Source organism: Streptomyces sp. NPDC091371 (assembly GCF_040684275.1).
Taxonomy (GTDB): Bacteria; Actinomycetota; Actinomycetes; order Streptomycetales; family Streptomycetaceae; genus Streptomyces.
This window is the reverse complement of record NZ_JBFBFP010000049.1, coordinates 1-55,200: the sequence shown is the minus strand read 5'-3', so window position 1 is coordinate 55,200 and position 55,200 is coordinate 1. Positions and strand designations below refer to the sequence as shown.

Genomic DNA, 55,200 nt, shown 5'->3' with positions numbered 1-55,200 from the left:
GACCGGCTGATCTACCAGGCCCGCCTGCAGGCCCGTTACGGGCGCAGCTGGCGGCGCAAGGCTCCGGTGGAGGCGCTGATGCCGCTGCGGCTGGCCCGGATCGGCGTGCCGTTGGCGCAGACGGCGCCGGAAGGCCTGTCCGCAGCTGGCATCGACCCGGCGCTGCTGTCGCCCCGGACCGTGCCCGCGGCGCTCGCCCCGGCTGCGGCACCGGCACTCCCCGTTGCCGTTCCCTCCCCGGATGAGGACACGGCCACGGAGCAGGGCCCGGACCCCTCCGTGGACATCGCCGGGGGAGAAGTCAGCGCCGGCGCTTCCCGCTGGGCTCCCGCGGCCGCGCCGGTCGACTTGTACGGGGCCAGCCGGGATTTCATCGGGCAGTTCGGACGCTTCCCGACGGCTGAGCAGCTCGCCGCCTTCATCGCTCAGCGATATGGCGTGACCGACCCGGAGACCGGTGGGCTGCTCGCGGACGAGCTCCTGGAGCCGGTGCTGGCAGACCTCCGCGAGGCCGGCCTCGACCCCGTCGGCGCCCCGGCCGACGACCTTGCTGGAAACCCGGCCGACGTCACGCCTGAGCCGGACGACATGCCGGTGGCCGCGGCCAACGGAACCCCGGCGCCTGCCCGCCAGCCGCACCCCTTCTTCGGGGAGCCGCGTGCGGGAGCGGGGCATGCGGCAGAACTGGCACGCCCCGCGTCAGCCACGTGGGCACCCGTTCCGGCGCCCACCGCCTCGGCAAAGGCCGACGTGCCGATGCACAGCACCTCTGAGCGGCATCGGTCCGCTGACACCTCGGTGCCCGCTCCGGCAGGCGAGGCACAGCCGTGGACTGCTGAGGTGACCGACACCGGCGAAGCCACCGCCCGGGTGCCCCAGCAGCAGACCGACGAGCCCGACGTCGACCCGATCCAGCAGGAGATCGAGCTGGTCGCCCAGTGGCTGACCGAAGCCCAGGACGCAGGAAAGAAGTTGTCCGGAGCTGAGACCGCTCGACGCCTTGGGGTGTCGCCCAAGACGGGCCAGCGCCGCGTCATCGAAGCGGCCAAGCTTTTGGAGGAGCGTCGGCGGCGGCAGGGACGCGCGCACCTGCGGTCGGTCCGCGGCTGACCGACTGGAGCCCCCGTTGGCCGCTGACCGGCGTCGGTCAGCGGTCAATGTCATGCCCGGGATCCCGGGCATGACCGATCTTCCCGTGACCGGGCACGGCGTGACAGGCTCGTGGTGGTCGCGCGACCGGTGACGGATTCGGTGACTAGATCGGTGAGTGACCGGCCATGGCCCATACCGATTGCCAGTCACCGACTGCACGCGATGCGAAGCCTCCCAACCCCTGTTCCTCAGCTGCTGGCCTCAGGGCGAGGCCATCGAAGCGCCGGCGTGTCCAAGGCTTCACCGTGACCGATCTCAGCAGCAACACCGCTGTGACCTGTGGTTTGACCGATGGCCGATGGGCACCGGTCCGCCTGTGACCGATCCGGTGATCGGTGCCTCCCACGTGGTGACCGATCAGGGCGCCGGTGACTGGCGGCCCGTGCTCCCTCCGGGAACCGGTGACCAGTGGGTGCCTGACCGATCCGACGTGGACGGCCGGTGAGCGGCGCGCCATCGGTCACCGGTCACGACCGACGCCTGTTGGCCGGCTATCGGTCACCGGGCTGGTCGTCCTCCGCTCCACCGCCTGCGCGCACGGCGTGGACCGGTGAGTTCGGCGACGACGGCTGGTGAGTAGCTGTGTGCACACCGGTGAGTGGTGACCGATACTGCCGTCGGCGACCGGTGACTGACCACCCCGAAGATCGGTCACCGGTCCGTCGCCGCCCGAACGGGGAGCAGCTGGTGACCGACCCGGCGGCCGCTGACCGGTGACCGATCCCGCTGGTTACCGCCGCTCTCCACGGGGCCGGTGACCGGTAGTGGGCTTGTCGGTCACCGGTCATGACCGATGTGGGGCCGCTGGTCGCCGTGCTTGTCGCCCTCCGCTCCACGCCCAGGCGACGGGCGGGTCGGTGAGTTCGGCGGCGGCGCCCGGTGAGTGGTGACCGGTTCGGGGCGTGACCGACGCAGTGACCGGTGACCGATTCAGTCGGGCGCATCGTGGCCGGTGACCGGTCGGGGGCTCGTCGGCCACCGGCCATGACCGATACCCGGTCGCCGGTCGCAGTGCTGGTCGCCCTTGGAGCCGGTGCCTGCGAGTGAGAGGCGGGCCGGAGAGACCCGTGGCGGCGCCCGCTGAGTGGTGACCGGTCCGGGGCGAAACTGGCGTACTGGCCGGTGCCGATCCCTCTGGTCACCGCCGCCTCCACGGGGCCGGTGACCGGTAGTGGGCTTGTCGGTCACCGGTCATGACCGATGCGAGGCCGCTGGTCATCGGTCAGCAGGTCGTCCCCGGTTCCGGCGTCCAGTGGTGAAGCCGGTGAGTTCGACAACGGTGCCCGGTGAGTGGCGGCGGCTACGCTGACGAGTTCTTCACGACTGGGGAGGCTGTGCGATGAGTTCGGTTCTGGGTGTCGATGCCGATGGCGCCGTGACGGTGCTGCCGTGGCCTGATGACGTGGTGCAGCAAGGTCTGCTGATCCGGGCCGGTGTCGGGGGCCCGGCGGACACCGGGGTCTACCACCGGCGCGCTGTCCTGCACGTCCACGGCAGCGGGCAGAGGGATGGGCTGCCGATGAACCTGGCTGTGTGGGCGCTGGCTTGCGTCTGGCGGGGGATCGAGCTGCCGTACGGGCTGTACGGCGCGGCGGTGGTGACCGGACCGCAGTCCCAGGGCCTCGACGACGACCTGGCCGCCGAGGTCCGAGCCGTCTGCGAGGCGGTCGCGGACGTACGGGCCGAGTGGCGTGGCCGGCCGCCGACCGGGGAGGGGCCCGCCCGCGCCGAGCTCCTTGCGGCGGCCCGGCATGCGCGGGGCACACTGCGCACCACGACGTCCTGATGGTTGTGCGGCCGCGGGAGTGGTCCCGCGGCCCGCTTGTGCCCGCCTTGTTGTGTCAGCGCGCGGATTGGGTGGAGGCGCTCTGACCGGAGAGGACCGCGGTGATGGTGTCCTCGGTGGCAGCCTCCAGATCCAGGTCGAAGGTGCGGGCCATCTGCTGGATGCGGGCGACGGTGCGCCGGATGGCGGCGTCGTTGCCTGCGGCCGCTTCGATGGTCAGCAGGTCGCGGTAGAGGACTTCTGAGGTCTCCTCGACATCCAGGCCCTTGTGGACGATGCGGCGGGCGGCGTCCAGGTCGGGCAGGACTCCGTCGGTGTGCCAGCGGGCCAGGGTGTGGGCGGTGTCGGTGATCCGGGACAGCATGTCCTGGATGACGGGGTCGGCCCAGGGCAGGGTGCGGCCGTCGAACGGCTTGCCGCGCACGAGCCCCATCGCGGTTTCCAAGTCGGCGATGCCGTGCTCGGGGCCGGCGGCCAGCCCCCGCGAGGCCAGCTGCTGGAAGAGCTCCCAGTCGGAGGTGACAGCGGGGTGGAACGTGTACCCGCCGGCGTTCTTGGGCCGGGGCAGCAGGGGCCATCCGTCGTCGGTGAGGCCGATCTGGTTGCGCAGCTCGGAGAGGCGTGAGTGGAGGCTGCGTACGGACCAGGGGTTGACGGGGTCCATGGCCTGGCAGAGGTATTCGGCGCTGCGTCCGGGGCGGAGGTGGATGAGGGCTGCGATGGCGGTGGTGCGGGGGGTGTGCGCGGATCCGAGTCCGCCGGTGATGCGCAGCGGCCCCAGCATCTCGATGCAGACCGTGTCATCGTCGTCAGCTACAGGAGCGGTCCGGGCCGCGGGGACGGGAGCTGGAGTGGCCGACTGGCCAGGGCGGGCGTGCTCGTTCGGCGTGGCGGCGGGGGGCGGGGAGCTGCTGGCGGTGGCCTCGGTGGCCTCGGTGGCGACGGGGGTGGTGGGGGCGAGTCCGGCGAGGAGGGCGGGGAAAGGGTTGCCCGGGTCGTGGGCGTCTTCGCTGGTGACGCGCACGGTCAGGGGCGCTCCGGTGGCGGCCGGCTGTTCGTGGCTTTCGGTGAATTCCCACGCCCCGGTCGCCGGTTCGGGTTCTTGCAGGGATACCTGCAGCGCGTGGACGTACTGCAGGTACTGCTCGTCCGTGATCCGCTGCAGGGTCACGGGTTCGCCGAGTGTGGCGAGGAGGGCGTCCTGGTCGCGGTGGGTGTCGAGGGTTTCGGCGTGGGGGAATGCGCGGCGGGTGGCGGGGGTGGCGGGCAGGACGATGGCGGTGTGCAGGTTGCGGGCGGCGGAGAGCGCGTCGGCGAGCTGGGTGACGTGTTCCTCCTCGCTGTCCGCGGCGCCGACCAGCAGCCAGGGCAGGACCTGCTGGCCGCCGTTCTGGTGTGCTTCGAGGAGGAGTTCGCCGAGGTCGGCGGCGACGGCGGGCAGGTGGGGCATGGCCCGGATCCGTCCTTGGGGGAGCAGGCCGGCGAGGCGGGCCCCGAGTCCGGCGGTGAGGATCTCGCTGTAGTCGGTCCAGGCGCACGAGCCCAGCTCCAGGGCGAGGGCGCGCGCGACTTCGAGGACCTCGTCGCCTTCGCCGTCCAGGAGCAGGACTTTGCAGGTCATGAGGTCGGCCAGCAGCAGACCGGTCTCGGTCGCGCCGAGGGTGACCAGCCCCGGATACGGGGCCAAGACATCCTTCGCCTGGTCGGCGGGCAGCAGCACCGCGTCGGGGTCCAGAGCCCAGGTCCGCGTGTCGGCGCCGCCGGCAAATGGGGCGATGGGTTCGGCGGGTTCGTCCAGCAGGAGGGCAACACCGTCTGCGTCGAGACGGGCGCCGCGCAACGCGGGCAGGTCCCGGCCTTCCTCGTCGGCGTGGTGGGCGAGGGTGCGCAGAGTGCGGTCGAGGAGCTCGATCCCGGCCGGCTCGGACGTCGCGGAGAGGAGTTGTTCGAGGGTGGTGGGGTCGCTGTCCTGGGCGATGGTCTGCCCGGCGCGGCGCTGGCGCTGCTGCAGGATCCGCCGTACGCCCAGCGCCCCGGAAAGGGAGGCGGCCAGCAGGGTTCCGATCCCGGCGACGAGCGCGAGGTTGAGATGGCCTGCGGTGGCTTCAGCCCTCGGGGCGGGCGTCGTGGCGGCATCAGGCGCCGTGTTGGACGGCGATGCCGTCGCCACGGACGGAGTGGTGGACGGGGAAGTCGTCGGCGCAGAGGTCGGGGCTGTCGTGGCGGACGGTGTGGGGGCCGGCTGCGCAGCAGTCGCGGAGGGGGCGGGCTTGGCCGCCGTTGCAGACGGTGCGGGAAGCGGGTCGGACGGCTTCTCGGCGGGGCCTGGATCGGTCCGCGATTCCTGCGGGGCAGACGGGGTCGTGCCGGTGGCGGGCGGGCCGGTGGGCTGGCTGGGGTAGGGCAGGGAGAGTCGCTGGCCGGGGTAGATGAGGTCCGGGTCGGTGAAGGATCCGCCGCCGGGCAGGGGCTTGCCCTTGTTCAGCTCGAAGATCGCCGGGTAGGCGTCGCCGTCGCCGAGCTGCTGCTCGGCGATGTCGGTGAGGCTGTCGCCTTCCCGCACGCTGTACTCGTCGGTGTTTCCGGTCGACGCGGCGGTGGTGTGTCCCTGGGGCTGAAGTCCTTCGGTCTGCGGGAGGTTGGCACCGGCGGGGAGGTGGAGGATCCATCCGGGCTGGATGGGCAGCTGGGCGTGGAAAACGGTGCCGTCGGCCATGATGCGGCCCTCGTTGAGGGCGGCGATGTCCTCCCAGCACTGGCCGTCGCCCAGGGTGGTCTCGGCGATCGACCACAGGCTCTCGGCGGGCCGCACATCGCGCACCCTATGTGTCACCGCCGCGCTCTCACCGGCCGGCGTGGCGGCGTGGCCACTGCCGGTCTGGGTGTCGGCTACGGCGGGAGCACTCACGCTCACCGCCGGGGCGGTGGGGGCCGCGGAGGCGGGGGCGGCGAGGGCGGTGGTGGCCGGCAGGCCAAGCAGCACGGCGCCGACGAGGGCGGCCGCGGCCCGCTGTCCGACCAGGCCGCGGATCTGCGGGGCGGCGCGGCCGCGGAGCTGCGCCGGGATCTCCAGCAGCACCGCGCACGCGAACAGCGCCCAGCCGACCCATCCGGCCACGGCGAGAGCGAGGAGGAACACCTGTCCGGAGTCGTCGGTGGAGAACAGGGAGCCGAGGGCGGCGAGTCCGGGCGGGCCGACGATGGAGGTGGCCCACCACAGCAGCGCCGGCAGGCCGGCCAGCAGCGCGAGCAGGACGGCCAGGCTGAGCAGGCCGCGCAGCAGGGCGGCCGCGGTACGCATCCCGCTCGCCCGGCCGGGGCCGGGTGGCTTGCGGGTGGTGGTGGGCTTGGGCATGAATCGGGCCCCTTCTTGCGCGGGTTGCTATTCGGGCTGGGTGACGCCGTGCAGCAGGCGGGCGGTGCCGTGGCCGGTGACGTCCATGGATCCGATCCCGACGACGGACAGGAGCGTGGTCGGGTAGGCGTCGTTCACGGTGACCGTCAGCTGGGTTCGGTCGCCGGTGAGGCTGACGGTGCCCTGGGTGCCGGCCCGGGCGAGGTAGGCGTAGGCGGCGGCCTGGGCGGCTTCGGGGTCGATGCGGATCTGTGTGCCGGTGACGGCGGAGGCGGGATCGATGGCCTGCCCGGCGGCGCGGGCGGCTTCCATCGCGACCGCGTCGGCGCGTTCGGTGGCGCGGAGTTTGCCGCCGCCGTCGATGGCCAGGCCGATGATGCCCAACAGGGCGACGGTGACGATCGCGGTGTAGATGGCGATCCCGCCCTCGTCGTTACGCGGCCGCGCGCGGAATGTGGTCGGGGCCTGCATGTCAGGACTCCCTTGAGCGGTAGGCGTCGACGATGGAGGTGAACGAGCTGGTCATGGTCTTGCTCCCGGGAACGCCGGGCAGCAGCAGGTCGGAGAGTGGAACGGTGCAGGAGATGGTGACGGTGACGGTGCCGACCTGGCCGAGCGGGACGGCCAGCCCGGAGGAGTCGATGCTCGTCGATGTCGAAGCGCAGCGGATGCCTTGGTCGTTCAGGGAGCGGGCGGCTGCGGCAGAGGCTTCGGCTTGGGCGCTGGTGTAGGTGCGGGAGATGGATGCGGCGCGGGCGGCGTCCTCGGCGGCGGCGTCGACCTTGGCTCCGGAGGTGACGATCCGGCCTCCGGCGATGGCCATGCACAGCAGCATCAGCAGCAGGGGGGTGACGATCGCGGCGGTGATCGCCTCGCTGCCCCGGTCTTCCCGCAGCCGGTCCCGCCAGAGCGCGGGGACCGGGATGGGGCGCAGGACGGTCACGGTGTGGTCCACCGTTCCCGCGGCGCGGACGCGGACTGGGACACGGACAGCCCTTCGATGCCCGGGAGCATGGAGGGCGCGCTGCCGGTGACCGTCACGCTGACCTCGGTTGCCGTACTGCCGGCCGTACTGACAGTGGAGTTGCGCAGGCTGTCGCCCGCGATCCGGCCGAGTGTCTCGCGCGCGCGGGCCGCGCCCGCGCCCTCGGGGGCCTGGTAGGTGCGGGCGGCGGCGACGCCTTCGCGTGCGGCGGTCAGGGCGATGTTGCGGGCGTGGACCCACATCGAGGCCTGCACCACGGCCACCGTGACCATGATGACGAACGGGAACACGATCGCCATCTGGATCGATGACTCCCCCCGATCCGTCCAGCCCCATCCCCTGCTGGTGGCTTGGGGTCCGGCCGGCTGCGGCCGGGCGCTGCTGCTGGACTGCATCGGTGTCCTCCTCTCCGTGGGTGTCCGCTGCCTGGGCCGTGGTGGTCTCAGACGCCGGAGAGGCTGGTGTTGTAGCGGGCGATGACGACCGCGATGGTTCCGGCGATGGCGAGAGCGCCCGCGGTCGCGGCGACCCAGATGATGATGGTGGTGATCGAGATGTCGCCCCGGTCGTCGCGGCCGCCCTCCTCGATGCGGGACTTCAGCCACTGGGTGGCGCGGATGACGTACTTGGTCATGACGGACTCCTTGCTTCGGGTTCAGGTGTTGAGCATGCGGATGATGGCGGGGAAGGCGATCAGGAGCATTACCAGGACGGCGAGGAGCGCGCCGGGGGCGGTCATTTTCTCGCTGTCGGCGTTGGCCTCGGCTGCCTGCGCGGCGAGGAGTTCGGTGCGCAGGTTCTTCGCCCGGGAGCGCAGCGTGGCGTAGACGGAGGCTCCGTCGTCGGCGGACTGCCGCATGATCGCGGCCAGATCGTCGAGGACGGGCAGGTCGAGTTCGGCGGTCAGGCGGGCCAGGGACTCCCAGTGCGGCACCTTGTCCACGCGCGAGCGGGCCAGCGCACCCTGGATGCGGAGGAACGCCCAGCCGTGGCCGACCTGGGCGGCCTGTTCCATGGCCTGCTCGGCGGAGACGTTCCCGGCCCGGCGCAGTGCGACGAGGTCGAGGTAGGCGGCCATGGCGTGCGCGAACTCGGCGCGGGCGCGCTTGGCCTTGTCGCGCAGGGCCAGGTCGGGGGTGAACCACAGCACGGTGGCGGCGAGGATCCCGACGATGGCGGGGAGGTAGAGCGGCAGGCCCAGGAGCAGGAAGGGGATCGTGGACAGCGGCGGCAGCAGCAGCCCGCCTGTCGCGAGCGCGACTTTCGTCAGCAGGAACCTGCCCGGCGTGGAGCCGGTCAGGGCGAGGTCCTTGTACGAGATCCGCACCCCGGGCACGTCCGCGAGGCGCTCGACCAGCCACGCTCCCCATTGCTCGTCCCGGTCCGCCGGGAGCGTTGATGTGGCGGGCGGGGCGGGGTTGTTCAGGCGGCGCAGTGCCGGGCCGAGGGCGGGCGCTGGGCGCAGGACTTCCCGGATCAGGAGCGCCGTCCCGGCGCCGATCGTCGCGCCGGACAGGATCGCGGCTACGGGCATCATGCCCCCACCTCCTCGCTCTCGTGCTCGGCAAGCGGCGCGGCGGCGGGTGCGACGGCGCTTGTGGGGTCGGCGACCAGGAAACGGGGGACGGGCTTGTGGTCGGCGATCTGCCGCATCAGCGCGAGCACGCCGACGAACCCGGCCGAGAGCGCGGCGAGGACCAGCTGACCGAGGAGTGTGCCGTAGGGGGCGGTGTAAGAGGGGACGAGCAGTCCGGCGCCCGCGACACCGAGAGTGATGATCGTCATCCACCGCATCGTGGTCCGCGGTTTCGCCCGGTCGGCCTCGATGGCCCGGCGGCGGGCCACCTCCTCGTGGACGGACTCCGCGAGATCGTCCAACGCCTGGGCCAGGCCCGGTCCCCGGTCCGCAGCGGACAGGACCAACGCGGCCACGACCTTGTCGGCCGTCACATCGTTCAGCGCGTCGCCGAACAGGCGCAGGGCATCGGTGGGCCGCCAGCCGACCTGAAGCCGGTCGACCAGATCACCGACCTCGCCGGCGATGTCGTCGGGGCACCCCTTGCGGGAGATATGCAGGGCCTCGTCAAGCCCCCGGCCGAGCCGCAGCACGTTGGCCAGGCGCTGCGTCCAGTCGCCGAGCGCCTCCAGCTTCCCGATCCGGGCCGCCGCCGATTTGGTCGGCGACAGCAGCCACGGCACCCCGATCACCGCCAGGAGAACAAGCGCACCGGCGACGAACACGCCCGTCACCAGCCACAGCACCACTCCGGCGACCGCGCCCGCCGCAAGGCGGGTACGCCGCGCCATCGGTTCGTCCCGGCCGGCCAGGCGCCTCCCGGCCCGGATACGGGCGGCCACCGTCGGCCCCTTGGGGGCGGTGGTCCCGATGACGCCCATGACCAGCCCAACCAGCCCGCCCGAAAGGGCGAGCCCAGCCACCACCCACAACAACAGTGCAGTCACAGCCCAGCCCCCTCGTCGACCATGAGGGGCAGGGCCGCGCTCCAGGCTCCGCCGGGTGCACCGAGCAGCGCCGCATCGAACCCGGCACGGCGCAGGTCGTTGATGCAGCGTGGCTGCATGAACGGCACCGCCCGGTGCTCGCCCCACTCCGGACGCGGCCCGAAAATCTGGTTCGTCTCGGGCCGGCCGCCCTCGCCGATGCCGGTGACCTCAAGGACGTGGGAGACGAACCGGTGCCGGTGCCCGCCGATCTTCGTCTCGTCGATGGAGGACACGAACACGATGAAGTGCAGCCCGTTCGCGGCCTGCCGGTACGCCAGGGCCTCGGACATGTTGGCCTGGGCGAGGAGGTAGAGCTCGGCGATCCGGTCGAACACCACGCTCGGGTGGATGGCGTGCAGGGTGCACAGATTGCCGCCGGCGCCGTTGGTCATGGCCTGCAGCATGGCCACGATCTCAGGACCTCGGACCTCACCGACCACGATCCGCGTCAGCGTCATCCGCAGAGCCCGGTACATCAGGTCCATGAGCGTGATCTCACCGGCGGCCTGCCCGCCGACCATCTCGCCGTTGGACTCGCGTGCCTCCATCGGCACGACCTGCCGGTGGTGCCCGTTCTCGTGGGCGAACAGCTCGTACTCGGTCTCCAAAGTGGCGAACCGCTCGTCGGGGTCGATCTCCCGCAGCAGCGCCCGCAGCAGCGTCGTCTTCCCGGCAGCCTGCCCGCCGACGACCATGACGTTCTTCTCCGCGCGGACGCACGCCCGCAGGAACTGCTCAAGGGTCGTGTCGAGCATGCCACGGCCGACGAGCTCGGGAAGATCCGCATGGCGCATGCTGTGGCGGCGGATCGTCACGTACGTACCCGGGGTGACGTCGATGACGGCCTGGAGCCGGGAGCCGTCGGACAAGCGCAGTGCGAGGAACGGATCGGCCGTGGACAGGCTGCGTTCGGCCTGCCCGGTCGTACGGCGCGCGAGGTCGCGCAGCAGCTCGCGCAATTCTTCGTCCGAGTCGGCGACCGGCGCGACCCGGATGCGGCGGCCGTCGGTGAAGTCCAGCCACACATCCGTGTAGCTGTTGATGAAGATGTTCTCCACCAGCGGGTTGTCCAGGTGCTGCTGGAGCCGGCCCGCCCGGAACTGGAGATCGAACACGGCCTGGGCGATGGCCGCGTCCTCGGTCGCGGTGGTGGCCGAACCGCGCTTGACGGCCTCGGCATCCGACCAGACCGCCACCTGCTCGTTGATTAGGTGACGGCCCTGCTGCTCCTGCGCAGCCGTACTCATTCCGGGCCGCATCCGCAGGAGTTCGGTCAGCCGCTCACCGACCTCCTTCTTGATCAGCCGCACCGCCGCATAGTCCACCGACAGCGCCGCCGAAGGAGTCGCCGGCGCGGGCAGGACGACGTGAGGGGCAGCAGCCTGCATGCTCCCGCTCCAACTGCCGGCCCCGACGGGCCCGTGCGGCGCCGGCACCTGCGGCGGGGCCGCGAGGCGCGCCTGAAGCGAGCCGCCCACCGGGGCGACCTGGGGGTCGTGGTGCAGGGGGTTAGCGCGCACCGGTCACCCCCGTCCCACAGCGGCCGGTGCGGGAGGCGGCGGCGCGAGACGGGAGCGGCGGATCGCAACCAGCTCCTGAACCCGCACCGCGGCCGACCGCGCCGAGCGCATCAGCTCACTCGACTCGAACCGGCGCGGCTGCTCCGCCCCGTCCGACAGCACCCGCGCCTCCGTCGGGCGCCACGGCAGCACCGCCACCACCGGCACCCCCAACGTCTTGCGGACCTCCTCCTTCGAGAACGGCCCCTCGTCGACCAGCAGCAGACCCAGCTCCACCGCCTGGCCGAGGAGTTCACGCAGTGCGGTCAGCCGTACCTGCGCGCTCTGCAGGCTGCGCAGCGTCGTACGCGCCACCATCAGCACCACATCCGCCCGCTGGGCGAGCACAGCGGACACCCCGAACGCGCCGCGCCTGCCCAGGTCGACCAGGACGTCGTGCTGGTGCGCCTCGATACCCGCAAACATCCCGGCGAGCGGCTTCCACACCGGCTCCATCGCGGAGGCGTGCGCCGGGTCGTAGAGGCCGGGCAGGACCAGCCGGTCCCGGGTCTGCTCGTCGGTGACATCCACCAGCTGCCGCCAGAACGCCTCACCCAGCTGCCCCTGCCGACCCGCCACCGCGAGATTCCGCATCCCATGCGAATTGTCCAACGTTCCCTGTAGAGCGCCGGGCAGGATCGCACCACCGTCCGGATCGGCCTCAGCGAGTACCACCCGCTGGCCTTCCAGCAGTGGCCACGTCATCAGCAGCGCCATCGCCGACGTCGTCACCCCCGGCGCGCCAAGGCCTCCGGCCAGCGCGATGACGGCCATCAGCTGCCTTCCCGCGGAGCGAGGATCAGTGCGACCGCACCCGTCGCCACCCGCGCGGCCAGGGCGGGCCCGTCGGCCGCAGGTACCGCGACGTCGACGACCACGACCCCGGTCGCCGGGACCGGCTGGCCGACGGCAACCACCGTCGCGGTCTGCGTCTTCGGCGCCGGTGACGCTCCCGTGTCCGTCGGCTTTCCACCACCGGCCTGCGCGGGATCCGGCGTCGACACGATCAGAACCTTCTGCCCCGGGGCGAGACGGCTCGCGGGCAGTTGCGACGGCTTCAAAGCCACGCCCACCAGCTGCTCACCCGCCTTGATGAGCGACTCGGCGGTGACCTGGCCGGGAGACAGCAGCGATCCCGCCTTCAGTGCGACCGCGGCCCGCTGCCCGACCAGTCCCGGCTTCTTCGCCACCGCTACGGCCTTGACGGCCGGGTCCAGAGCCAGCGACGCCGGCGCGAGATCCGCATCCGTGATCGCCGCGCCCACCGGCACATCCCGCGCCACCACCAGCACAGCGGTCCGCTGCCCGGACGCGGTGAACAGGAGCGCCCCGGACAGGCCTCCGGCCGCGATCAGCGCGACGGACAGGGCGATCAGACCCGGGCGGCGGCGCCGTTGCCGAAGAACGCGCGGCGCTGCCGCAGGCACGGAGCCCGGACCGGCAGGGGGTAGAACGGACGCCTGACCCGGCACCGGCGTGGTGGTCGTGCTCACGTGCACTGCCTCCAAAGAGGAGAAGGGGAAAGTAGAGGAGAGCGGGTGGGGGCCTACTGGCCGACGACCTGGAGTTCGCCGATCAGCACCGGCACATCAGAGGTCCGCGTGGTGGTCAGGTCGCCCTGCTGGCCCCCGCCGACCCAGTGCACCGCCCAGGTCGTCGTCGCGGTCACGGTGTACCCCCCGACACGGGAGTAGCCCGGCATCCCGCACTGGCCGTTGGCCGTACTCGGAGGGTTTAGCCCGAAGGTCGCGCTGTACGGCGTTCCCGGGAATGGGCAGGAGACGGTGGTGCCGTTCCCGAAGTTCCACACGACGTTCTGCACGGTCGCCGTCGCCGTCACCGTCACGCCGAGCGCTGTAGCGCTCGCCGATGTCGGCCCGGTCGTCTGCGGGCTCGGCCCGTTCCACACCCACACAGGCACCCCCACGGTTCCAGTGCCGCCGCGCTTGGGCGCGATACCGATGTCAGCGCCGAGTAGCCTCATCTTGGTGACCGCTTCCTCGGCCAGGGCCGCGAGGTTCGGACCGCCGCCGTATCCGGGAGGAGGGTTCTGGAACCAACGAAGCCCGCCCATCAGCGGCTGGCCCGGGCACTGGCCGTTGTACACGGCACCGTCCCCAGGAGCGTGTCCGGCCCACACGGGATCGTCAGCCGGCGGCTGCGGATCCCACAGCAGCCAGTAGCAAGAAGTCGTCGCGTCAAACCAGCCGGACTCGCTGTGGCATGGCACTTCGAACTGACCGCCGGACCCGTCTCGGGCCATGCACTTGGCGGAACTGCCACCGCCACCCCCGGTTCCGCCGCCGTCACCGGGCTTGCCGTCATTGCCGGGCTTCGGAGGCTTCCGGCCGCCGGAGTAGATGTCGCAAACTGTGGCACCCGGCGGACAGTAGGTGCCGGGCTTGGGTTCGTTTGCTGCCGCTGAGTCGACGAGCAGAAATAGAGCCAGTGTCACGCTGGCCGTGAGGCCGCGCATTGTTCTGCTCAGCACAGCTGATCCCTGGAGATCTCGAAATCGCGGATCTGCCAAGCCCCACCGATCTTGAGAGCAGTGTAGGAAGCGACGTGGCGGCGGTTCTTGTCCAGTGTTCCCACTGGCTTGCCGTTTTCCTTCTCGACCTGGATGTAGTTGGTGCTGTCGATGCAGTCGGTGATGGTTGCGCTCGGGGGCTTAGCAGCCGTGTCCATGGCAGTGACCTTCGGCGACAGGACCGGTGCTCCTGTCATGACGAAGCCGTTCTCCGCGTAGTAGATCTGGGTGGCTTGGACCTTCGCGTACGCCTTGTCCGTGCCTACGGTCTCGATGCCGGTGTTCTTCATCGAACCGGTCGAGTATGCCTTCAGCGATGCATCCCAGAAGGTGCGGTACACGTCGAGCAGAGCGTTCTTCTCGGCTTCCTGAGGGTCGGCTGAGGGGCTGGGCGACGCGCTGGGGCTGGAGGGAGCGGGCGAGGCCGTCGGCTCCTTGGTGCAGCCTGCCGTGACAACCGTGATGGTCGCGGCGACGGCGGCGGCTGTGAAGAGCCGTCGGTGCCGGGTGGTGCGGGTGTGGTGCTGGCCTGCAGTTGTCACGTGGGTACCCCCGGTTGTCACCTTGCCGGACAGACGGTGATCGGTGTGGCTCGTCCGGTCCCGTCGTCGCTGATGCAACGGTGTTCGCGTCGTCGCTGTGGGTTGTACAGCGCACCCTACGACGACAAGGCCTGGGCTTCTATGGTGTTCTTGGGGTACGGGTGGCCCATCGCCCGTGTTTGCCCATAAATGCCGGTCAGTCAGATACCAATACTCCTTCCGGGGTGCGCCATCCGTCTTGGATGCCGGGATGATGGGAGGCGGTGGCCACTTTCGCTAGGCCCTGGCTGAAATGCGTCAAGCTGGCTTGTTCTTTGCGGTTGGCAAGGGTGAGGGGGTCGCTTCCGGCGCCGACTCCGCGGTGGCGGTCAGTCCCAGCCGAACGCGTACTCCTCGTAGGAGTCGACCAGGCCGTTTTCGATGAGGGCTTCGCGGTGGGCGAGCTGGCCCATGAGGTCGTCGTGCTCGCGCTGGCACTCCTGCCAGTCGGCGGCTTCGTCTGCCGACAGGCCCGGCTGCTGGGCTCGGTGGTTGGTCACAGCTCCATCCATCCGCGGGGTTCGGCGTCGCCGGCGAGGGGTGTCCAGACTGGGTTGCTGGGTCCGCGTTCTTCTAGGTCCTCGAGGACAGCGGCGCCCAGGGGGACGTGGGCGGCGAAGCGGGTGACCAGTTCGTGGTCGGCGGTCATGCGGCGCAGGTCGGTGATGCGGTTGGTGAGGGTGGTGCGGGATGCGCCGGTGAGGATGAACAGGACGCGGGGGAAGCGCGGGTAGAAGCGCTGCCAGGCGTACGTGGCAGCCTGGTCGGCGACGGTCTGGCGGCGGCCGGCCTGCTGGGGGGTGTAGTCGTGGAGGCGGGCGTAGGTGATGAGCTTGCGGGACAAGCGCTCACTGCTCATGGTGGTGCGGTCGATTTCCACGAAGGCCCGGTAGTGGCGTCGGCGGGGCGTGGTGGCGGTGTAGTGGAAGACGGCGTCGGCGACGAGGCGGTCTTCGCCTCCGGTGTCGGGCAGGCGGTGGGTGACCTCGGGGGTCCAGTCCAGCGGCTGGTACTCGTCTGCCCGGCGGCGGGCATCGGCGAGGAACGCGAGGTGCGCGCGGACGCCGGTGAGGGCGTGCGCGGCACGCAGCGCGGCCGCGGTCGGTGAGGTGATCAGGTCGAGGTGACGGCCGCGGAGTTCGGGCCAGTCGCCCACGGTCTGGAGGCCGGCGGGGGTCAGGAAGTGCGCCTGCAGGCCGCTGCGGGCGCCTAGGACAGTGCGGGTGATCAGCCCATCCGTACGCAGGGGGACGAGCACTTTGTGGATCTTCTTGGACGGGGTGTGGGGCATGAGCATCTGGTGGAGCTGGGTGGTGGCCAGCAGGCGGTGCTGGGCGATCAGGGCCAATGCCTGATGGGCATAGGTGTCGCTGCTGTCGGGCTGGATCACGGCGGCCGTGGTCACGCGAAGTGCTCCTGGGTTGCGGTAGAGGTGTGGCTGTCGGTGGCGCGGGGTGTCAGGCCGGAGAGGAAGGCGATGACGGTCTCCTCCTGGGCGAGGGCCAGGGCCGTGAGCTGCGACAGGGGCCGGGCGCCGGCGTTGCCGAGTGCGGCCTGCTGCAGGGCGTCGGTCCGGTTGGCTCGGGCCAGGGGCCGGAAGACTTCGGCGAGTTCGGGGCCGCGGATGTGCAGCGGGCCGATGCGGGTGCCGGCGATGGTGAAGGAGGCGTAGTGCTGCCAGCGGTCCAGGGCGGCGACGTCCTCGGCACTCACGGTGGTTCCGGGCCACTGGCTGGTGATCTGGGAGATCGCTTCGGTGGATCCTGCGGTGGTGGACAGGCATGAGGCGTTTTGGAGCAGGGCGGCGCGGGTGGCGGGGTTCAGCCGGTGGAGGAGCTGGGTCATGCCGTGCAGCCGGCATCCGAACTTCCGTAGCTGCTCAGTGATCTCCGCGATCACGGTGGAGGCTCCGGCGTCGAGGGAGATCAGCTCGTCCAGGTAGAAGCGGAACGGTGAGCGCTTGTGTTCGGGGAGGTCACGGCGGGACAGGCCGGCCCGCAGGAAGTCCCGCACGATCAGCGTGACCAGCATCCGGTCAGTAGGCCCGGTCCCCGGCGGGCAGATCCACACCACGTGGGACTCATCCATGGCCCGCCGCATGTCGTACCCGCTGACCGGGCATCCCAGGAACGCGCGGGTGACGGGGTTAGCGCCGAGCCGCTCGAGCGGGTTGAGGACGGTCAGCAGACCGTCCTTGGGCAGGTCCGCAAAGCTCGTCGTCCACCACCGGCGCGCCTCGTCGTCCAAAGCCCGCAGCACCAGACGCCTAAACGACGGCACGGTCAGCAGGGGCCGGATCTGGAAGATCGTGGCCTGCGCCTCCGGCTTGCCCGCAGCCACGGCTTCGCAGTTGACGGCGACGAGTGCTTCGACGGCCTTGGTCAGGATCGTCAGCGCACGCGGCGCTGCGATGTCGTCCCACCCCAGGGCGGTCGCGAAGGAGTCGACGACGGCGGCCGCGACCTCATACGGGCGCTGCCCGCCGCCCATGTCCAGCAGATTCCAGCAGCCCAGCAGCTCGTCCGGGCCTGACACGGTGAGGTCGAACAGGGCGATCCTGTCCATGATCTGGTTGTGGGCGAGGTAGCGGGCGACGTCGGCGAAGGAGTCGCCGTGCGGGTCCACGAACGCCAACCCCCGCCCGTTGTGGGCGCTGGCGACGGCGTGGACCTGAGCGCGCATCGTCTTGCCCCAGCCGGCCTTCCCGGACTGGACCTCGAAGAGGGTGTCGTCCTCGTGGGTGGCCAGCAGCCGCTCCCGCCCGTCCCCACCCCGGTACCAGCCCTGCGGCAACAGATCCGCCCCCGGCACATAGGTCGGCATCTCGGTCTCGGAGACCGGCATCCGGGCTGCCGCGGTGGGGGGCTTCAAAAGGCCGGCCAGCTCCTCGATCCGCGCCCACCCGCTGCGCGCGGGCCGCATCAGCGCGCGGCTCCACTGCTCGTCGAAGCGGCGCCGCCACGGCCAGGCATCCGGCCCGACACGCAGCGGCCCCAGCGACCAGCCCTGCGAGCTGAGCCGGGAGGCACCGGCGTACACGTCCATGGAAGCGTTGACCAGGGCGAGGAGCTGCTCGGCGCGGCCTTGGGTGTTGGAGGCGCAGCGGACCAGGACCTGCACCCGCATGAGGCCGGCGCCGTCGGCGAGGTTGCCCACGGCCCGCTCGGCGTTGACATGCTGCGGCCGCGGCGGCATCACCACCCGTCCGCGGCCCTGCCACTGCGCGGGGTCGAGCAGAGCGCGCAGGGACAGCGACGCGCTGCCGGCGATTTCGGAGTCCAGCGCGCGGGCCTCACGGGCGGCCTCGCGCCGGGCTTTTGCACGCTGTTGGCGCAGGATCTGCTGTCGGCGCAGCGCGACGTGCCAGCGTGGGGCGGGGGAGAGGTCGAGGCACACCTCGGCGAGATCGCCGAGCTCCGCGCGGACCGAGGCGACGGCGTCGACGAGGGGCTGCAGCGGGTCGGGCTCCAGGGGCACCTCACGAAGCGCCGCCCCCGGCTTCCCATGCAAGGTCAGCACGGCGCGCACGACGTGGGTGCGTTGCTTGTCGGCGACCGGCGCGGCCGCGGTGACGGTCACGTGTGGTCCGAACGGGGAGCGTGCGAGGAGGGCCCCGGCCGCGGCGGGGGCTTCGATCCGGTAGGCGAGGGGGCGGCTGCCGTCGGCGCGCAGGCGCACCCGCAGGGTGCGGGCCCGGCGCGGTGTCCACCATGGCCCCGCCCCGGCGGCGCGGATCAGCTGCATCCCCTGCCGCCAGATCTCCTCCTCCCCAGGCGTGAACCGAGTGGACTGCACCAGCTCCAGATACGTGCGCTCGGCCGAGGCCTTGGCGGCCAGCCGCTGCTGGAGCATCTCCCAGCCGATCAGCAGCACGCCGATGACGAGGGCCAGCCACCACAGGTTGGCGAGCACCCAACTCCCGGCCGCCCACAGGGCAGTCACGACGCCGGTGGCGGTGTCGATGGCATCTGCCGCGAGGGTCAGGTTCGGGTCCATGTTCCATCTCCGTTCTGGGTGAAGTGGACGGCGGCCGGCCGTCCGTCCAGGAAGGTCCCGGCCGGGTCGGCGCCGGCCCACACCAGCCGCACCACCGCCCCACGGCCGCTTTTGCGGCGGGCGGTTGCGGCCTGGATCCGCACCTGCGTGTACCGGCCTGTCTCGGCCAGCCACGCCGTCCGCCCTTCGCGCAGCAGCAGCGCCTCGTCGGAGGCCGGAAGGTCAGCCGGGGAGGCGGCGTCCATGACCTGCTGGATGATCGGGTCCGCGGCCTCGCCGGATCCCGGCGGCGGCAACTCACCGCGCCCGGCAGGGGTAAGGGACCCGGGCGCCACCGGCGCTGCCAGCGCTGAGGGCGATGGCGAGGCCGCGGTCGGGGCCGCGGTCGGGGACGTCGTCGCCGGGCCGGAGAGCGGCTCGGTGCTCCTGGTCGCCCCATCCCCGATGGCCTCCTTGGAGGTCATGCCCGACGTCGCGGCGGCCATCGTGGCAGTGGACCGCGGTCCGGCAGGGGCCTGAGCGCGCGGCGTTGGCGCCTCGGTGTGTGGGCCCAGGCCTGCATAGAGGAGGGCGGCTCCAGTGCAGGCCAGGAGGGCGGAGGTGATGAGCAGCCGTCGCCCGTTGTCGGTGCTGCTCATAGGAAGCGTGCCCCTCCCGCGTAGTCGGGCAGTGCGGTGACGGGGTCGATGCGGACGGATTTTCCCGGCCGGGGAGCATTGATCATTTTTCCGTCGCCGAGGTAGATCCCGACGTGGTGGATGCTGGCGTCCGAGGTGGGGTTGTAGCCGAAGAAGACCAGGTCGCCGGGGGCGAGCGCGCCCACACCTGCGGAGGCCGGGATCCGCTGCCCCGCCCCCGCCTGAGCGGCAGCCGTACGGGGCAGGTTGATCCCGGCTTTCGCGTAGGCGTACAGGGTCAGGCCTGAGCAGTCGAAGCCGGTCACGGTGCGGCCGTCCTGCCCGCCGGGGGAGCAGCAGATCCCGGTGGAGGGGCCGCCCGCGTCCCCGCCGCCCCAGGAATACGGCAGCCCCTGCTGCGCCAGGGCCGCCTCGATTACGGTGCCTACGGTTCCCGAGGGCACTGGCGGGGTGCTGCCGAGTGAGTCGTAGCGGTCGATGCCGGACAGCACGTCATCGACGTATGCCCACGACCGGTTGTAGGTGTGGATCGCTGTGCGCAGCTGGTCGCGGTCGGTGAGGTCGCGGCCGTTGCCGCATAGGTAGACGGCGGCCGAGGCGGCGGCGTCGTCCGCGTTGTGGGGGGACACCTCGCCGTCGCCGTTGCCGTCCTTGCCATACGCGCGGAACGTTTCGGGCAGGAACTGGAATGGGCCGACCGCACGCTCGAACTCGGCGTCGCCGTCCCAGCGGCCGCCGTCGGTGTCCCGGATTGCGGTGGTGTTGCCGCCTGCTCCGGAACCGTCCAGACGTGGGCCGGTGATCGGCGGGGTGATGTCCCCGCCTGCGGAGACCTGACGGCCTGCGGCGTGGTCGGATTCCACGCGTGCGATCCCGGCGAGGACCTGCCAGCGCATCCCCGTGCATCCGGGGACGTGTGCGCTGATCTGGGAGGCTCCGGTGAGGTACGCGGTGAGCATCCGGGCGGGGATCCCGGCCGCGGCCGCATCGACGTTGCCGCCCGCGGATCCGCCGGCTCGGCTGCGGGCCGCCGCCGAGAGCAGCACGGGACCGGTGCAGCACACTGCTGCCACGAAGAGCAGCACCCCCAGGCACCCCAGCTTCTTCCACCGCTTCACTGCTCACCCCCGGGGTTGCGGCGGGCGGCGGCGCGGCGGGCGTTGATGACGGACAGCAGCCGGTCACGGTTCGCCTGTGCCTCAGCCTCTGTCTGCCGCGCAGGCGGCTGGACCGGGGCCGGCGCCGGGGCGGATGCGGGCCGTGCTTGGCCTTGGGGCTGCGAGCTGGCAGGAGCCGGTGCCGCAGTGCCACCGCGTGGTACCCGAACACGCGGCCCCGAGGCGCCCCTTGTACGTGCGGCAGGCGGCGCGGCCGCCGGGGTGGGCTGGTTCTGGCGGCTGACGGTGGTCCTCGGGCCGGGCCCGCGGGTGCCGTCCAAGGGGGCGGTGGCGATCGTGGCGGCGAGAGCGGTGTTGCGGATGGCACCCACCGGATCGTGGACCTGCCATGCGGTGGCCAGGACCTGCCCGGTGTGGTCGACCCCGTCGCGGACACTGCGGCCAGCCTGCGCCCAGGCGAAAGCGTCATCGCCGATGTGGTTGCCGATGACTCTGAGCTGTTGGCGGGCGTCCTGGGTGAACTCCGATCCGGTGGCACGGGCGTTGTGCAGGGTGCGGGGCAGGCCCAGGGTCGCGCCGTAGGCGATGCGTGCGGTGCGGGAAGCGATGCGGTAGCCGCGCAGCCGGGAGGCACGGGCGTGGATACGGGATCCCAGTAGGGGCCGGTCGGTGTCGGGGTCGTGGAGGACCTTGCCGCTCCACTTGTCCACCACCATCGCCCCATTGCCCGCGCCGTTCGGGCCCCGGCCACCGTTGCCCGCGTGGGCGTGGAGCTGGGCGGCCGCGGGGTGAGTGCCGGGCTTGGGGCCGACCAGGACGGCGTGGGCGCCGCGCAGGGCGATGGCCAGCGGGGCGATACCGCGCCGCCCCTCGGCTGCCGCGTCGCCGAGCAGCCGGCCCGGGGAGAAGGGCACCCCGGTGCCGTCGCTTAGCGCCGCCAGGCTGCCGAGAGAGCGCAGCCGCGCGCCGAATGCCCCGTGCGCGGCGGAGAATCCACCGCCCCCGCAGGTGCCGGCCCGGGCGGCGGGGCCGTGCATGGCGAGGGAGGCCCCGAACTCGGAGGAGTCTCCGCGTAGGTGGGTGCCGCCGATCTTCGCGAAGCGCATGCGGGTGGCTATGCGCCGGCCGATTCCGGATGTTCCGGCCAGGATCCGCCGGTGCATGATCAGGAATCCGATGGAGAGGGCGTCCACGAGTAGCAGCCGTTCCATCATCTGCTCGGGGCCGGCGTCGGCGAGCAGCGCGTCGACGGCGATTCCGAACAGGGGTAGTGCCATCGCGGCCACGAATGCCACCAGGGCGGAGACGACGAACACGCCCAGCCACCGCCACAGCAGCATCCGGGACGGGCCGGGCAGCATCGCCCACACCCACGCGACGGGACCGGCCGCGGCAGCCGCCGCGTCGGCGCCCTGCGCGCCGAGCATCACGACCGACATTGACACGATCATGAGCGCGACCACGAGCACCGCGACCAGCAGCGCCACCACCGACCACACCCGATCCCAGGATGCCTTTTCCGTATACGCGGCTGCCGACTGGCCGACGGGCCCGGCCTTCTTCAAGTCCGAGATCAGATGCGCGAACCTCTGGGCGGCCATGCTGCGGCTCGTGGCGACTGGGCAGAAGTGTTCCTTCGCGGGGCCCGGGACACGGCATTGGGAGGCGTCCGCTTCGCCAATCGCGGCTTCGCAGTCCTCCTTCAGAGGGCCCACGACGCCGTCGCAGTTGGAGGTGTCTGCGTGGCCGGTCTGGGATTCGCAGTACGTCTTTGACGGGCCGTCGAGCAGACGGCAGGGATCTTCCCCCTCCTGTGAGGGCTTCGCCGGCTTGTCCATAGCGGGGGCGTTGGCCCGGACCCATTTGCGGTGGGCCTTGTACGCCTCAGCCTCGGCGGGTTTTTTGGGGTCCAGTACGCGCCCGTACTGCAGGAGCATGTAGGGCTTGACGACCAGGGCGTCAGTGAGGGCGTTCTGGATCGGCGTGGTGACGGTTTTGGCCTCGGCCTGCTCGTTCACGCATGCCTCGTGGGCCGGACCGACCGCACTGTCGCAGGGCCGTCCGCCGCGGCCGGGTGTGTCGAAGTAGGAGGAGGTGGTGATGGACGCGACCTCGATCGCGGCCTGGTGGGTCTGGGCCAGCGGCCCGTCCTTGCCCAGCAGGTAGTCGGGGCGTACGAAGGCACTGGCGGCGAGCGCTGCGATGACCAGGGTCAGGGCGATCTCACCGAGCCCCTGTCCGACTTTGCCGCGGACGAAGGCGATGAGTCCGAAGACGAACGCCCATGCCAGCAGTAGTGCGGGCAGGCCCAGGGCGTCGACGACGTGCCGCTGGTAGGCGTCGGCGAGGTTCTGCGCCGGATCGGTGAGCAAGGTCAGGAGCGGGAACTTGAAAATGAAGCCGATCAGCCAGCAGCACAGACCGACCAGCAGCCGCACCAGGGTGAACAGCCCCCCGATGACGAGCCGCTGAACTTCCCCGACGGAGTCAAAGGGAAGCCCGGGGCTGACGGCGCTCGCGATCTGTTCGGCGACGGTGGGGGGAGCGACGCTGGTTTCCAGCTGGTAGCCACTGAGCGGCACACCTTCACGGGTGGGGATGTCCAGAGGTCCCAGCAGCCCTCCGCCCGGCCCCGATCCGTCGGCAGCCGCCGCGACCGTGGTGTTGGTGACCAGGAACACGACGGTGACCAGCGCTATGAACCCCGCCGATCGCAGCGTTCCGCGGTCGACCTGGATCCGCTTCACCGCGTGTGCCGTTCGGCGGTCAGGATCAGTCCCACGGCCCCGGCGATCGCAGCAGTGGAGAGCAGCAGCCAGCCGCGGCCGCCGGGGGCGGCAGGGACCACGCCGGCCGCAGCGGGGACGGCCACCCCCGCCGTGGCGGGATCGGCCGCCGCGGTTGGTGCAGTGCGGCGGCCGGTGCAGTAGCCGTGGGCCGGGCCGATGACCCGGTCACAGGCCCTCGCCCCAGCGATGGGGGTGGCCGGTGACTGGGGGTGGGCCCAGGCGGCGACGGTGCAGGTGAGCAGGAGCAGGGCGAGGGCGCTGGTGAGGATCAGCCGAAGGCGTGTGTTCATTGTGGGGTCCCCCCGTGGGCCGCTGTGGCATGGGAGCGGCCGGGTGTCGTGAAGATCGATTTCTTGAGTCGGGCGACGGGCGGGACGACGATCTTGATCCGGCCGACCTGCATGCGCGGATCGCGCAGGAGCATCTCGCCCTCGCGGCCTGCCTGGCCGACGGGAGACAGGCCGGTGGTCACCAGCCGCAGCAGGTCCTCGTCCTCGCTGTCCAGGCCGAGGAAGCGCAAGGCCCTGGCCGCGCGGGCGCTGTCGGTGGTGCGGGCCAGGAACCGGTAAGCGATCAGCCCGGCGTCCTTGCCGAGTTCTTCCTCGTCGTGGGCGCCGAGGAAGACGCCGGCGCCGTGTTTGCGGCCGTCGTGGAGGATCTCGTGGACCAGCGCGGATCCTTCGGCGGAGGAGGTGAGCCAGTAGCACTCGTCCATGGCGACAAGGCAGAACCGCGAGGGTTCAGTGAACGCCGCCTGCCGGGCGATCGCCGCAACCAGATACAGCACGGCCCGGCCGATCAGTGCTTCCAGGGGCTGCTGGCGCAGCACCTCGACGTCGGCGAACGCCTCCCTGGGCGGGAGCGTCAGCCCAGCCGTGGTGACGACCACCATGTCGGCGCCCAGATCGGCGTCCAGGGTCAACGGGGGCAGATCCGGGTCGAACACCATCGCGGCCAACGGGTTGGTAGCGACAATGCGCAGCAGGTCGGCCATGGTCGCCGCGGCGTCCGCGCGGCTGCCCTCACCCGAGGCCAGGGCCATAAGGACGTCCAGGACCTTGCCCATGGACGGTGCGGGCCCGTCGGCGACCTCGGTCACGGCGTGGTGCAGGACGGCGCCGGCGGCGCTCATCGCCCCGACCCCCAGCTGCAGGGTCAGGTAGGACAGGGCGTAGTGGGCACCGACCGGCCCCTTGAACGCGCGCAGGGGGTCGATGGAGATCCGGGCCTCGGCTGCGTCGATGACCTGGCACCGGTCACCGGCTGCGGATTGGGCGAACGCGGCCCATTCGCGGATCGGGGTCCGGTCGATGACGATGGCCCGCCCGCCCCGGTCGACGACCGCGGCGGTGATGTGCTTCTCCAGCACGCTCTTGCCGCTGCCCAGGTCCCCGATGACCGCGCTGGAGGCGGACGCGTTGACCTGCGGGGCGTCGGCCGGATTGAGAAGGACTGGGCGGATGGTGCCGCTGTCCAGGTCGTGGCCGATCATCATCCCCGCCGGGTCCCCGACCCTCGACAGGGTCAGTGCGCCGGCCGTGGCCCAGTCCTCCGACAGCTGATGCTGCGTGAACTGGTTCAGCTTCGCCGGCCGTACGGAGCCGGGGAGGGAGAGAGCGAACAGTTCCTCCTGCATCCCCACCGGCCGCACCGCCCGGTAGTCCGCCCCCGAAAGAGCAGCCGACAGTTCCCGCGCTCGCGCATCGCAGGTCACCGGATCGGACGCCCACACGGTCAGGACGGTGACCGACTGGACCTCGACCTCCACCGACGTCCGCGCCATCCGGGCGTCCTGCTCGGCCAGGTCCCCTGCGGCATCGGACAGCGAGTGCGGCATCCCGGTCGGCTGCGCACCGTACTGGCCGGCCTGGTCGAGCAGCTCGCGCTTCTTGCGCTGGACCTGTGCGCGGGCCTTCTTCGCCGAGACCACCCGCAGGTCCACCGCGATATCGACGGGGAAGGGCATTCCTTCCAGCTGGGCCAGGACGTCCGCGTGCGCCACCGACACCGCCGGCGGGAGCTCGGCCAGCACCAGGTGAGCCTGATAGCCGGTCCCGGCGTCGGTCTCGACCTGCAGCCACCTGCGGCCGACCGGCGAGGCGGTCGCCGCGGTGCGCCACCACCCGCCCGCCCCTGCCCACCGAGCCTTCGCGGCGTTCGTCTCCTCTTTCCGGGGCTGACCGCCCTCCGAGAGGCGTACCTGTCCCAGGTCGGTGTAGGAGGGGGAGGACAGCTGCCCGTCCTGGATGCGGCTGCCGTACAGGGGGCTGTGCTCGGCGTCGGACGCCAACGGCTCCTCCAGCCCGCGGTGCAGGGCGTGCTGGACCAGCCACACGATCTCCGCCGGGGACGCCGGGCGCAGACCCAGACCGCCACCGAGCGAGGCCTGCAGCCGCTCGGCGTCTTCCTGCGCCGCACGAACGTCGGCCTCGGGCACCGCCACCGGAGGGATGCCCAGGGCAGCAGAAAGTTCCGCATAGGCAGCCCCGAACGCAGCGGCCGTGGCACCGGCCTTGCCCGGCAGGGGCACGGCCAGCCACAGGGTCCGCTCGTGCATCTCCTGCCCGGTCAGCAGGTCCACCGTGGCCGCGCACGTCTCCGCCCACGCGGGCATCCGCTCCCAGGCCAGTCCCTCGACCATCCGCTCGGCGACCTCCCCCGGATCCGTGCGCGCGGCCAGCGCGAAAATCCGAGGCTCCAGCGAGGGCATGGACCGGACGAACGAGGCGATACGCCCGAGGAGTTCATCGCGGACCCGGGCGGGCTGGTAGCCCCCGGCCAACGGGGCCACCCGCCACACCGCCCACACGGCGCCGGACGTCGCCCACAGCAGATGACCGGCAATGTGCCGGAACGGAACCCGCATCACGCAGCCCTCCGTCCGGCATCAGCGGCCTGGTCCAGCAGCCGCGACAGCCCCGACCCCGCCACCACACCCCGCCCGGCTACGAACTCGTCCGCCCCCGCCCCCGCCGAACGCGCCACCACGCCCGCAGGCAGGACGGCTTGCTGGATGACGAACTGGCCGACGAGAAGGGACGAACGCCGATCCCGGGCGACGTGGCCGGCGATCCGACCGGCCGGGTGCCGAAGCAACAGCACAACCATCCCCGCTGCCGCGGTGAACGGGTTCTGCCCGGCGATCTGCGCACCGCGCACCCCCCACACCGCACCCAGCCACAACACGACCGGCACCGGCCCCGCCCACGACCACCAGCCGAAGGACTTGATCAGCCCGAACGCGCCACCGCCCAGAACCACCAGCTGCGCCGGGGTGTACGGGCCGAACGGCACCACCCAGTCCCCGAGCTTGCCCAGCACCCACGGGTGGCGGCGCGCACCGGTGTAGGAGCGCGCGGCACGCGGGGATGCGGCGCTCACGCGGTATCACCCGGCGTCGGTCCACCACTGGTCTTGTGGCCGGGGTCGATGACGACGGTGTGGACGCCCGCGCCGGTGGCCGGGTTCTTGATCTCGTCGGTGACCTTCCCCGACATGGATTCCCGGGCGTTGTAGATGCCGAGTGCGATCACCATCGCGAGCAGGGCACCGAGCGCGGCCTTGAAGGAGAACGAGCGGGCGATGGCCGCAAGTACGAGGACGACGAGCGCGACCTTGAGACCGTTGTCGGCCCAGCCCCCAACGGTGCTCAGCAGCCCGTCGCCCAGAGCATCCAGCTGTCCCGCCAGCAGCACGGAGGAAGCGGTGGTCATCGGACACCACCCGTCGTGGCCGTGGCCGTGGACGTGGCCGGAGTCGGGGTGCCTGTGGGCGGTCCGGTGATCCCGGCCTCGAGCTGGCTGATCTCCCACCGTCCGGCCCGCGCGGTGACCTCCATCCGGTAGAGCAGGGGCAAGCTGCCGCCCTGAGCGTCCTGACCGGTCACCCGGATCCGGGCCCGCGCCGCCGTTCCGTCCGCAGGAACCCCCGGACCGAGAGCCTTCTCGGTGTCCGCGGCGACATCGTCGACCTCCACCCGCGTGTACGGCGGCGACTTCGGCGCCGCCACGCTCAACCCCGGGGACAGATAGCGGTCCAGGCCCGCACCCTGCCCGCCACCCAGGTACGTACGGACAAACTCGCCCAACGTCGTCCCCAGCGCCGAGTCGGCAGGGACACGATGAGTGACCTCTTCGGCGGGCGACATCGGCGCCTCCGGCACGGCAACCTCAGCCGGCGCCCCAACCACCCTCACCAGACCACTGTCGGGACCACGAGTCCCGGACACCGCGAAGTACCGCACCGGCGACCCCGCCATGCCCGGCCCGCTCGCAGCCGGTGAGGGGTCGCTCCGGTCACGAAGGACCGCCACCATCACCGTCCACGCACCGCCCGCCTCGTCGGACATGCGCACGGCCACCACCCGCGCCGGCGCCGGGACGGCATCACTGCTGCGCGGCCGCTTCGGGAGGTCCACCCCGGGGGCAAGAGACCGCAGAGCGGTGGTGGTGGGGCTGTCCGGGGCGGCGGCATCGGCACGCAGCCACAGGTCGACGAACAGCTCCGCGAAACCCCGCGGGTCAGCCGGCAGCCGCACCGCCTCGCTCGCGCGGGGCGTGGGCACGGCCTGCGCCACCGTGGTCCGCGGCATGGCGACCGCGGCCGCCAGGGCAAGGGGGCCGGCCGCGAGCGCGGCCCAGACACCCAGCCGCGCCATACGCGGACCACGGGAGGCCGGCCGTCCGGCCGGGACAGTCTCGGGTCGGTGCGTCCGCAGCGACCGGGCAGTCGTCGGCGCGGCCGTCGCGGCTGTACGGCGGCGTGGGGGAGAAGCGGGAGTCATGGTGACGCCTTCCGTGCGGGGCTGATTGCTCTGCCCCACGAAACGGCGGCGACCTCACCGGCCTGATCACCACAACCACCCCGACGGCGTCACGGGTGGACAACACCCGACGTGGTGAGTCACCAGTGACTCACCACAACCTCCCCACCACAGGTCACCGCCCTCCTTCCCGTCACCCGGTGACCTCACCGGTGAGTGACACGCCCTGCTCACCGGCCCCCGGTGAGCTCACCGGGGAAGGCGAAGGCCTGACAGGCTGGTATGACATCGGTATGGTGCCGGTATGGCGAAGAAGAAGCTCACGATCACGATCGATACCGACAAGGTGGCCGCGATCGAGAAGTTCCTGCAGTCCAGCCCGGCTGGGTCGGTGTCCGCGTGGATCGAGGACGCGGTGTCCGCCAAACTGGACCAGGCCGAGCGCGCCGACCGAGCGGTCCGCTGGCTTGTCGACCGCGCCCGCGAAGAACAGCAGCCCGGCGAGTGGGAGAAGGCCCTGGCCGCTGTCGAGGCAGCCGACCGCCGTCACGGCTTCACCGGCCCGGAGCAGGAGCAGAGCGCCGCGTGAGCACTGGCTACATCCTCGACCACACGGCGATCGCGGCGCTCGCCCACGGCGACATGTATATGGCCGCGCGCGTCTTCCGCTCGGTCCAGCAGGTCCAGCCCCTGTACGTGCCAGCCGTCGCCTTCGCGGAAGGGCTCACCTCCGTCGTGCAGCCGGAAGTCGCGCAGATGCTGCAGGACGCCCTGTCAGCCCCGTGCTTCGTCTTCCGGGCCCTCGACGAACCGGGCTGCTGGGCCGTCGCCCAGCTAGCCCGCGAACGCGCCGCCGACCTGCCCACTGCTCACGCAGCACACCTCTCGCTCGGCTCCGGACTGCCCGTCCTCACCCGCCAGGCTGGCGCCTACAAGCAGATCGACGACCGGATCGTCACCGAAGAGATCGGATAGGGCCCGCGCCGCCCCGATGGCAAGGCCCACGCACCGCACGCGGCCGTGCATTGGATTCCCGCAGGTGCGACTCGTAGTCAGGGGACGTTTCGGACCGCCGAGCCAGGGCGAACACGCGAAGAGGAGCTCGCCGCAGGACATCACATCGAGGTGGAGAAGGTCCTGTCTACCACGCCAGGTACCACCTACCCGCGCTGCCTGACCGGCCGTCGAGCCTGCCCACCCGAGGACTGCGGCGACCCTTGCGGCTACGCGGACTTCCTCGCCGCGATCACCGACCCCCAGCACGAGCAGCACGAAGAACTCCTCGACTGGATCGGCGGCACCTTCGATCCCGACCACCTTGACATCGACGCCAGCAACAAGCACCTCACCGCCCGAGAGCCATCGGCGGAACTTGTGCGGTGCAGCAACTAGGGTACGGCGCATGAGCCAGACTCCCCTCGACCCCGTCGCGCACAACCGCCTCGCCTGGGACCGCGAGGTGGAGGAGGGCAACGAGTGGTCATGCCCGGTCGGCCCCGAGGTGATCGCGAAGGCGCGGGCCGGCCAGTGGTCCATCGTCCTGATCGGGTACGAGCCGGTCGACCCGACCTGGTTCCCGCCGGAGATCGCCGGTCGCGACGTGCTCTGCCTCGCCTCCGGCGGCGGGCAGCAGGGTCCGGTGCTGGCCGCGGCCGGCGCGCGGGTGACCGTCTTCGACAACTCACCCCGCCAGCTGGCGCAGGACGAGATGGTCGCGGCACGGGAGGGGCTCGACCTACGCACCGTGCTCGGCGACGCGCGCGACCTGAGCCCGTTCCCGGACGCCTCGTTCGACCTTGTCGTCCACCCGGTCTCCAACCTGTTCATCCCGGAGCTGGCGCCGGTCTGGCGCGAGTGCCACCGCGTGCTGCGCCCCGGCGGGACGCTGCTGTCCGGCTTCCTCAACCCGGACGTCTACCTCTTCGACGCCGAGTCCTTGGAGGCGCGCGGCGAGCTGGTGGTGCGCCACCGCCTGCCCTACAGCGACCTCACCCACATGGAGCCCGCCGAGCGGGAACGGCTGTGGGGCCTCGACGCGCCGGTGGAGTACAGCCACACGCTCACCGAGCAGCTCGGCGGGCAGATCGCGGCGGGCTTCGTCATCACCGGCTTCGCCGAGGCGCCGCACCACTCGGAGGCCACCGCCGGCTGGCTCTCCGGCTACTTCGCCACGAAAGCGGTCAAGGCTGGCGCCGGTCACTGACCCTCCACCGGCCGGGCCAGGTCAGCAGTGAGGCCAGCGGGCGGCTGGGTCAGGTGGGCAACGACCCTGCTGATACACAAACCGGGAACACCCCGGCCTCGGCAACCCCGCGTCGCTCATCGTGCTGGCAACCGTGGGGCACCCGCACCACGCATGACCGCCTCGACATCGACGCCATCAACTTGCCGGCCCTCCAGGAGCTGGCCCGTGACAAGCACACCCGCCGGCGAATCAGCCTGTACCTCGGAGACCGGGACGTCCCCGACCCGTTCGGGAAGGCCCCGCAGGCGTTCACCGAGGTCGTCGAACTCGTCGAGCGCCGTCCGGGGGCCAGGTGTCCGCAAATGGTCCCGTCGGCGCCGGGGGCCTTGGTGTACTGGACTGTCGGAGTGGAGCGAGGCAGGAGGGCAGCATGGCCTTGTACGCCGCAGGTTCCGCCGCTGAAGTCGAAGGCTTTACGTGGTGTGGCGCATCAACGTCGACGACCCCGAAATGCTCGTTGCCTCCTCGTTCGAGTCTTCCGGCGAGAGGCCGGACTTGGCGGGACGTACACGGCAGCCGATGACGGAGCTCGCTGCCTCGATGGGCTGTGTGTACGAGGGCTGCGTCGATGACGACTGCTCCGAGGACGACGTCCCGTACTACGCCTGGTGGGTCCGTGTGCCGGCGGCCGAGCAGACTTGCCGCGGTGCCAACGGGCTCCTGGTAGCTGTGGACAGGCTGCACCGCTACCTGACTGCGGGCCTGCCCTATCTCCCGCACTGGGAGATCCTCCCCGATCGCGAGCGGACCGTCGACCACGCCGCCAGCAGCGCCGTGCGGGACGCTTACGACGACTTGATCGCCCCGTTCGAGCGCGCCTTGCTGCCCCTGCGCCGGAACGGGGCCGAGCAACTCGAGCCGCGGGTGAAGGTGTGGACAGGGGAGAAGGACCTGCTGATCGGCACGTTCGACCTGTGGTTGTCCGACGATCCGGACCGCCCACACACATGGCTCGTTGCCAGCGCCGGGCTGTGGACCGAGTCTCACCTCTTCGAAGGGAAGCCAGCAGCGGGCATTGGCCGCTTTGGCTTTGCTCCGCACCACCCGCTGCTTCTCCTGACGCGGCCGCCCGGCCCGGAGACGTTCACCGCCTGCGTGGAGTCGGGGTCCTTGCCTGGGACGAGTACGTCCAGGGCCTCGGCCGCCGACGCGCTCGGCACAGCACACCAGTGGACCGCGAACGACCCAGCCGTCCTGGCCAGGCGGGTCGCCCGCGACATGAGGCGCCTGTGGCCGCACTTCACCCGCCCGGTTCGAAAGCGCTGATGACGGTCTCTTCGCGTACGCATCAGCGGGGCGAATGGCTTGCCGCTGACAAGGGACATGCGTGGCGTGTTGAGCCAGGTCAGGCTGCGGCGGGCAGCTCGGTGCGGGTGCGGTGGATGAGGTCGGCGACTTCGGGGTGGTTCTTCCACGGGTTGAGGGCTCGGGTGACGTCGTGGAGGTAGCTGTGGGCGCGGCTGGAGTGGACGTTGGTGAGGATGCCGAGTGAGGTGCGCGCGGCGGTGAGGCCGGGTTCGAGTTCGCGGGCCTGGAGGTGGCTGGCGGCGAGGACGGCCATGCGGATGCCAGTGGCGCGGGTGAAGCGGTCCGCGGGCATGGGCTCGGCGAGCTCGTTCCACGCGAACGCCCCCTTGGGGTCGGCGAGGTCGCGGTGTATTTCTGTCGCGTCTGCGGCGAGCCGGGCGTGGGTCATGTAGGCCATTTGTTCGGGGTCGTGGCTGCCGGGGCGGATGGAGTCCAGCAGTTCCTGGGACCGGCCGAGCGCGGCTTTGGCGGCCCGGGCGTTTCCGGTACGGCCGTGGGCTCGGGCTTCGGCCAGTTTGGCGAAGGCCAGTACCCGGGGTGCGGCATGCCCGCGGCCGCGTTCGTAGGCCCCTTCGGCCATATCGGCCGCCTCCTGCGGGTGACCGCGCAGGAAGGCTTGCAGGGCCATGGTCGCCAGAACGTAGCAGCCGGTTTCCACGTCGCCGGCGGCCCGGGCCAGGCGCAGGGCCTGCACGAAGTGGCGCTGGGCGATGTCGTGACGGCCGGTGTCGACCGCTGACCATCCCACGACCCGGGACAGTTCGGCGGTCGCCGCGAACAGCTCGCGCCCCACGGCCTGGGTGTAGGTGCCGGTCAGCAGCGGCGCGGCGTTCAGGCGGAGGCATTCGGTGACGGAGCTGGCCTTCCAGTTCCCGCCGCCGAAGCGGGAGTCCCACAGGCGGGCTTCGTCGGCTGCCTTCCACAGCTCGGCGAGGTCGCTGCGGCCGACCCGGCGGCCGCCTTCGTGAGCGATGGGGGCATCGGCGGGCTTGGCCAGCCAGCGGGTGACCGGGGTGGCGAACGCGGCGATGGCGAAGCCGTTGCTGATGACCTGGCGGCGGGTGCGGTCCACGGTTCTCCAGTAGGTGGCGGCGACGCGGACGGCGTCGACGGGGTCGCGGGCGAAACCCAACCCCATATCAGGGTTTCCGCCGCACCTGCTATACATGCCGATCTCGTCCACGCTCACGGGCCTGCCGAGACGTTCGCCCAGCACAGCGGCCACGAACTCGGGCACACGGCCGCGCGGGATCATTCCGAGATTCACCCATCTGGCGACGCTGGTGTGCTCATACCGCAGTGGTACGCCCGCCGCGGCCCCGATCCGGTTGACCTGGGCGGCCAGGGACTTGTTGCTCGCGGGCCGTCATGCCCGTGCTCTACGGCGGCCCGGCCATCGACCTCACCGACGCCGGGCCCCCCGCTCACCGAACGGGTCATCACGGTCATCGAGGACGCCGCCCACGCCTTCGGCTCCCACGCCGGTGACCGACGCGTCGGCGCCACCGGGCAGCTGACCGGGTTCAGCCTCGGCCCCATCGAGGACTGGGTCCGGCCGACAGATGAAGCCGCGCAACGCGGTGCACGAGAACCGTGTTGCACGGGCCACGATGGTGCCTCTTGGGACACGGGGAAGTCCGGCCTTTCAGACCCCTACGATGAGTCGGGTGACCAAGACACCGCCTTCGGGCGTTGAACTGTTCGACGTTCACCACCTTCGTCTGGCAGAGGGTGAAGCGCCTGAGCTTCCCCCGGAGCACGTAGCGGCGCGGGATCGTGTGTGGGACACGGCAGTCCGGGCCAACCCGACCTTGTTTGACGGGCCGGTGGTGGCGTGCGCGGAACTCCGGTGGGAGGCCCCGCACACGCTGTTTCTGCGCTGGGCTCCGGTGACGTACCGCCACTATGCTCTGCGCCGGGTTCCCGGCGCTGCGTCGTTGCCGTCGTTGTTCGTGAACGCCGTCCAGCCGACGGACGAGGGCCGGGTCCTCGTGGTGAGGATGTCGCCCTCGACCGCGGCCCCCGGGCGGTGGCAGCTGCCAGGCGGGTCCGTGGAACCCCCCGGGGGCGGCGAGGTTCTGGATGAGGCCGCTCTGCGCGGCCAGGCCGCGCGCGAACTGGCCGAGGAGACCGGGGTTGACGTCAAGCCGGACGAGCTGCGGCTGTGGACGGTGACCCGTGGAGAGAACAGCAGCATCGGGCTGACCTACCTCGCTCCCGCCCGGCCGGAGGCGGAGCTGCGCGAACGATTCGCTGCTGTGGTGGCGGCGGAGCTCGCGGAGGGCCGCGAGCCCGAACTCGACGAACTCGCGCTCGTGCGCTCCCCGGATCAGCTGGCCGACCTGGCAGGACCCCACGTGGACTACCTGGAGCCGATCATCCGCCGGTACGCCCAGGCCCCGCTCCAGCCCGGCGCCTGACTCAGGCGCTCGCGAGGAAGTCGCGGCCCCGTTCGTCGAGCTCGGCCGCGCAGCGCAGGCCGCGGGCCCGGAAGCGTGCCAGGTCGCTGCGCATGCGGCTGACGGCCTTGCGGGTGCGGACGGAGCGGACTCCGTCCATGTGGTCGATCGCCCGGTGCCACGTGGCGCACGCCTGCTCGATGCTGCCGCGCTTGAGGTGCATCTCGGCGCCGGCGACTAGGTCCAGCGCGACGATCCGCGCGTAGGTTCCGGCGGGGCGGGCGGTGGCGGCGAGAGCGTACTGCTCGGCGGCGGCCCGGTGGTCGCCCAGGGTCTCGTGGACCTTGGCGGTGCGGGAGTACACCGACGCGGCCGGCGGGCCCCATGCCAGCGCCCAGAACGGCACTTCGTCACCGGGGGCCGAGTACTTCGAGCCCCTCGCGGTGATCGTGGCGGCGGAGATCAGGAAACTCGCAGACGACGGCGGCACGATCTGGAAGAGCCCGCACCAGTGGCGTGACACCCTCTCGGCGGACGACTGGACAGCCGTTGTGGAGGGCCTGCAGGGAGCGGCCCGCGCCCTGGTGATGGCTAACTGAGAGCCCACACCACGGCGCATAGGACATCAGGCGGTTTCGTTGAGGAAGTTCTTCACGACCGGTATGGCGCGGTGCTTGGTGAGTTCGGAGCGCAGACCGGTCAAGGTCTCGCTGCCCCGCGCGGAGCTGACACCGCCCATCAGGTCGACGGATCGTTGCGCCGTCTCCACGGCACCGTCCAAGTCTCCGAGCGCAAGGTACGCCTCGGCCTCCCGCGCGAGATAGATCGCTGTGCCGCGCGGTTCCTTCTCCGGGTCGTACGGATCGTGGTGGGTCGCGGCCGCCGAGAAGTACGTCAAGGCCCGCTGCGGGTCACCGAGGCGGAGCGCGGTCGACGCAGCAGCCTGGAACACCTCGCCCGTGTTGACCCAGTACATCGACTGCAGGTCCTCGCCCGGCGGGATACCCCGGTCGTACGCGGCGAGTGCGTGGTCGATCGCCCGGTACGCGGCCGTGGGCTCCTGAGCGATCGAATAGGCGCGGGCCTGGCGGATGTGGAGCATCGTCAGCACCCGGGGCGAGGCGATGTTCGCACGGTGGGCGAGGGCTCCGTCGATGAGATCGAGTGCCCCGCGGGGGTCGGGCCGGCTGTTGGAGTACCGGACGTTGGCCCAGAAGGCGAGCGCGGTTGCTCCGGCCGTACGGTCTCCGGATCCGGCGGCGGCCCGCAGAGCGGTCGCGAAGTGCTTCTCTGCGGCGGCGCTCTGGCCGCTGTCGAACGCGCACCAGCCGGCCAGCCGGGAGGCCTCCGCCGCGCAGGCGTGGAGGCGTTGGCCCGTTTCCTCGCTGTAGGCCGCCTCCCGCAGCAGCCGGGTGATGAGACGACTCTCGGCGCGCGCGGCATCGTAGACGTGGTCACTGCCGAGATCGTCATCGAGGTGGCGGAGCTCGGTGAGCCGATTGTCGAACCGGTCGGCGACGGCGGCGCCGATCTGGCGGCCACCGGATGAGAATGCGGGGGCGGATTCAGCGGTGGCCCACTGGGCAAGGACCGCTGCGACTGTGGCGGTCGTGGCGATCAGAAATCGGCGTCGGTCCTGCTCCACGAGTCCTCCGGCGGCGTCGAGTGCTTGAATGGTTCCCGCCGGAGTCCAGGGCGATTCCCAGATAGTGGTGTCGTCTTTCAGAGCAAGCAGAAGCCAGTACGGCCAGGGGCGGGCGTAGACCTCGCGGCTGTCTATGTCGAGGACGTCGGCCATCGCCAGCTGGGTCGGAATATTCGGGGTCTGAGGACTTTCCGGCCGGGTCCAGCGGCTGATCTTCTCCTTGCGGACCGCCATGGCCCCGTACCCAAGATCCTTGTGCCTGGCAGCGACGCGGCGCAGGCAGTACTCGTTCGTCCATCCGCGCACGGTCAGCACCTGGTTGAGCGGGTGCCGGTCTTCCAAGATCGCGCTCACGCTCAACCTCCCGGGATGGGATACGGAGAGCCCAGTCTGCGCGACAGAAGGGCGGCGGGGAACGCGTTTCGGGAGTAAGGCAACCGGAGCAACTGGTGGCAACCCAGAGCAACTTGAAGCATCTTCCCGGCGGCGGCGATGCGCGCTGTGATGTGTCTCAGCCCGGCAGCACAGCGCCGAGTGCGAAACGGAGGGGCGACGTTCAACCTCCGTTCGAGGCCGATGGTCAGTGCGTCACACCGGCCTTGGAAGACCTGATCCGACAGCCCTACTCGAAGGAGACCGTCATGGAGAACACCAGCGTCCAGACCGCCCAGACCGCCCCGGCCCCGGCCCCGGCCGTTTCCACGGCCTTCACCACCCCCGAGGTCGCCGACCTCGGCGCGGTCGTCGAGGTCACCCTCGGCAGCGGCGGCTTCAACAACCCCGACCACACCATGTACTTCCAGGGCTGACCGCTCCGGCGCCGTTCGCGCCCGGGACGGCCGACCCTCACGGGTCGGCCCGTTCCGGGCGCGCGTCGCCTTTTCCGGAACGTCTCGCTGACAGGGAGCCCCCCGATATGAGGCACGTCGCAGGCACGGTCACCCACACGCCCCCGCGCACCGTCGGCCCGCGCCCGCGCGGCGGACACGAGTTCCACGACGACGGCACCCTGCGTGCCTGGACCGTCGACCACGGCCCCCACGAAGTACAGCGCGCGGTATCCCGGGACGGTACAGCGGAGGTGATCCTCGTCGGTTCCTGCCTGCCCACCGCTGAGGAGGCCCGCGGCGCCGCCGACGCGGCCGCGCGGGGCCAGTGGCACAGCACCGGCCGACTGCCCGGCTCCTACCTGGGGATCGTCAAGGTCGGCAGCATCGTCCGGATTCTGGGGGACCGGGCTGCCACCGTCCTCGTGCACTGGACCTCCACCGAATCGACGGTGACCTGGTCGACGTCCGCGCTCGCTCTCGCCGCCCTCACCGGCACGGCCCCGGACCCCGTCCGGCTGCTGGCCGAGGTCACCACCTGGGGCGTGGAGCCCAGTGTCGACGGCTGGTTCGAGGGCATCCACCGCGTCCCACCGGGAAGCGCGTTGACCCTCGCCCCCGACATCCCGCCCACGATCCAGCGGCCTCCCAGCCCGGCGATCCGCTCGTTCGCCGACGCCGCCGACGCCCTACGCCACGAACTGCCCCTCGCGGTCGGCCGCCGGGCCCTGACCGGCCGGTCGCTGTCGAGCGACCTGTCCGGCGGCGTCGACTCCAGCTCGATCACCTGCCTGGCCGCCGCCCACACCGACCTCACCGCCGTCACCTACGTCGACGCGGCGATGGCCGACCAGGACGATGCCCGCTACGCGGCGGAGATCGCCGCCGCCTACCCGGCCATCACCCAGCAGCTGGTCGACGGCCATCGTGCAGGTAGTCGGCACTTCGACCGGCTCGCTGACCCAACCAGCTTTCCCGTCACCGACGCTCCCGCGCTCAGCGTTGGCATGCTCGGCATCCTTGGGGCCCAGCTCGCTCCCGCCGTCGCCGCCGGCAGCACCGGGCACCTCACCGGTGGGGGCGGCGACAACGTCCTCGACGCGCTCGCCTCCCCCGGAGACCGCTACCGGACCGGCGCCCGCGTCGCGGCCCTCCGTGATGCCCTCGGGCTCGCCCGGGACCGCCGCAGCGCCGCCCACCCCGTCCTGCGCGCCGTCGCAGCCGCCGGACGCGGCACCTACCCCAAGGCGCTGGCCCACCTCGCCGCCACCGTGCTTAATGGGCCCGCCCCGCGGGTATTTCCCGACGCCGCCGATGTGGCCCGCTGGTGCGGACGGCTGTCCGCCGCCCGCTGGCTCACCCCGGCCGGCCGCACCGCGCTGGCCAACCTCATCGACGCCCGCACTCAGACCGCAGACCCCACCGTCGGCCCCGGCGCCCTCCGCGAACGCCTCGCCCTGGAGGCCACGGGCATCGAGCACTCCAACCTCGACACCCTCACCCGTGCCCTGTGGGGCCTGCCGGTGCACGCTCCGTTCCTCGACACCCGGATCGTCGACATCGGCCAGGCCGTACCTACTTGGGAGCGTCGCCGCCCGGACGACTTCAAGCCGTTGGCCCGCGCCGCCCTCACCGGCCTCGTCCACGCCCCGGTCCTGGCCCGCCGCACCAAGACGCCCTTCACCGGCGTGTACGACGGCCTCCGCACCAACGCCCCCGCCCTGCGCGCTCTCCTCACCGGATCAGCCCTGGCCGAGACGGGCCTCATCGACAGCCCCGTCGTCCTGTCCTCCCTGGACCGGACGATCCACGGCTCCCCGGCCGACCTCGGGAGCCTGCACTCCCTGATCGCCATCGAGGTGTGGCTGAGCAGCCTCCCCACTTTCTTCGACGCCTGGTGGGAGCCGACACCAGCCCGGGAGACGAGCCGATGACCGGGCCCCGCCTCTACGCCGCCCGCGGCCCCGCCGGAGCAGCCGTTCTCGACCTCGCGACCGGCCGATGGACGCTCCTCGACCCCATCGCTGCCGACCTCCTTGACCTGCTGGCGAACGTCCCCGAACGGGGCGCCGTCATCAAGGAGTTCACCGCCCGCTGGGCCGCGAGCGGCGTCGACCCCGACCGGGTCCGGGCCGACCTCACCCGCGTCGCCGCCGACCTCGACCGCCTCCGCACCGGACGCCCCGTCCGCCACACGCCACCCGGCCCGCCCCCAACGGTCCGCTTCGCCCCCACCGTCCGCCCCTCGGTCCGGGACCGGACCGCCGCCTTCATCGGCCTGGCCGCGGCCCTGCTGCTCCTGAGGCTCCTGCCGATCCGGCACGTCACCGCCGTCGCCCTCGCCGCAACCCGCCTGCCCGGCCGCCCCGCCCGCGTACACGACACCGAATGTGTCCTCGCCGCCGTCCGCTCCACCGGACGCTGGTGGCCCGGCCGCGTCGCCTGCCTGGAGGAGTCCCTCGCCGTCCACCTGGCCGCCGCCCTCACCGGCCGCCGCACCCGCTGGGTCCTCGGGGCCCGGTTCGCCCCGCGTGGCGCCCACGCCTGGGTCGAGACCGACGGGCACGTAATCGGGCAGGACGAGACCGACCGCGTCTGGCCCTACCTGCCCGTCCTCACCACCGATCGATTCGAACGCGCGATGGACTAGGGGTAGTTGCGTATCCACCCGTATGGGTGACGCGTTGCGGAAGGTGTGACAGACACACAGCCCCGCACCCCGACCACCCCGCACCCCCGCATCCCCTTCGGGGAGCGGCTCGGGAACCGCCTGCGCCGCCGACAACGGCCAGGGCCCGAACCGCTCCCCGCCTGGGCGCTCGGCAGCGAACGCCACGAGGACCACAACGACGGCCTGGTCACGATGGCCCGCACCCTGCCCCGCCTGGCCCGCATCGCCCTGACCCTGGCCTGGCAGGCGGACCGCACCGCGCTGCTGCGCCTGCTCGGCCTGCAACTCGCCGTCGGCGCGCTGACGGCCGTGGCCCTTCACCTCACGCGGACCGCGCTCGCAGCCCTGTTCGCGGAGGGCGCCCCGCTTCAGCGGCTCGACCACGCCGAACTCGCCCTGCTGGCCCTGGCCGCCGTCGCCGTGGCCCGCTCCCTGGCCTCAGCCGGGACCGTCGCCACGACCGCCCGCCTCGGGCCGGCGGTCAACGGCCGTGCTGAGCTCGCCTACCTGGAGGCCGCCACCCGCGTCCCCCTCGCCGCCTACGACAACCCCTCCTGGTGCGACCACGGCGAAGCCGCCAACCGTGCGGCCAAGGACGCCCACACCATCGTCGAATCCCTCGTCGCCGTCACCGGCGCCGCGCTGGGCATCACCGCAGCGGCCGGGATCCTGACTGCCCTCGACCCGCTGCTGCTGCCCCTGCTCCTCCTCGCGGTCCTGCCCCGCGCCTGGGCCGCCGCCCGCGCCGCCCAGGCCACCCACCGCGCCGACCGGCACGCCGTCGGCGACCGCCGGACCCGCCACATCCTCATGTACCTCGCCGCCGGCCGCAGTACCGCCCTCGACGTCCGCGCTGGCACCATGCGGCCGTGGCTCCTCGACCAGTACCGGACCGTCAGCCGCCGCCTGGAGGACCACACCGCCCGCATCGGCGCCGACAACGCCCGCCGCCAACTCACCGGCGACACCCTCGCCGGCGCCGCCGCCCTCACCGTGTATGGCGCCCTGCTGTGGCTCACCGTCCACGGCCGGATCCCCACCGCCGACGCCGCGACCGCCCTCATCGCCGTCCAGACCAGCCGCGCACTCCTGACCGGGCTGGCCACCGGGCTGACCACCACCTACCGCATGGGCCTCTACCTCACCGACTGGGCTACCTTCCTCACGGACGCGAAAATCCGCACGACCCTCCCGGCCGCCCCCGCGCCGGTGCCCGCGAACCCCGCCGTCATCCGCGCCGACCGCGTCAGCTTCGCGTACGAGGGTGCTGCCGCCCCCGTTCTCACCGACATCTCCCTCACCGTCCGCCGCGGGGAGATCCTCGCCATCGTGGGCCACAACGGCGCCGGGAAGTCCACCCTGGCCAAGCTCCTCGCTGGCCTCTACGCCCCCACCAGCGGCACCGTCAGCTGGGACATCACCGATCTCACCACAGTCGACCCCGACGAGCTGTTCTCCCGCCTCGCGATGCTGCCTCAGGACATCGCCCGCTGGCAGGCCACGGCCCGCGAGAACATCACCCTGGGCCAAGGCGACCAGAGCGACGAGGCCGTTCTGGCCGCCGCCCGCGCCGGAGACGCCACTGAGGTCATTGACGCACTTCCCGACGGCCTCGACACCGAGATCCGCCCCGCTCAGTCCGGCGGCCGGGACTTCTCCGGCGGCGAATGGCAGCGGATCGCGGCCGCCCGCGCCTACGCCCGTAAGAACGCACCGCTGTTCATCTGCGACGAACCCACCAGCGCGCTGGACCCCCGAGCTGAGCAGGCCGCCTACGACCGGATCCGCGAACTCGCCGTCGGCCGGACCGTCATCCTCATCACCCACCGCCTCGGCTCCACCCAACACGCCGACCGCATCGTCGTCCTCGACCATGGCCGCATTCTTGAAGAAGGCACGCACAACAGCCTTCTGGCCGCGGACGGCGAGTACGCCGCGATGTGGACCACCCAGGCCCGCGCCTACACCCCACCCCCGTCCTGTAGCCGACCGGAACAACCCCAGCGTCCTCTCTGCCCCCTGGAACCAGGTGGGGAGGGCGCCGAGCCGGCGCGAAGTGGGCTGGCACCCTTACGAGTACCCCGGGGCTCAAGCGAGTAGTGGCCGCTCGCCCTCGGGTGCCTTGGTCACCACCAGTTGAGGGCTTTGGTCGCTTTGGCTTTGTTCCGCAGCACCCGCTGCTTGTCCTGACGCGGCCTGCCCGGAGACGTTCACCGCCCGTGTGGAGTCCGGGTCGTTTCCTGGGACGAGTACGTCCAGGGCCTCGGCCACCGACGCGCGCGGCACAGCACACCGATGGACCGCGAACGACCCAGAAGTGCTGGCCAGGCGGGTCGCCCGCGACCTGAGGCGCCTGTGGCCGCACCTCACCCGCCCGGTCCGGAAGCGCTGATGAGGGTCTCTCGGCTTACGTATCAGCGGGGCGAATGGGCTCGCCGCCGCAAAGGGACATGCGTGCCGTGCTGAGCCAGGTCAGGCTGCGGCGGCCAGCTCGTGTCTACGTTCACGCAATTCCCACCCAGAACGTCACGCATTGGACCATGGGGACGACGGCGTCGCGAACGTCGTGGGCATGGGGACGATGGCTGAGCACCGCGGTCCCCAAGGCGCCAGAGGATCCCGGGCCAGCCCCGGCTGTACTCCCTGTGGTGCTGTGGCCGCCTCGAGTTGGTCCCTTTCTGGGATGGGAGTTCGGCACGGGGCTGCTTGTCGGGGTAGATGTCGTCCAGCGTCAGGGCAGGCCGCGAGGTGCCAGCTTGATGGGGATTCTTGAAAACCGGTCAGTCCCGATCTTCACCTCACTTCGTTGCTATCTGAAGGATGTCAGGCGCGTTCGGCGACGCCACCGTCGCAGCAACCAGGCTCGACCGGCTCCTGCACCAGGCGACGACCGTCGGCATCGATGGCCCCTCCTATCGTCTGCACAGCCACCGGAACCAGGCCGAAGCACTCCGAGCTGGGGTGAACGCCCGTGTCTCGTCCAGAACGCGGTTGAGGGCTTCGTCTGCATCGATGAGTTTGAGATAGGACAAGTGACCCCGTAGCTGCTTCCCAGCTGGTCCAGCAACTCGCGGCGTTACGCGGCTTCCCGCTCCAGGACCGCCCCGTACACCGCCAGTGCAGGCGGGCGGTGATCTCCGGGGGCTGACGGTCACGTCCCGGCAGGGGGCCCACGGCTGGCGAAGGATCAACTACACATGTCTCCCGAACCGTGTGCACAGCCGCTACCTTGAACAGACTCAGCTTCCCCGACAAACACGACAGCACAGGCTTCTTGCGCGACGGGAGCCTCAAGGGAGGTGGCCTCGCCGATGACAGACTCCAACGACAGCCCCCTGCTGGACCAGCGGACGGACTCGCAGAGCGAGCGGCAGATCGTCCTTGAGGTGGAAGGACTGCGGGCGGATGCACTAGTCGGGGCTCTCACCGTCGGGCAGCTCGTACAACTACTCGCCCAGGTACTAGCTCAAGTGCCCGTGCGGCAGAGGCAGCCTGACGCGGCCGAGTTGCGCACGGCGCTGCAGCACGTGCGCGAGACCCTGCAGAGCAACGGGGGCGCTGGCGGCAACGACGCGGCGATCCTTGACGCGGTGCGTGAGACCCAGGATTCGATCCTCGGACGGCTACCCGATCTGCTGGACGGTGCGGCAGCGCGTGCGCAGGACGCACAGAGCGGGAACGGTCGATGACTGGCCCGTACGAACCGTCCGGGTACAACATCATCTGCCGACTCGCCGACGGCCGCGCACTCGTTCACAACACAGCGAGTGGCGCGACCGCCCTCCTGGAACGGGCCGAGGTCGCCGTGCTCGACCACGGGAGCGAGAGCGGCGCAGGCAGTGGGGTCGGGGGCGTGGCGGCCGAACTCGTGGCCGCGGGCTTCCTGCAGCCCCGGGAACGCAACGAACTCGCCGCGCTGGAAGACGAGTACTGGCGCACCCGCAACAACCCGGCCACGCAGGTCCTGACGGTGGCGCCCACTCTGGCGTGCAACTTCGGTTGCGACTACTGCTTCCAAGGCACGGACAAACCAGTCGGCCGCATGCCTCCCCGAGTGCAAGACGCCCTGGTCGACTTCGTTGCCGCCGCCTTGTCGCCGGGCCGCCGTCTCCACATCTCCTGGTACGGTGGCGAGCCGCTGATGGCCAAGGACATCGTGTACCGCTTGTCCGAGCGGTTCGCCGAACTGGTAAACGATATGCAGGATGCTGCGTACGACGCCGTGATCGTGACCAACGGCTATCTCCTGGACGAAGACGCAGCGGCCGCATTGTGGCAACACGGCGTACGCCTCGCGCAGATCACGATCGACGGCCGGTCGGACTTTCATAACGCGAGGCGGGCGCTCCTGAAGGGGACCGCCACCTACGACCGGATCCTCCGCAACATCCAGAACGCGCTACTCACCACAGGGATGCGCATCACGGTCCGGGTCAACATCGACGACCGCAACCGCGCCAGCATCGAAGATCTGCTGTGGGACCTGGCCGCACGCGGCCTCGCCGAGACAGGCCGGTTCAGCGTGTATTTCGCGCCCGTCGAAGCGATCACCCAGGGGTGCCATGCGGTGTCCGAGGCCACGATGACTAAGCAGGAGTACGCGGTCCTGGAGACGAGCCTGCAGCGCCTGGCCTTCGAGCTCGGCCTCGCGCCGCTACCCTACCCTCGCCGGTTCCTCGGCATCTGCGGGGCGCTCGCACCCGACGGTGTCGTCTGCGCACCCAATGGCGACCTGCACAAGTGCTGGGACACGATCTCGATGCCGCACCTCAAGGTCGGCTCGCTGCTCGACGGAAAGGCCCGTTTTAAACAGGAGCGCCTATCCGACTGGGCACGGTGGAGCCCGTTCGAGCAGGCGGCCTGCCGCAACTGCCGGCTGCTGCCCTCGTGCGGTGGCGCCTGCGCCCACAAGTTCGTCAACCCAGAGCAGACGGCGGGTGAGGCGGCGTCCCTGCCGTGCCCCTCCTGGAAGTACGACATCAAGCGGCGACTCCTCACCTACGCCGTCGCGAACGGCCTTCTCTCAGGAGCCGAGGCCGCCGCAGCCGACTTTGTGACAACGCGGGCCGACGTCGTCCTCGACCCAGGTGGCGTCGTATCGCACGAGGACCTCGCGGGAGTGAAGCCAGCGAGAGTCGATCCCGCAGGGCTGGCCGGCGGACGCAGGCTGCTCCCGTTGGAGGTGGTGTGATGCGCTACGTGGTGACCCCCCGCTACGGCATCGCCCGAACCGATGCCTGCCCGGGGAACGTGTGTGGGGTCGACGGCTGCGGTGAGAACGGGTGCGGTGCGGACGGCTGCGGAGCCAACAGCTGTTCCCACGACGTGTGCGGCGCCAACGGGTGCACCGCGGACGGCTGCGGAATCGACGGCTGCGGAGGGAACCTATGCGGTGCCGACCTCTGCGCGGTCCAGCTCTGCCCGGCGGACGGCTGCGTCGTCGACGGCTGCGTCATCGACTTCATCGACCCTGTTGCCGAAACCCCCTTGGTCGTCGTGCACCCACCTGATCTACCGGACGGCGGCTGCCCCATCGTGCTGCCAGCCGTCGAACCGGGCAGCGAGGGCCAACGGTTCGTGCTGAGGGAGGCGGGCACTCCGAGCCTCATCACGGTCAGACAGCGGCCTACGCCTGACCGCTCCAGGCTGCGCCGGATCCTGATCGACTTGCCTTGGTAAGTACTTGTTTCCGATCCCCTGATCTGGCTGACCGAACGGCCTAGTCTGGTGAGGTGTCTGCTGGCGCCGGGCGGGTTGGTGAGCGTCGGTGCCGGGGGTGTGATGAGGCTCTGGCGCCGGGTGCTGGCCGGGGTGCGGTGTTCTGCTCGTCGGCTTGTCGTTCCAGGTCATGGCGTCGTCAGCAGCGGCTGCGTAAGCGGCTCGCAGCGGTGCGGGACGGAGTCGGTCTGACGGAATGCGCCATCTGCGGGGTCCGATGGATCGCCGGGTTGGACCGTAGGGCGAACGCCCTCTACTGCTCGGGCCGGTGCAAGGTGAGGGCCTGGCGGGCCCGGAACGAATCGTTCGGTGAACGGTCACGGTAACCGCAGCGCGAACGCCCATACGGTCACGCTTTGTCCAATTCCATTCAGTTCCATGGGGTTTGTTGTGATCAGCGGTTTTGTGACTCGACGCTGTCAGGGACGCGGGCCGCTTCCGTCGTGGTCTTGAGAGCTGCGGCCGGCCCGCTCTGGGTGGTGAAACACATGCCCGCAGATCACAACGAGGTCGGAAGCGTCAGCCAGCGGCGATACGAGCAGATCGTCGCCGAGCTCCGCGAAGTAGTCGAACGACACTCCCAGGAGATGTTCGTCATCGGTGACCGCGCCCTGGAGATCGAGCCCCTGCGTGAGCACGGCGGCAGCTCCGGGGGCGAGAGGGTGGCGACGGTTCGCAATTCCATGATCCGTCTCGCCGAGGACATCGGTCTGGCTCTGTCGACGGTGGAGAACGCGAGGTGGACCGCCTCCCGCTGGCCGGCTGAACACCGCAGGCCGGGAGAATCCTTCAGGGTCCACCGCACGCTGGCCCGTATCGAGAATGAAGAACAGCGGTTCGCGACGATCGCGACGCCGCCCGAGGGGAAGTTGCACTGGTCGGTGGACGATGCGTCCCGACGCGTCGGCCAGAGCGTGATGAGCCCGGTCTCGCCCGAGGAGAAGATCACCGCGATCCACGCGCTGGCCAGGAACGACGACGTTGCCGCGGCCGTGACCACCGAGCTCCTGCGCCGGCCCGCGGTGGCAGCGCAAGTCAGCGCCGAGGACAAGGTCCGGGTGGTGGAGGAACTGACCCGGGACGAGAAGGTGGCTGCGGCTGTGACCACCGGTCTTCTGCGGCGCCCGGCGGTCGCCGCCCAGGTCAGCCGGGAAGACAGGGTCCGAGCCGTCGAAGAACTCACCCGTGACGAGGCGGTGGCCGCCGAGGTCACCACGGGCCTGCTGCGCAGGCCCGATGTCGCGTTCAAGGCCATGTCCGACGACACCGCCCGCCACCAGGTCAATCACGCCCAGGTCGAGCGGGGTCGTCAGGCCCGTGAGCACTTCGAGCGCACCAGCCCGGTCGCGCCGGCGGTCCGCCGGATCGAGCGGACCATGGAGTTCATCGACCTGGTCGCCGCCTGCCACTCGTTCGTCGCCTCCGCTGGCCGCACCGTCCCGGGCCTGCGGGACCGCCAGCTGGGCGACGACGAGAAGGCGATCGTGCACGAGAACGTGTCGAGGGTGAGGGCGACCTTGGACTGGATCGAGACCGCGGTCGACACTGGCAAGGTCGACGTCGACGGCGAACTCGCCCGTCTCCTGGCCGGCGAATAGCCATGCCCCGCGCGTCACGGCGCCGGGGCCAGGCTGCCGAGCGGCACGCCGACACACTCCGCTTCATCCTCTTCGAGGCACGGCCCGCGGGCCTTCTCTTCCACCAGCTGACCGCGGCCAGCGAACTTTCACCCAGCCAGGTACGGGCCGGGCTGGCCAGCCTGCGCGACATCATCGGGGCGAACGGCTGGCCGCCCCTCATTTGGACCAGGGCCGACGGTTACCAGCTCGGAGCCGAACGGGCAGCCCTGGAGGCCTACGAACGGGCCGTGATCAACGAGAAACTCACCGCGTTCCGCCGGTTCATTACCGGCACCGTCGCACCTCACGCCGCCGCCCACCCGGGCGACAAGTGGGTCAAGCACATCGTCGCCCAGCTCAACTCGATCGAATCCACCCTCGACCTCATCGCAACCGCCTGACCTGCACGGGGGTGGTGGACCGGCGATGCCAGGCCACCACCCCCGTCAAACTGTCACAGGACATCTTGATGCGCGCTCGCCGCTATCCCTCGGACACCACCGACGCAGAGTGGGCCCTGCTCGAACCCCTCTTGCCGGTCCCGGCCTGCGAGACCGAGATCGGCGGGGCCCCGGAGAAACACCCCAGACGGGAGATCGTCGACGCAATCCGGTACGTCGTCGACACCGGATGCAAATGGCGAGCCCTCCCCGCGGACTACCCGCCATGGCGCACGGTCTGGGGCTTCATGGCGAGATGGACCGCCGCGGGCGTGATCGGGCAGATCCGCGACCATCTGCGCGGACGCATCCGCCGTGACATGGGCAAAGGTCCCAGAGCGGTCGCCACCGTGATCGACTCCCAGAGCGTGAAAGCCGCCGAGACCGTCGGCAAGGACTCCCGCGGCTACGATGCGGCCAAGAAAATCAACGGCCGGAAACGGCACATAGTCGTGGATACTCGCGGCCTCCCTCTCCTGGTCATGGTCACGCCCGCCGACATGACCGACCGCGACGCAGCCAAGGAAGTCCTCTTCCGCCTCCGCCTCATGCACCCCGAGATCACCATCGTCTGGGCCGACTCCGCCTACGCCGGCCAGCTCGTCGACTGGGCCAAGAAGTACCTCCGCCTCACCATCAAGACGGTCAGCCGGCCCAAGGACGCCACCGGATTCGTCGTCCTGCCCCGCCGCTGGGTCGTCGAACGCACCCTGGCCTGGCTCATGCACGCCCGCCGCCACGCCCGCGACTACGAGAGGCTCGTACAGCACAGTGAAGCCCTGATCACATGGGCCGCCATCACCCTCATGGCCCGCAGGATCGTCCAGAAGAAAATCTCCCGGGACGGACGCGAGGACAAGCAAAATAGGGCCTCGTGAACGACGCCTCGAACTGGCCCACAGACAAGCTGACCGCCCTCCGCCTCGGCAGGAGACTGGTAGCGGAAGTCCCAGCAACGCGGACTGGCCGCCGGGCATTCGTGGACATCACCCCCAGGAAGACCCCACGTGATACCGAGGCACGCGAGCAAGGCTGGGTTCACAGCGACACTGACCGAGCCTTCCGCCTTGAGCACTGGGAGTACGACGGCGAACGCATCGACGGCTTCGACTACGACGTGGGGGCAGTGCTCATCGCCTCCGCTGAGGCAACCGACGAGTCTGAGCTGGCCACCGTACTGACCGAGTGGCAACTCAGTCCCCACCAGCTCGTCTACCCATGGGACAGCCAGGACCCCAAGTAGCCGCGAGCAGCAACGGGTCTGCTTCTGGGGGCTTCAGGCGATAGCCGATTCGCTGACTCTCAGGCAGGTCTGACGCCTAGCCTGAGCCGAGGCTCTCATCGGGCTGAGACGATCTGAACCAGGGAAGGCCACGGAATGTCGCTGGAGATACTCCCCGACCGAGCCGGGCGGGAAGTCGACTTTGAGCCCATGCTGGACGAGCTCCTTGCGATCTTCTGCCCTGACTGGGAGTTGCCGCCGATCATGGAAGGCGAGCCCCAGTACCACCGCAACGAGGTGAAGCGATACGAGCTCGGCGAGGCCGCGTCCCAGGATCCAGCGGCGACACGGCAGCACGCCGGCCCCCTCACGCATGCCGCCGTGCACGATCAGTGCCGAAGCGGCATACGACAACTCGTCCAGCCCCTGGTCACAGCTTGCGGCTACCGCCAGATCCAGGCCGCGATCATCGACTACATGCGGACCGGTTCCGACCCCGAAAAGGTTGGCGCCAGCATGGCTTGGTACTTCGCTCGCCCAGGTCTCCAGTACGCCTCCATGGAGGACTTGCGGCGGGGAGTTCCCACAAAGGAGAGCAAAGCGGCACTGGAGGCACTGGCCGATCTCCGCGACGACTACCGATCGGCGTGCCTCTCCGCATTCCTGGCCTGCGAAGACCCCGAGACACGCCAGGACCTCTCGCTGGAACTCAGCCTCGACCCGGCGGACTATCCCGCTGATCTCCGCACCAGTCATGAGAAGGCCAGGCGCATCATCCTGGCAGACCCCGAACGGTATCGCCGGCTGTTGGAACGCTGCACGCACATGTCATGAACGGCTCAGACACAGGTACTGAGCGGCCAGTAGCCATGCCCCGCGCCTCCCGGCGCCGGGGCCAGGCCGCTCAGCGGCACGCCGACACACTCCGCTTCATCCTCTTCGAGGCCCGCCCCGCGGGCCTGTTCTTCCACCAGCTGACTGCGGCCGGCGAACTCTCGCCCAGCCAAGTACGGGCAGGACTGGCCTGCCTGCGGGACATCATCGCCGCCAACAACTGCCCGCCACTGATCTGGACCAGGGAGAACGGCTACCAGCTCGGAGCCGAACGAGCCGCCCTGGAAGCCTACGAACGGTCCGTGATCAACGAGAAGCTCACCACATTCCGTCGGTTCATCACCGGCACCGTCGCACCCCACGCCGCTGCCCACCCGGGCGACAAGTGGGTCACGGCCTTGGGGAACATCGGTACAGCCGTTGGCGCTGAGAACGATCATTGTCGGCTAGCACAGCGATCGTCCCCAGAACGGGGGTTCGTCGAAAGATCGTCGATCACGGGTGGGGCCTGGCTACGGTCCGCTTCATGCCTGTGGAGTTCTTAACTGATGATCAGGCCGAGGCGTACGGGAAGTTCGCCGAGGAGCCGACGAGACCTGAGCTGGAGCGGTTCTTCTTCCTGGACGATGTCGACCGGGATCTGATCGCGCTGCGGCGTACGAAGTATCACCAGCTGGGCTTCGCCCTCCAGATGTGCACGGTCCGCTACGTGGGGCTGTTCCTGGAGGACCCCCTGGCGGTGCCGTGGCCGGTGGTCGAGCACCTGGCCGCGCAACTCGGTGTCGAGGACCCGTCGTGCGTGAAGCGGTACACCGAGAGGCTGAAGACGGCGTACGAGCACGCGTGGGAGATCCGGGACGCCTACGGCTACCACCCGTACGACGATCCGGAGTGGGGTCGGAAGTTCCGTACGTTCCTGCACGGCCGGGCGTGGACGCACGCGGAGGGGCCTGTCGCGTTGTTCAACCAGGCGGTGGGCTGGCTGCGGCGGAACCGGGTGCTGCTGCCGGGTGTCTCGGTGCTGGCCCGGCAGGTGTCAGAGGTCCGCACGATCGCGGAGAAGCGGCTGCATGCCACCGTGGCCAGGGCGGCTCAGCGCGCGGACCCGGCGCTGCCGGTGGACCTGGTGGCCACGCTGGTGACGCCGGAGGGCGGCCGGTACTCGGAGCTGGAGCGGTTGCGCCGGCCGCCGACGCGGACGACGGGCACGGCGTTCGCGCGGTCGCTGGAGCGGGTCGATGAGATCGGTGCGTTCCAGCTGGGGCGGTTGAAGCTGTCGCAGATCCCGCCGAACCGGCTTGCGTCGCTGGCCCGGTACGGGCTGGGGTCAAAGGCCGCGAGCCTGGAGCGGGCCGCGGAGCCCAAGCGCACGGCGATGCTCACCGCGGTGATGCGCCACCTTGAGGCCAAGGCGATCGATGAGGCGCTGGACCTGTTCTCGGTGCTGATGGCGACGAGGCTGATCAGCAGGGCGAAGAGGGCCACCGACAAAGAACGGCTCTCGACGCTGCCGCAGCTGGAGAAGGCGTCGCGGACCCTGGCGCGGGCGGCGAAGGTGCTGTTCGAGGAACTGGAGCTGGTCGAGGCACACGGCACGGATCTGGACGCGGCGGCACTGTGGCGGGCGGTGGAGGAGGTCGCGCCCCGGGCCGTGGTGATGAGTGCGGCCGCGCTGGTGGTTTCGCTCGTGCCGGAGGACGAGGACTCGGCGGCCGTCGCGATGCGGGCGGCGTTGGCAACCCGGTACAACACGGTGCGGCCGTTCCTGTCGCTGTTGGGCGAGTCGAAGGCGCTGGACGCGGCGACCGGTGGGCAGCGGGTGCTGGCCGGGGTGAAGCGGCTGCCCGCTCTTGCGCGGCGGCGGGTGAAGGACAAGCCGCTGCTGCCGCGCGAGGTCGATGACAAGCTGGTGCCGGCCGCGTGGCGCAAGGTGGTGTACGCCAACGCCGAGCTGCCGCCGGGGGCCGTGGACAGGGACGCATACGTGGTGTGTGTGCTGGAGCAGCTGTACCGCGCGCTTCAGCGCCGGGACGTGTTCGCCTCTCCCTCGCACCGCTGGTCCGACCCGCGCGCCCGGCTGCTGGACGGCACGGAGTGGGAGGCCGTGCGGGAGGACGTCCTGGCCGGGCTGAGTCTGGACATGCCGGTCGAGGAGCACCTGGCCGCGCTGGTGACGGCGCTGGATGCGGCGTGGAAGCAGATGGCGGAGCGGCTGGAGACGGCCGGGCAGGACACGAAGGTCACCATCGAGGTCCCGCCGGGCGGCCGGGCGAAGCTGAACGTGTCCAAACTCGGCGCCCTGGGCGAACCGAAGTCCCTGACGTGGCTGCGGGGGCGGGTGGAGAAGATGCTCCCGAAGATCGACCTGCCGGAGCTGCTGTTCGAGGTGCACGGCTGGACCGGGTTCCTGGACACCTTCGTACACCTGGGCGATGGCGCAACCCGCATGAAGGACCTGACCACCTCACTGGTGGCCCTCCTGGTCTCGGAGGCGTGCAACATCGGCATGACCCCGGTCATCAACCCCGCACATGAGGCGCTTCACCGTTCCCGGCTGGTGCACGTCGACCAGTTCTACCTGCGGGCCGACACCATCGCGGCGGCGAACGCCGCACTGATCGAGGCCCAGGGCCAGGTGCCGATCGTGCGGTACTGGGGAGACGGCCTGCTGGCCTCGGTCGACGGACTGCGGTTCGTCGTCCCCGTCCGCACCATCAACGCCGCCCCGTCACCGAAGTACTTCGGGTTCAAGCGCGGCATCACCTGGCTCAACGCCGTCAACGATCAGATCGCCGGGATCGGGCAGATGGTGGTGCCGGGCACCCCTCGCGACTCCCTGCACATCCTGGACGCACTGCTGAACCTCGACGGCGGGGTGAAGCCGGAGATGGTCGCCACCGACAACGCCTCGTACAGCGACATCGTGTTCGGCATCTTCCGCATCCTGGGCTACAACTTCAGCCCCCGGTTCAAGGACCTGGACGACCAACGATTCTGGCGCGCGTCCCTTCCCGGCGTAGAGACAGGCACGTACGGGCCGCTGGAGCCGCTGGCCCGCAACCGGGTCAACCTGAACAAGGTGATCACTCACTGGCCGGACATGCTCCGGGTCGCCGGTTCCCTGGTCACCAACCAGGTCCGCGCCTACGACCTGCTGCGGATGTTCGGACGCGAGGGCCACCCGACCCCGCTGGGACAGGCGTTCGCCGAGTACGGGCGGATCGCCAAGACCGAGCACCTGCTCCGCGTCGTCGACCCGGTCGACGACACCTACCGCCGCCAGATGAACCGCCAGCTCACCGTGCAGGAGTCCCGCCACAAGCTGGCCCGCGACGTGTGCCACGGCAAGCGCGGCACCATCCACCAGGCGTACCGGGACGGCATGGAGGACCAGCTCGGATCGCTCGGTCTGGTCCTCAACGCCGTGGTGCTCTGGACCACCCGGTACATCGACGCCGCTGTCGCCCAGCTCCGCGCCGAGGGCCACGAGGTCCGGGACGAGGACATCGCCCGACTCTCCCCGCTGAAGCACCGCAACCTCAACGTCTTGGGCCGCTACAGCTTCACCGCCTCCGCCCCGGCCGGCGGGGCCTTGCGGCCGCTGCGCGACCCGGACGCTGCCGGGCTTGACGATGATGACGACGGTGCAGCGGCGTGAGCGTCCCGGTCAGCTTCCGCAGCCGTAGCCGGTCGCGGACTCTGCTTCGGCGGCTGTCGCCGAAGAGTCGGTGGCCTACTCGTGGTCTGTGCAGAGGTGGGTAGTCAGGGCCACACATGCCCACTCCTCCCAGGCGTCGGGGGACCAGCCCCGGTCGCGGACGAAGATCAGGTATAGCTCCGGACTGAGCAGCCCGTACAGCAGGTCGGCGGCGCGGGCGGTATCGACGTCGGGGCGGGCGTCGGGCTTGGAGGTCAGTGCCTTCGCTGCGGCGTGCTGGACGGTATAGCGCGGGTCGGGGCCGGCGGGCCACTGCGCGGCGATCTCCGGGTCCGTGGCGGCCGCAGCCGCGATCAACGGCATGATCGGGGCGACCCGGCCGAGGATGTCGCGTACACCCTGTACGTGGGCGCGCAGTTGCCCGGCCGCGGTGGGCTCGGCGCACGCGGCGCGGAACCAGTCGCGGTCCATCGTGGCGACCGGTTCGACGTCGCCCGCGATGGACGTGTCGACGACGTCCTTGAACAGCGCGCGCTTGTTTCGGAACACGAAGTACACGGTCTGGACGGCCACACCCGCGCGATCCGCAACCTCCTGAAGGCTTGTCGCACCGTACCCCTGCGCGACGAACAGCTCCCGCGCCGCCGCAACGATCTTCTCGCGGGTACGCCGCGAGCGCTCGGCCCTCTTGTCGGGGCGCTTGACGTTCTGTCCGTCGGATCCCTTGACCGCATCCATGCCGGGAGTCTATCTCTAGAGTCAGTCACTAGAGATGAACTCTAATTTCTTGGAGGGGTAGCGATGAGTGAGACTCGGACGGCTGCGGAGCTCGAGCAAGAGGGTTTTGTGCGCCGCGTGTTGGAGGACTTCTACCGGGACGGCAAGCCGCCGTGGGACAGCGGCATCACGCCGCCCGAGCTGGTGGCCCTGACAGAGGGGCCCGGTGCGCTGATGCCGGGCCAGGTCCTCGAACTCGGCTGCGGCACCGGGACCAACGCGGTGTACCTGGCCCGGCACGGCTGGCGGGTGGCGGCCGTCGACCTGGTCGACCGCGCGGTACGGCAGGCTCGGGAGAAGGCCGACGCTGCAGGAGCGGACGTCACGGTGCTGTGCGGGGACGCCACCCGTCTCGACGAGGTGGGCGTGCCCGGTCCGTACGACCTGTTCTTCGACCTGAGCTGCTACTGCGGGATTCCACCGCACCGCCGCGACGCCTACGCAGCCGGCCTCACCAAGCGTGCCGCCCCCGGTGCGCGATTGCTGATGTTCGGGTACGGGCCCGGGGCGTTTGACGACTCGTGGTCCGGCGTCACTGCGGACGAACTCAGCGCCAGGTTCGCTGGGTGGCAGCTGGACGACGTGACGCCCGGCACGAACCCGGTCCCGACTTTCTGGTTCACGCTGCGCCGCGGCGCCGACTCTGCATGAGCTCAGTCGCACCGGGCAGCTTCGGGCTGCGGCTGTCGCGCGCGGCCGTTCTCATAAACGAACATCTGTGAGAGTTCTGCGAGAGCGCCGGAAGTGATCACGTTTCCGCAGGTCGCCACTCGCAAAAGTCCTCTCGAAACCCGCGCGTTGTGCGAGGCACTTCTGAGAGACTGCCGCCATGGATCTCACGCCCGATCAGGCAGCATTGGCGGTAGAACGTCACGACTGCCCGAGCTGTGACGCGCCCGCCGGTAGCCCCTGCCGCACCCGGGGCGGGAAGACCGCCGCGAAGTACCACACCCCGCGCTTCGTCCTCGTCCCCGCGCTCCGCGAAGAACTGGAGATCCCCGTCCCCGCCGACCGGTACCCGGGCCGCGCGTGGAAGCAGGGCCCGGCGCTCGCCATCGTGCCCGCGCCCCGTACCGAGCGGCCGGTCCGGATCGGGTACGCAAGGACATCGACCGCCCGGCAGGAGCTGGCGAGCCAGCTCGAAGCTCTCCACCGGGCGGAGTGCCACAAAGTCTTCAAGGAGCAGATCAGCACCCGCATCAAGGTGCGGCCCGAGCTGGAGAAGGCGCTTGCCCTGGCCCGCCAGTTCAAAGAGGCCGCACCCGAGACGCCGGTCATCTTCACCGTCCACGAGCTCAAGCGCCTCGCGCGCAACGCCGCCGAGCTGATGACGCTGTCCGCCGAGCTTCAGGCCGGCGGCATCCAGCTCGAACTCCTCACCGGCCCGCTCACCGGCATCTATGACCCCAACGGCATGGGCGCCATGTTCTTCGCCGTGCTCGCCGTGGCCGGGCAGATCGAGCGCAACTACATCCGGGAGAAGACCCTCGAAGGTCAGGTCACCGCTGCGGCCAAGGGCAACCACGGCGGAAGGCCGAAGGTCATCAACGACGACATGCTTACCTTCGCCGTCGCACTCAAGGAAAAGGGCGTCCCCGTCCCGGAGATCGCCAAGAAGCTGGTCATCAAGACCGGGAAGAACGCGGGCAAGAACCCCTCGGTCGCCTCGCTCTACCGAGCGTTCGCCGAAGCTGAGGAAGCCGCCGCGGACGACAGCCTGCCGGTGCGGCCCAAGCCCGTCCGCATCCGTCGGCCCGGGGACCCGCTCACTCCCGAGGAGATCGACCTCCGCGAACGCCTCCAGGCCCAGCCTCACCCGAACACGGAGATCCGCAGCTAGATCTCATGATCAATCTCAGCGCCAACGGCTGTACCGATGTTCCCCGAGGCCGGGTCAAGCACATCGTCGCCCAGCTCAACTCCATCGAATCGACTCTCGACCTCATCGCAACCGCCTGACCAACCCCGGCGGGCCCCGCCCCCCCCGGCCCCCCCCCCCCCCCATTGGCGGGCATACGGGGGGACCAGAAGCGCCATCCCCCCTAAACCAAGGACACCCCCGACCCCCCGGGGGGCCAGGA

At 70.7% G+C, this 55,200-nt stretch carries 52 protein-coding genes and 2 pseudogenes; 27 read left to right on the top strand and 27 right to left on the bottom strand.

Going from position 1 to position 55,200, the window contains the following annotated elements; translation table 11 throughout:
- A pseudogene (locus AB0O21_RS34210) lies at nucleotides 1-1,110 on the top strand (hypothetical protein); the annotation flags it as partial.
- Between the two features lie 1,381 nt (nucleotides 1,111-2,491).
- Nucleotides 2,492-2,938 carry a hypothetical protein gene (locus AB0O21_RS34205; RefSeq protein WP_365177784.1) on the top strand — a complete coding sequence of 149 codons (447 nt, stop codon included), beginning with the start codon at nucleotides 2,492-2,494 and terminating at the stop codon, nucleotides 2,936-2,938.
- Between the two features lie 55 nt (nucleotides 2,939-2,993).
- Here the strand turns inward: AB0O21_RS34205 and AB0O21_RS34200 are convergent, their stop codons facing one another.
- The 23 genes from AB0O21_RS34200 to AB0O21_RS34090 all read right to left on the bottom strand — a co-directional run bounded on the left by AB0O21_RS34200 (nucleotide 2,994) and on the right by AB0O21_RS34090 (nucleotide 27,651).
- A complete protein-coding gene (locus AB0O21_RS34200) occupies nucleotides 2,994-6,293 on the bottom strand; it encodes a LysM peptidoglycan-binding domain-containing protein (RefSeq protein WP_365177781.1) in 3,300 nt (1,099 codons plus the stop codon).
- A 27-nt stretch (nucleotides 6,294-6,320) separates the two neighbouring features.
- Nucleotides 6,321-6,764: a pilus assembly protein TadG-related protein gene (locus tag AB0O21_RS34195; RefSeq protein WP_365177778.1), complete on the bottom strand. Its 444-nt coding sequence runs from the start codon at nucleotides 6,762-6,764 to the stop codon at nucleotides 6,321-6,323.
- Between the two features lies 1 nt (nucleotide 6,765).
- Nucleotides 6,766-7,218, bottom strand: coding sequence for a TadE/TadG family type IV pilus assembly protein (locus AB0O21_RS34190; RefSeq protein WP_365177792.1), 453 nt, complete (start codon nucleotides 7,216-7,218; stop codon nucleotides 6,766-6,768).
- A gap of 14 nt (nucleotides 7,219-7,232) precedes the next feature.
- Nucleotides 7,233-7,577: a TadE family protein gene (locus AB0O21_RS34185; protein ID WP_365177775.1), complete on the bottom strand. Its 345-nt coding sequence runs from the start codon at nucleotides 7,575-7,577 to the stop codon at nucleotides 7,233-7,235.
- Between the two features lie 143 nt (nucleotides 7,578-7,720).
- Complete coding sequence (locus AB0O21_RS34180) at nucleotides 7,721-7,912, bottom strand: hypothetical protein (RefSeq protein WP_365177772.1); 192 nt, start codon at nucleotides 7,910-7,912, stop codon at nucleotides 7,721-7,723.
- Between the two features lie 21 nt (nucleotides 7,913-7,933).
- Nucleotides 7,934-8,815 (bottom strand): type II secretion system F family protein, encoded by an 882-nt coding sequence (locus AB0O21_RS34175; protein ID WP_365177769.1) that lies wholly within the window; start codon nucleotides 8,813-8,815, stop codon nucleotides 7,934-7,936.
- A complete protein-coding gene (locus tag AB0O21_RS34170; protein WP_365177766.1) occupies nucleotides 8,812-9,741 on the bottom strand; it encodes a type II secretion system F family protein in 930 nt (309 codons plus the stop codon). The genes AB0O21_RS34175 and AB0O21_RS34170 overlap by 4 nt, the downstream gene beginning before the upstream one ends.
- Nucleotides 9,738-11,303 carry a CpaF/VirB11 family protein gene (locus AB0O21_RS34165; RefSeq protein ID WP_365177763.1) on the bottom strand — a complete coding sequence of 522 codons (1,566 nt, stop codon included), beginning with the start codon at nucleotides 11,301-11,303 and terminating at the stop codon, nucleotides 9,738-9,740. Before AB0O21_RS34165 ends, AB0O21_RS34170 begins: the two co-directional genes overlap by 4 nt.
- Nucleotides 11,304-11,306: 3 nt before the next feature.
- Complete coding sequence (locus AB0O21_RS34160) at nucleotides 11,307-12,116, bottom strand: hypothetical protein (protein WP_365177760.1); 810 nt, start codon at nucleotides 12,114-12,116, stop codon at nucleotides 11,307-11,309.
- A complete protein-coding gene (locus tag AB0O21_RS34155) occupies nucleotides 12,116-12,835 on the bottom strand; it encodes an SAF domain-containing protein (protein ID WP_365177757.1) in 720 nt (239 codons plus the stop codon). The genes AB0O21_RS34160 and AB0O21_RS34155 overlap by 1 nt, the downstream gene beginning before the upstream one ends.
- A 53-nt stretch (nucleotides 12,836-12,888) precedes the next feature.
- Nucleotides 12,889-13,833: a hypothetical protein gene (locus AB0O21_RS34150; RefSeq protein WP_365177754.1), complete on the bottom strand. Its 945-nt coding sequence runs from the start codon at nucleotides 13,831-13,833 to the stop codon at nucleotides 12,889-12,891.
- The gene (locus tag AB0O21_RS34145) at nucleotides 13,827-14,414 is read right to left on the bottom strand and encodes a hypothetical protein (RefSeq protein WP_365177751.1); all 588 of its coding nucleotides are present in this window, start codon (nucleotides 14,412-14,414) and stop codon (nucleotides 13,827-13,829) included. The genes AB0O21_RS34150 and AB0O21_RS34145 overlap by 7 nt, the downstream gene beginning before the upstream one ends.
- A 368-nt stretch (nucleotides 14,415-14,782) precedes the next feature.
- Nucleotides 14,783-14,953 (bottom strand): hypothetical protein, encoded by a 171-nt coding sequence (locus AB0O21_RS34140; protein ID WP_365177748.1) that lies wholly within the window; start codon nucleotides 14,951-14,953, stop codon nucleotides 14,783-14,785.
- Nucleotides 14,950-15,858 carry a replication-relaxation family protein gene (locus AB0O21_RS34135; protein WP_365177745.1) on the bottom strand — a complete coding sequence of 303 codons (909 nt, stop codon included), beginning with the start codon at nucleotides 15,856-15,858 and terminating at the stop codon, nucleotides 14,950-14,952. Before AB0O21_RS34135 ends, AB0O21_RS34140 begins: the two co-directional genes overlap by 4 nt.
- A complete protein-coding gene (locus AB0O21_RS34130) occupies nucleotides 15,855-18,449 on the bottom strand; it encodes an ATP/GTP-binding protein (RefSeq protein WP_365177742.1) in 2,595 nt (864 codons plus the stop codon). The genes AB0O21_RS34135 and AB0O21_RS34130 overlap by 4 nt, the downstream gene beginning before the upstream one ends.
- Nucleotides 18,434-18,934, bottom strand: coding sequence for a hypothetical protein (locus AB0O21_RS34125; protein WP_365177740.1), 501 nt, complete (start codon nucleotides 18,932-18,934; stop codon nucleotides 18,434-18,436). Before AB0O21_RS34125 ends, AB0O21_RS34130 begins: the two co-directional genes overlap by 16 nt.
- A 149-nt stretch (nucleotides 18,935-19,083) precedes the next feature.
- A complete protein-coding gene (locus tag AB0O21_RS34120; protein ID WP_365177737.1) occupies nucleotides 19,084-20,205 on the bottom strand; it encodes an NlpC/P60 family protein in 1,122 nt (373 codons plus the stop codon).
- The gene (locus AB0O21_RS34115; RefSeq protein WP_365177735.1) at nucleotides 20,202-22,952 is read right to left on the bottom strand and encodes a hypothetical protein; all 2,751 of its coding nucleotides are present in this window, start codon (nucleotides 22,950-22,952) and stop codon (nucleotides 20,202-20,204) included. The genes AB0O21_RS34120 and AB0O21_RS34115 overlap by 4 nt, the downstream gene beginning before the upstream one ends.
- Nucleotides 22,949-23,284 carry a hypothetical protein gene (locus AB0O21_RS34110; RefSeq protein ID WP_365177732.1) on the bottom strand — a complete coding sequence of 112 codons (336 nt, stop codon included), beginning with the start codon at nucleotides 23,282-23,284 and terminating at the stop codon, nucleotides 22,949-22,951. The genes AB0O21_RS34115 and AB0O21_RS34110 overlap by 4 nt, the downstream gene beginning before the upstream one ends.
- A complete protein-coding gene (locus AB0O21_RS34105; protein WP_365177729.1) occupies nucleotides 23,281-25,860 on the bottom strand; it encodes an ATP-binding protein in 2,580 nt (859 codons plus the stop codon). The genes AB0O21_RS34110 and AB0O21_RS34105 overlap by 4 nt, the downstream gene beginning before the upstream one ends.
- Nucleotides 25,860-26,375, bottom strand: a complete 516-nt coding sequence (locus tag AB0O21_RS34100) for a hypothetical protein (protein WP_365177727.1) — start codon at nucleotides 26,373-26,375, stop codon at nucleotides 25,860-25,862. Before AB0O21_RS34100 ends, AB0O21_RS34105 begins: the two co-directional genes overlap by 1 nt.
- Nucleotides 26,372-26,707 (bottom strand): hypothetical protein, encoded by a 336-nt coding sequence (locus tag AB0O21_RS34095; protein WP_365177724.1) that lies wholly within the window; start codon nucleotides 26,705-26,707, stop codon nucleotides 26,372-26,374. Before AB0O21_RS34095 ends, AB0O21_RS34100 begins: the two co-directional genes overlap by 4 nt.
- Complete coding sequence (locus tag AB0O21_RS34090) at nucleotides 26,704-27,651, bottom strand: hypothetical protein (RefSeq protein ID WP_365177721.1); 948 nt, start codon at nucleotides 27,649-27,651, stop codon at nucleotides 26,704-26,706. The genes AB0O21_RS34095 and AB0O21_RS34090 overlap by 4 nt, the downstream gene beginning before the upstream one ends.
- A gap of 409 nt (nucleotides 27,652-28,060) precedes the next feature.
- On the opposite strand from AB0O21_RS34090, the gene AB0O21_RS34085 reads away from it, so the two are divergent.
- From AB0O21_RS34085 to AB0O21_RS34065, 5 genes are all read left to right on the top strand, one after another.
- Complete coding sequence (locus tag AB0O21_RS34085) at nucleotides 28,061-28,345, top strand: hypothetical protein (RefSeq protein ID WP_365177718.1); 285 nt, start codon at nucleotides 28,061-28,063, stop codon at nucleotides 28,343-28,345.
- On the top strand, nucleotides 28,342-28,731 hold the full coding sequence (locus tag AB0O21_RS34080) for a hypothetical protein (RefSeq protein WP_365177716.1): 390 nt from the start codon (nucleotides 28,342-28,344) through the stop codon (nucleotides 28,729-28,731). The genes AB0O21_RS34085 and AB0O21_RS34080 overlap by 4 nt, the downstream gene beginning before the upstream one ends.
- A gap of 150 nt (nucleotides 28,732-28,881) precedes the next feature.
- Complete coding sequence (locus AB0O21_RS34075) at nucleotides 28,882-29,148, top strand: plasmid pRiA4b ORF-3 family protein (protein WP_365177714.1); 267 nt, start codon at nucleotides 28,882-28,884, stop codon at nucleotides 29,146-29,148.
- A gap of 10 nt (nucleotides 29,149-29,158) precedes the next feature.
- Complete coding sequence (locus AB0O21_RS34070; RefSeq protein ID WP_365177711.1) at nucleotides 29,159-29,959, top strand: class I SAM-dependent methyltransferase; 801 nt, start codon at nucleotides 29,159-29,161, stop codon at nucleotides 29,957-29,959.
- A gap of 462 nt (nucleotides 29,960-30,421) precedes the next feature.
- Nucleotides 30,422-31,267 (top strand): hypothetical protein, encoded by an 846-nt coding sequence (locus AB0O21_RS34065; protein ID WP_365177708.1) that lies wholly within the window; start codon nucleotides 30,422-30,424, stop codon nucleotides 31,265-31,267.
- Nucleotides 31,268-31,346: 79 nt separating this feature from the next.
- Here AB0O21_RS34065 and AB0O21_RS34060 read toward each other — a convergent pair whose 3' ends face one another.
- Nucleotides 31,347-32,447 (bottom strand): sporulation protein, encoded by a 1,101-nt coding sequence (locus AB0O21_RS34060; protein ID WP_365177705.1) that lies wholly within the window; start codon nucleotides 32,445-32,447, stop codon nucleotides 31,347-31,349.
- 147 nt (nucleotides 32,448-32,594) lie between these two features.
- Between AB0O21_RS34060 and AB0O21_RS34055 the strand changes: the two genes are divergently transcribed.
- A complete protein-coding gene (locus AB0O21_RS34055) occupies nucleotides 32,595-33,005 on the top strand; it encodes a DegT/DnrJ/EryC1/StrS family aminotransferase (RefSeq protein ID WP_365177703.1) in 411 nt (136 codons plus the stop codon).
- Entirely contained in the window at nucleotides 32,920-33,729 is an 810-nt protein-coding gene (locus AB0O21_RS34050) for an NUDIX domain-containing protein (RefSeq protein WP_365177789.1), read from the top strand. The genes AB0O21_RS34055 and AB0O21_RS34050 overlap by 86 nt, the downstream gene beginning before the upstream one ends.
- Nucleotide 33,730: 1 nt before the next feature.
- Here the strand turns inward: AB0O21_RS34050 and AB0O21_RS34045 are convergent, their stop codons facing one another.
- Complete coding sequence (locus tag AB0O21_RS34045; protein ID WP_365177700.1) at nucleotides 33,731-34,072, bottom strand: hypothetical protein; 342 nt, start codon at nucleotides 34,070-34,072, stop codon at nucleotides 33,731-33,733.
- On the opposite strand from AB0O21_RS34045, the gene AB0O21_RS34040 reads away from it, so the two are divergent.
- Entirely contained in the window at nucleotides 34,059-34,307 is a 249-nt protein-coding gene (locus AB0O21_RS34040) for a hypothetical protein (protein WP_365177698.1), read from the top strand. The two genes, AB0O21_RS34045 and AB0O21_RS34040, sit on opposite strands and share 14 nt — an antisense overlap.
- Before the next feature lie 26 nt (nucleotides 34,308-34,333).
- On the opposite strand, the gene AB0O21_RS34035 is transcribed toward AB0O21_RS34040, so the two are convergent.
- Complete coding sequence (locus AB0O21_RS34035; RefSeq protein ID WP_365177695.1) at nucleotides 34,334-35,707, bottom strand: transcriptional regulator; 1,374 nt, start codon at nucleotides 35,705-35,707, stop codon at nucleotides 34,334-34,336.
- Between the two features lie 287 nt (nucleotides 35,708-35,994).
- Here AB0O21_RS34035 and AB0O21_RS34030 point away from each other — a divergent pair, with 287 nt between their 5' ends.
- The 15 genes and pseudogenes from AB0O21_RS34030 (at nucleotide 35,995) to AB0O21_RS33960 (ending at nucleotide 52,342) form a co-directional block, all read left to right on the top strand.
- A complete protein-coding gene (locus AB0O21_RS34030) occupies nucleotides 35,995-36,162 on the top strand; it encodes a hypothetical protein (RefSeq protein ID WP_365177692.1) in 168 nt (55 codons plus the stop codon).
- A gap of 107 nt (nucleotides 36,163-36,269) precedes the next feature.
- On the top strand, nucleotides 36,270-38,114 hold the full coding sequence (locus AB0O21_RS34025; RefSeq protein ID WP_365177690.1) for an asparagine synthase-related protein: 1,845 nt from the start codon (nucleotides 36,270-36,272) through the stop codon (nucleotides 38,112-38,114).
- Nucleotides 38,111-38,830 (top strand): lasso peptide biosynthesis B2 protein, encoded by a 720-nt coding sequence (locus AB0O21_RS34020; protein ID WP_365177687.1) that lies wholly within the window; start codon nucleotides 38,111-38,113, stop codon nucleotides 38,828-38,830. Before AB0O21_RS34025 ends, AB0O21_RS34020 begins: the two co-directional genes overlap by 4 nt.
- Nucleotides 38,831-38,875: 45 nt before the next feature.
- Nucleotides 38,876-40,951 (top strand): ABC transporter ATP-binding protein, encoded by a 2,076-nt coding sequence (locus AB0O21_RS34015; protein ID WP_365177685.1) that lies wholly within the window; start codon nucleotides 38,876-38,878, stop codon nucleotides 40,949-40,951.
- 720 nt (nucleotides 40,952-41,671) lie between these two features.
- Nucleotides 41,672-41,878, top strand: coding sequence for an ATP-binding protein (locus AB0O21_RS34010; protein WP_365177682.1), 207 nt, complete (start codon nucleotides 41,672-41,674; stop codon nucleotides 41,876-41,878).
- Between the two features lie 284 nt (nucleotides 41,879-42,162).
- On the top strand, nucleotides 42,163-42,540 hold the full coding sequence (locus AB0O21_RS34005) for a hypothetical protein (protein ID WP_365177679.1): 378 nt from the start codon (nucleotides 42,163-42,165) through the stop codon (nucleotides 42,538-42,540).
- Nucleotides 42,537-44,042 carry a radical SAM protein gene (locus tag AB0O21_RS34000; RefSeq protein WP_365177676.1) on the top strand — a complete coding sequence of 502 codons (1,506 nt, stop codon included), beginning with the start codon at nucleotides 42,537-42,539 and terminating at the stop codon, nucleotides 44,040-44,042. Before AB0O21_RS34005 ends, AB0O21_RS34000 begins: the two co-directional genes overlap by 4 nt.
- Entirely contained in the window at nucleotides 44,042-44,530 is a 489-nt protein-coding gene (locus tag AB0O21_RS33995) for a Cys-every-fifth RiPP peptide CefA (protein WP_365177673.1), read from the top strand. Before AB0O21_RS34000 ends, AB0O21_RS33995 begins: the two co-directional genes overlap by 1 nt.
- Nucleotides 44,531-45,057: 527 nt before the next feature.
- Nucleotides 45,058-46,167 (top strand): DUF6192 family protein, encoded by a 1,110-nt coding sequence (locus AB0O21_RS33990; protein ID WP_365177786.1) that lies wholly within the window; start codon nucleotides 45,058-45,060, stop codon nucleotides 46,165-46,167.
- Between the two features lie 2 nt (nucleotides 46,168-46,169).
- Nucleotides 46,170-46,589, top strand: a complete 420-nt coding sequence (locus AB0O21_RS33985; RefSeq protein WP_365177670.1) for a RacP protein — start codon at nucleotides 46,170-46,172, stop codon at nucleotides 46,587-46,589.
- A gap of 68 nt (nucleotides 46,590-46,657) precedes the next feature.
- Nucleotides 46,658-47,506, top strand: a complete 849-nt coding sequence (locus AB0O21_RS33980; protein ID WP_365177667.1) for an IS5 family transposase — start codon at nucleotides 46,658-46,660, stop codon at nucleotides 47,504-47,506.
- Nucleotides 47,503-47,871, top strand: a complete 369-nt coding sequence (locus AB0O21_RS33975) for a hypothetical protein (protein WP_365177664.1) — start codon at nucleotides 47,503-47,505, stop codon at nucleotides 47,869-47,871. The genes AB0O21_RS33980 and AB0O21_RS33975 overlap by 4 nt, the downstream gene beginning before the upstream one ends.
- Before the next feature lie 189 nt (nucleotides 47,872-48,060).
- Nucleotides 48,061-48,684 carry a hypothetical protein gene (locus AB0O21_RS33970; protein ID WP_365177661.1) on the top strand — a complete coding sequence of 208 codons (624 nt, stop codon included), beginning with the start codon at nucleotides 48,061-48,063 and terminating at the stop codon, nucleotides 48,682-48,684.
- Between the two features lie 35 nt (nucleotides 48,685-48,719).
- Nucleotides 48,720-49,076: pseudogene (locus tag AB0O21_RS33965) on the top strand (RacP protein); the annotation flags it as partial.
- Between the two features lie 134 nt (nucleotides 49,077-49,210).
- A complete protein-coding gene (locus AB0O21_RS33960) occupies nucleotides 49,211-52,342 on the top strand; it encodes a Tn3 family transposase (RefSeq protein ID WP_365177658.1) in 3,132 nt (1,043 codons plus the stop codon).
- Nucleotides 52,343-52,417: 75 nt separating this feature from the next.
- On the opposite strand, the gene AB0O21_RS33955 is transcribed toward AB0O21_RS33960, so the two are convergent.
- Entirely contained in the window at nucleotides 52,418-53,080 is a 663-nt protein-coding gene (locus AB0O21_RS33955; RefSeq protein ID WP_365177655.1) for a helix-turn-helix domain-containing protein, read from the bottom strand.
- 108 nt (nucleotides 53,081-53,188) lie between these two features.
- On the opposite strand from AB0O21_RS33955, the gene AB0O21_RS33950 reads away from it, so the two are divergent.
- Both AB0O21_RS33950 and AB0O21_RS33945 read left to right on the top strand, forming a co-directional pair.
- Entirely contained in the window at nucleotides 53,189-53,770 is a 582-nt protein-coding gene (locus AB0O21_RS33950) for a class I SAM-dependent methyltransferase (protein ID WP_365177652.1), read from the top strand.
- Between the two features lie 178 nt (nucleotides 53,771-53,948).
- A complete protein-coding gene (locus AB0O21_RS33945; RefSeq protein ID WP_365177649.1) occupies nucleotides 53,949-54,959 on the top strand; it encodes a recombinase family protein in 1,011 nt (336 codons plus the stop codon).
- Nucleotides 54,960-55,200: the final 241 nt, after the last annotated feature.

What these genes read in the sequence shown, in the direction of transcription:
- AB0O21_RS34205 (WP_365177784.1), top strand. Translation starts at nt 2,492, where the DNA reads ATGAGTTCGGTTCTGGGTGTCGATGCCGATGGCGCCGTGACGGTGCTG.
- AB0O21_RS34200 (WP_365177781.1), bottom strand. Translation starts at nt 6,293, where the DNA reads ATGCCCAAGCCCACCACCACCCGCAAGCCACCCGGCCCCGGCCGGGCG.
- AB0O21_RS34195 (WP_365177778.1), bottom strand. Translation starts at nt 6,764, where the DNA reads ATGCAGGCCCCGACCACATTCCGCGCGCGGCCGCGTAACGACGAGGGC.
- AB0O21_RS34185 (WP_365177775.1), bottom strand. Translation starts at nt 7,577, where the DNA reads ATGGCGATCGTGTTCCCGTTCGTCATCATGGTCACGGTGGCCGTGGTG.
- AB0O21_RS34180 (WP_365177772.1), bottom strand. Translation starts at nt 7,912, where the DNA reads ATGACCAAGTACGTCATCCGCGCCACCCAGTGGCTGAAGTCCCGCATC.
- AB0O21_RS34175 (WP_365177769.1), bottom strand. Translation starts at nt 8,815, where the DNA reads ATGATGCCCGTAGCCGCGATCCTGTCCGGCGCGACGATCGGCGCCGGG.
- AB0O21_RS34160 (WP_365177760.1), bottom strand. Translation starts at nt 12,116, where the DNA reads ATGGCCGTCATCGCGCTGGCCGGAGGCCTTGGCGCGCCGGGGGTGACG.
- AB0O21_RS34130 (WP_365177742.1), bottom strand. Translation starts at nt 18,449, where the DNA reads ATGGACCCGAACCTGACCCTCGCGGCAGATGCCATCGACACCGCCACC.
- AB0O21_RS34125 (WP_365177740.1), bottom strand. Translation starts at nt 18,934, where the DNA reads ATGGCCGCCGCGACGTCGGGCATGACCTCCAAGGAGGCCATCGGGGAT.
- AB0O21_RS34110 (WP_365177732.1), bottom strand. Translation starts at nt 23,284, where the DNA reads ATGAACACACGCCTTCGGCTGATCCTCACCAGCGCCCTCGCCCTGCTC.
- AB0O21_RS34105 (WP_365177729.1), bottom strand. Translation starts at nt 25,860, where the DNA reads ATGCGGGTTCCGTTCCGGCACATTGCCGGTCATCTGCTGTGGGCGACG.
- AB0O21_RS34095 (WP_365177724.1), bottom strand. Translation starts at nt 26,707, where the DNA reads ATGACCACCGCTTCCTCCGTGCTGCTGGCGGGACAGCTGGATGCTCTG.
- AB0O21_RS34090 (WP_365177721.1), bottom strand. Translation starts at nt 27,651, where the DNA reads ATGGCGCGGCTGGGTGTCTGGGCCGCGCTCGCGGCCGGCCCCCTTGCC.
- AB0O21_RS34085 (WP_365177718.1), top strand. Translation starts at nt 28,061, where the DNA reads ATGGCGAAGAAGAAGCTCACGATCACGATCGATACCGACAAGGTGGCC.
- AB0O21_RS34070 (WP_365177711.1), top strand. Translation starts at nt 29,159, where the DNA reads ATGAGCCAGACTCCCCTCGACCCCGTCGCGCACAACCGCCTCGCCTGG.
- AB0O21_RS34060 (WP_365177705.1), bottom strand. Translation starts at nt 32,447, where the DNA reads ATGGGGTTGGGTTTCGCCCGCGACCCCGTCGACGCCGTCCGCGTCGCC.
- AB0O21_RS34050 (WP_365177789.1), top strand. Translation starts at nt 32,920, where the DNA reads ATGGTGCCTCTTGGGACACGGGGAAGTCCGGCCTTTCAGACCCCTACG.
- AB0O21_RS34030 (WP_365177692.1), top strand. Translation starts at nt 35,995, where the DNA reads ATGGAGAACACCAGCGTCCAGACCGCCCAGACCGCCCCGGCCCCGGCC.
- AB0O21_RS34025 (WP_365177690.1), top strand. Translation starts at nt 36,270, where the DNA reads ATGAGGCACGTCGCAGGCACGGTCACCCACACGCCCCCGCGCACCGTC.
- AB0O21_RS34020 (WP_365177687.1), top strand. Translation starts at nt 38,111, where the DNA reads ATGACCGGGCCCCGCCTCTACGCCGCCCGCGGCCCCGCCGGAGCAGCC.
- AB0O21_RS34010 (WP_365177682.1), top strand. Translation starts at nt 41,672, where the DNA reads ATGTCAGGCGCGTTCGGCGACGCCACCGTCGCAGCAACCAGGCTCGAC.
- AB0O21_RS34005 (WP_365177679.1), top strand. Translation starts at nt 42,163, where the DNA reads ATGACAGACTCCAACGACAGCCCCCTGCTGGACCAGCGGACGGACTCG.
- AB0O21_RS34000 (WP_365177676.1), top strand. Translation starts at nt 42,537, where the DNA reads ATGACTGGCCCGTACGAACCGTCCGGGTACAACATCATCTGCCGACTC.
- AB0O21_RS33995 (WP_365177673.1), top strand. Translation starts at nt 44,042, where the DNA reads ATGCGCTACGTGGTGACCCCCCGCTACGGCATCGCCCGAACCGATGCC.
- AB0O21_RS33990 (WP_365177786.1), top strand. Translation starts at nt 45,058, where the DNA reads ATGCCCGCAGATCACAACGAGGTCGGAAGCGTCAGCCAGCGGCGATAC.
- AB0O21_RS33985 (WP_365177670.1), top strand. Translation starts at nt 46,170, where the DNA reads ATGCCCCGCGCGTCACGGCGCCGGGGCCAGGCTGCCGAGCGGCACGCC.
- AB0O21_RS33980 (WP_365177667.1), top strand. Translation starts at nt 46,658, where the DNA reads ATGCGCGCTCGCCGCTATCCCTCGGACACCACCGACGCAGAGTGGGCC.
- AB0O21_RS33970 (WP_365177661.1), top strand. Translation starts at nt 48,061, where the DNA reads ATGCTGGACGAGCTCCTTGCGATCTTCTGCCCTGACTGGGAGTTGCCG.
- AB0O21_RS33960 (WP_365177658.1), top strand. Translation starts at nt 49,211, where the DNA reads ATGCCTGTGGAGTTCTTAACTGATGATCAGGCCGAGGCGTACGGGAAG.
- AB0O21_RS33955 (WP_365177655.1), bottom strand. Translation starts at nt 53,080, where the DNA reads ATGGATGCGGTCAAGGGATCCGACGGACAGAACGTCAAGCGCCCCGAC.
- AB0O21_RS33945 (WP_365177649.1), top strand. Translation starts at nt 53,949, where the DNA reads ATGGATCTCACGCCCGATCAGGCAGCATTGGCGGTAGAACGTCACGAC.